The organism is Pseudomonas sp. RA_15y_Pfl2_54, assembly GCF_963971015.1.
GTDB lineage: Bacteria > Pseudomonadota > Gammaproteobacteria > Pseudomonadales > Pseudomonadaceae > Aquipseudomonas > Aquipseudomonas baetica_A.
In genome coordinates, this window is record NZ_CAXAPN010000004.1 from 1 (window position 1) to 56,626 (window position 56,626).

General features: G+C 60.9%; 52 protein-coding genes and 1 pseudogene. 27 read left to right on the forward strand and 26 right to left on the reverse strand.

Annotated elements, in window-relative coordinates; all coding sequences use genetic code 11:
* Positions 1 to 302 precede the first annotated feature (302 nt).
* Entirely contained in the window at positions 303 to 1,796 is a 1,494-nt protein-coding gene (locus tag AACY50_RS03880) for a CoA-acylating methylmalonate-semialdehyde dehydrogenase (protein WP_339431903.1), read from the reverse strand.
* Positions 1,797 to 1,871: 75 nt separating this feature from the next.
* Positions 1,872 to 3,221 carry an aspartate aminotransferase family protein gene (locus AACY50_RS03885; protein ID WP_339431902.1) on the reverse strand — a complete coding sequence of 450 codons (1,350 nt, stop codon included), beginning with the start codon at positions 3,219 to 3,221 and terminating at the stop codon, positions 1,872 to 1,874.
* 138 nt (positions 3,222 to 3,359) lie between these two features.
* Between AACY50_RS03885 and AACY50_RS03890 the strand changes: the two genes are divergently transcribed.
* From AACY50_RS03890 to AACY50_RS03935, 10 genes and pseudogenes are all read left to right on the forward strand, one after another.
* Positions 3,360 to 4,280, forward strand: a complete 921-nt coding sequence (locus AACY50_RS03890; RefSeq protein WP_221734345.1) for a LysR family transcriptional regulator — start codon at positions 3,360 to 3,362, stop codon at positions 4,278 to 4,280.
* A gap of 121 nt (positions 4,281 to 4,401) precedes the next feature.
* The gene (locus AACY50_RS03895; RefSeq protein WP_339431901.1) at positions 4,402 to 5,790 is read left to right on the forward strand and encodes a uracil-xanthine permease family protein; all 1,389 of its coding nucleotides are present in this window, start codon (positions 4,402 to 4,404) and stop codon (positions 5,788 to 5,790) included.
* 88 nt (positions 5,791 to 5,878) lie between these two features.
* Complete coding sequence (locus tag AACY50_RS03900; RefSeq protein WP_339538173.1) at positions 5,879 to 6,529, forward strand: TetR/AcrR family transcriptional regulator; 651 nt, start codon at positions 5,879 to 5,881, stop codon at positions 6,527 to 6,529.
* 7 nt (positions 6,530 to 6,536) lie between these two features.
* Positions 6,537 to 7,136, forward strand: coding sequence for an IMPACT family protein (locus AACY50_RS03905; RefSeq protein ID WP_339464635.1), 600 nt, complete (start codon positions 6,537 to 6,539; stop codon positions 7,134 to 7,136).
* 519 nt (positions 7,137 to 7,655) lie between these two features.
* Positions 7,656 to 9,203: an ABC transporter ATP-binding protein gene (locus AACY50_RS03910; RefSeq protein ID WP_339431899.1), complete on the forward strand. Its 1,548-nt coding sequence runs from the start codon at positions 7,656 to 7,658 to the stop codon at positions 9,201 to 9,203.
* Positions 9,204 to 9,216: 13 nt separating this feature from the next.
* Positions 9,217 to 10,323: an ABC transporter permease gene (locus AACY50_RS03915; protein ID WP_339431898.1), complete on the forward strand. Its 1,107-nt coding sequence runs from the start codon at positions 9,217 to 9,219 to the stop codon at positions 10,321 to 10,323.
* On the forward strand, positions 10,323 to 11,249 hold the full coding sequence (locus AACY50_RS03920) for an ABC transporter permease (protein WP_339431897.1): 927 nt from the start codon (positions 10,323 to 10,325) through the stop codon (positions 11,247 to 11,249). Before AACY50_RS03915 ends, AACY50_RS03920 begins: the two co-directional genes overlap by 1 nt.
* Positions 11,250 to 11,433: 184 nt before the next feature.
* Positions 11,434 to 11,550, forward strand: a pseudogene (locus AACY50_RS03925) (MerR family transcriptional regulator); the annotation flags it as partial.
* 18 nt (positions 11,551 to 11,568) lie between these two features.
* Entirely contained in the window at positions 11,569 to 12,255 is a 687-nt protein-coding gene (locus AACY50_RS03930; RefSeq protein WP_339431896.1) for an SDR family oxidoreductase, read from the forward strand.
* A gap of 259 nt (positions 12,256 to 12,514) precedes the next feature.
* Entirely contained in the window at positions 12,515 to 13,873 is a 1,359-nt protein-coding gene (locus tag AACY50_RS03935) for an 8-oxoguanine deaminase (RefSeq protein ID WP_339431895.1), read from the forward strand.
* Between the two features lie 125 nt (positions 13,874 to 13,998).
* Here the strand turns inward: AACY50_RS03935 and AACY50_RS03940 are convergent, their stop codons facing one another.
* Entirely contained in the window at positions 13,999 to 15,090 is a 1,092-nt protein-coding gene (locus AACY50_RS03940) for a calcium:proton antiporter (RefSeq protein WP_339431894.1), read from the reverse strand.
* 286 nt (positions 15,091 to 15,376) lie between these two features.
* Between AACY50_RS03940 and AACY50_RS03945 the strand changes: the two genes are divergently transcribed.
* From AACY50_RS03945 to AACY50_RS03955, 3 genes are all read left to right on the forward strand, one after another.
* Complete coding sequence (locus AACY50_RS03945) at positions 15,377 to 16,450, forward strand: BMP family ABC transporter substrate-binding protein (RefSeq protein ID WP_339538174.1); 1,074 nt, start codon at positions 15,377 to 15,379, stop codon at positions 16,448 to 16,450.
* A 129-nt stretch (positions 16,451 to 16,579) separates the two neighbouring features.
* Positions 16,580 to 17,545: an isopenicillin N synthase family dioxygenase gene (locus tag AACY50_RS03950; protein WP_339538175.1), complete on the forward strand. Its 966-nt coding sequence runs from the start codon at positions 16,580 to 16,582 to the stop codon at positions 17,543 to 17,545.
* 80 nt (positions 17,546 to 17,625) lie between these two features.
* Positions 17,626 to 18,579: an adenosine deaminase gene (locus AACY50_RS03955; RefSeq protein WP_339431891.1), complete on the forward strand. Its 954-nt coding sequence runs from the start codon at positions 17,626 to 17,628 to the stop codon at positions 18,577 to 18,579.
* Between the two features lie 115 nt (positions 18,580 to 18,694).
* Here the strand turns inward: AACY50_RS03955 and AACY50_RS03960 are convergent, their stop codons facing one another.
* From AACY50_RS03960 to AACY50_RS03970, 3 genes are all read right to left on the reverse strand, one after another.
* Entirely contained in the window at positions 18,695 to 20,077 is a 1,383-nt protein-coding gene (locus AACY50_RS03960) for an MFS transporter (RefSeq protein WP_339431890.1), read from the reverse strand.
* Between the two features lie 129 nt (positions 20,078 to 20,206).
* Entirely contained in the window at positions 20,207 to 20,938 is a 732-nt protein-coding gene (locus AACY50_RS03965; RefSeq protein WP_339431889.1) for an ArsR/SmtB family transcription factor, read from the reverse strand.
* 316 nt (positions 20,939 to 21,254) lie between these two features.
* The gene (locus AACY50_RS03970; RefSeq protein ID WP_221734175.1) at positions 21,255 to 22,184 is read right to left on the reverse strand and encodes a LysR family transcriptional regulator; all 930 of its coding nucleotides are present in this window, start codon (positions 22,182 to 22,184) and stop codon (positions 21,255 to 21,257) included.
* A gap of 120 nt (positions 22,185 to 22,304) precedes the next feature.
* Between AACY50_RS03970 and AACY50_RS03975 the strand changes: the two genes are divergently transcribed.
* From AACY50_RS03975 to AACY50_RS03985, 3 genes are all read left to right on the forward strand, one after another.
* On the forward strand, positions 22,305 to 22,598 hold the full coding sequence (locus AACY50_RS03975; protein WP_339431888.1) for a putative quinol monooxygenase: 294 nt from the start codon (positions 22,305 to 22,307) through the stop codon (positions 22,596 to 22,598).
* Positions 22,599 to 22,630: 32 nt separating this feature from the next.
* Entirely contained in the window at positions 22,631 to 23,644 is a 1,014-nt protein-coding gene (locus AACY50_RS03980) for a zinc-binding alcohol dehydrogenase family protein (protein WP_339431887.1), read from the forward strand.
* Positions 23,645 to 23,809: 165 nt separating this feature from the next.
* Positions 23,810 to 23,983, forward strand: a complete 174-nt coding sequence (locus tag AACY50_RS03985) for a hypothetical protein (protein WP_339431886.1) — start codon at positions 23,810 to 23,812, stop codon at positions 23,981 to 23,983.
* Positions 23,984 to 23,990: 7 nt separating this feature from the next.
* Here AACY50_RS03985 and AACY50_RS03990 read toward each other — a convergent pair whose 3' ends face one another.
* The gene (locus AACY50_RS03990) at positions 23,991 to 25,193 is read right to left on the reverse strand and encodes a multidrug effflux MFS transporter (RefSeq protein ID WP_339538176.1); all 1,203 of its coding nucleotides are present in this window, start codon (positions 25,191 to 25,193) and stop codon (positions 23,991 to 23,993) included.
* A gap of 89 nt (positions 25,194 to 25,282) precedes the next feature.
* Positions 25,283 to 25,480 (reverse strand): cation transporter, encoded by a 198-nt coding sequence (locus AACY50_RS03995; RefSeq protein ID WP_221734180.1) that lies wholly within the window; start codon positions 25,478 to 25,480, stop codon positions 25,283 to 25,285.
* A gap of 148 nt (positions 25,481 to 25,628) precedes the next feature.
* On the opposite strand from AACY50_RS03995, the gene AACY50_RS04000 reads away from it, so the two are divergent.
* The 3 genes from AACY50_RS04000 to cueR all read left to right on the forward strand — a co-directional run bounded on the left by AACY50_RS04000 (position 25,629) and on the right by cueR (position 29,010).
* Positions 25,629 to 26,012 carry a hypothetical protein gene (locus AACY50_RS04000; protein ID WP_221734181.1) on the forward strand — a complete coding sequence of 128 codons (384 nt, stop codon included), beginning with the start codon at positions 25,629 to 25,631 and terminating at the stop codon, positions 26,010 to 26,012.
* A 194-nt stretch (positions 26,013 to 26,206) separates the two neighbouring features.
* A complete protein-coding gene (locus AACY50_RS04005; RefSeq protein WP_339538177.1) occupies positions 26,207 to 28,600 on the forward strand; it encodes a heavy metal translocating P-type ATPase in 2,394 nt (797 codons plus the stop codon).
* Positions 28,597 to 29,010: a Cu(I)-responsive transcriptional regulator gene (gene cueR, locus AACY50_RS04010; RefSeq protein WP_339538178.1), complete on the forward strand. Its 414-nt coding sequence runs from the start codon at positions 28,597 to 28,599 to the stop codon at positions 29,008 to 29,010. The genes AACY50_RS04005 and cueR overlap by 4 nt, the downstream gene beginning before the upstream one ends.
* Here the strand turns inward: cueR and AACY50_RS04015 are convergent.
* From AACY50_RS04015 to AACY50_RS04025, 3 genes are all read right to left on the reverse strand, one after another.
* Positions 28,964 to 30,172, reverse strand: a complete 1,209-nt coding sequence (locus tag AACY50_RS04015; protein WP_339538179.1) for an MFS transporter — start codon at positions 30,170 to 30,172, stop codon at positions 28,964 to 28,966. The genes cueR and AACY50_RS04015 overlap by 47 nt on opposite strands.
* A 223-nt stretch (positions 30,173 to 30,395) precedes the next feature.
* Positions 30,396 to 31,292: a PA4780 family RIO1-like protein kinase gene (locus tag AACY50_RS04020; RefSeq protein ID WP_339431881.1), complete on the reverse strand. Its 897-nt coding sequence runs from the start codon at positions 31,290 to 31,292 to the stop codon at positions 30,396 to 30,398.
* A 232-nt stretch (positions 31,293 to 31,524) separates the two neighbouring features.
* Complete coding sequence (locus AACY50_RS04025; protein ID WP_339431880.1) at positions 31,525 to 32,802, reverse strand: acetyl-CoA C-acetyltransferase; 1,278 nt, start codon at positions 32,800 to 32,802, stop codon at positions 31,525 to 31,527.
* A 171-nt stretch (positions 32,803 to 32,973) separates the two neighbouring features.
* Between AACY50_RS04025 and AACY50_RS04030 the strand changes: the two genes are divergently transcribed.
* The 4 genes from AACY50_RS04030 to AACY50_RS04045 all read left to right on the forward strand — a co-directional run bounded on the left by AACY50_RS04030 (position 32,974) and on the right by AACY50_RS04045 (position 38,848).
* Positions 32,974 to 34,326, forward strand: coding sequence for a 3-oxoacyl-ACP reductase (locus AACY50_RS04030; protein WP_339538180.1), 1,353 nt, complete (start codon positions 32,974 to 32,976; stop codon positions 34,324 to 34,326).
* Between the two features lie 2 nt (positions 34,327 to 34,328).
* Entirely contained in the window at positions 34,329 to 35,183 is an 855-nt protein-coding gene (locus AACY50_RS04035; protein WP_339538182.1) for a MaoC family dehydratase, read from the forward strand.
* A 303-nt stretch (positions 35,184 to 35,486) separates the two neighbouring features.
* On the forward strand, positions 35,487 to 37,043 hold the full coding sequence (locus AACY50_RS04040; RefSeq protein ID WP_339538184.1) for a collagen-like triple helix repeat-containing protein: 1,557 nt from the start codon (positions 35,487 to 35,489) through the stop codon (positions 37,041 to 37,043).
* A 134-nt stretch (positions 37,044 to 37,177) separates the two neighbouring features.
* On the forward strand, positions 37,178 to 38,848 hold the full coding sequence (locus AACY50_RS04045; RefSeq protein ID WP_339538186.1) for a ShlB/FhaC/HecB family hemolysin secretion/activation protein: 1,671 nt from the start codon (positions 37,178 to 37,180) through the stop codon (positions 38,846 to 38,848).
* A 68-nt stretch (positions 38,849 to 38,916) separates the two neighbouring features.
* On the opposite strand, the gene AACY50_RS04050 is transcribed toward AACY50_RS04045, so the two are convergent.
* Genes AACY50_RS04050 through cpaB form a run of 8 tightly spaced genes read right to left on the reverse strand, consistent with a single transcriptional unit; the run spans position 38,917 to position 46,363 of the window.
* On the reverse strand, positions 38,917 to 39,195 hold the full coding sequence (locus AACY50_RS04050) for a DUF3613 domain-containing protein (protein ID WP_339464623.1): 279 nt from the start codon (positions 39,193 to 39,195) through the stop codon (positions 38,917 to 38,919).
* An 11-nt stretch (positions 39,196 to 39,206) separates the two neighbouring features.
* Positions 39,207 to 39,896 carry a hypothetical protein gene (locus AACY50_RS04055; protein ID WP_339431874.1) on the reverse strand — a complete coding sequence of 230 codons (690 nt, stop codon included), beginning with the start codon at positions 39,894 to 39,896 and terminating at the stop codon, positions 39,207 to 39,209.
* Positions 39,897 to 39,906: 10 nt separating this feature from the next.
* A complete protein-coding gene (locus AACY50_RS04060; RefSeq protein WP_339431873.1) occupies positions 39,907 to 40,797 on the reverse strand; it encodes a type II secretion system F family protein in 891 nt (296 codons plus the stop codon).
* Positions 40,794 to 41,678 (reverse strand): type II secretion system F family protein, encoded by an 885-nt coding sequence (locus AACY50_RS04065; RefSeq protein ID WP_339464622.1) that lies wholly within the window; start codon positions 41,676 to 41,678, stop codon positions 40,794 to 40,796. The genes AACY50_RS04060 and AACY50_RS04065 overlap by 4 nt, the downstream gene beginning before the upstream one ends.
* Positions 41,679 to 41,688: 10 nt before the next feature.
* Complete coding sequence (locus tag AACY50_RS04070; RefSeq protein WP_339431871.1) at positions 41,689 to 42,960, reverse strand: CpaF family protein; 1,272 nt, start codon at positions 42,958 to 42,960, stop codon at positions 41,689 to 41,691.
* On the reverse strand, positions 42,957 to 44,147 hold the full coding sequence (locus AACY50_RS04075) for a pilus assembly protein (protein ID WP_339538188.1): 1,191 nt from the start codon (positions 44,145 to 44,147) through the stop codon (positions 42,957 to 42,959). Before AACY50_RS04075 ends, AACY50_RS04070 begins: the two co-directional genes overlap by 4 nt.
* A complete protein-coding gene (locus AACY50_RS04080) occupies positions 44,144 to 45,394 on the reverse strand; it encodes a type II and III secretion system protein family protein (protein WP_339464621.1) in 1,251 nt (416 codons plus the stop codon). Before AACY50_RS04080 ends, AACY50_RS04075 begins: the two co-directional genes overlap by 4 nt.
* Before the next feature lie 21 nt (positions 45,395 to 45,415).
* Positions 45,416 to 46,363 (reverse strand): Flp pilus assembly protein CpaB, encoded by a 948-nt coding sequence (cpaB, locus tag AACY50_RS04085; RefSeq protein ID WP_339538189.1) that lies wholly within the window; start codon positions 46,361 to 46,363, stop codon positions 45,416 to 45,418.
* Between the two features lie 339 nt (positions 46,364 to 46,702).
* Between cpaB and AACY50_RS04090 the strand changes: the two genes are divergently transcribed.
* Together AACY50_RS04090 and AACY50_RS04095 are read left to right on the forward strand one after the other, a co-directional pair.
* A complete protein-coding gene (locus AACY50_RS04090; protein WP_339431867.1) occupies positions 46,703 to 46,903 on the forward strand; it encodes a Flp family type IVb pilin in 201 nt (66 codons plus the stop codon).
* 71 nt (positions 46,904 to 46,974) lie between these two features.
* The gene (locus AACY50_RS04095) at positions 46,975 to 47,382 is read left to right on the forward strand and encodes a response regulator (RefSeq protein ID WP_339431866.1); all 408 of its coding nucleotides are present in this window, start codon (positions 46,975 to 46,977) and stop codon (positions 47,380 to 47,382) included.
* 37 nt (positions 47,383 to 47,419) lie between these two features.
* On the opposite strand, the gene AACY50_RS04100 is transcribed toward AACY50_RS04095, so the two are convergent.
* Together AACY50_RS04100 and AACY50_RS04105 are read right to left on the reverse strand one after the other, a co-directional pair.
* Positions 47,420 to 48,196 carry a response regulator transcription factor gene (locus tag AACY50_RS04100; RefSeq protein WP_339431865.1) on the reverse strand — a complete coding sequence of 259 codons (777 nt, stop codon included), beginning with the start codon at positions 48,194 to 48,196 and terminating at the stop codon, positions 47,420 to 47,422.
* Between the two features lie 125 nt (positions 48,197 to 48,321).
* Positions 48,322 to 48,792 (reverse strand): A24 family peptidase, encoded by a 471-nt coding sequence (locus tag AACY50_RS04105; protein ID WP_339431864.1) that lies wholly within the window; start codon positions 48,790 to 48,792, stop codon positions 48,322 to 48,324.
* Between the two features lie 75 nt (positions 48,793 to 48,867).
* Between AACY50_RS04105 and AACY50_RS04110 the strand changes: the two genes are divergently transcribed.
* Both AACY50_RS04110 and AACY50_RS04115 read left to right on the forward strand, forming a co-directional pair.
* Positions 48,868 to 49,308: a TadE/TadG family type IV pilus assembly protein gene (locus AACY50_RS04110; protein ID WP_339431863.1), complete on the forward strand. Its 441-nt coding sequence runs from the start codon at positions 48,868 to 48,870 to the stop codon at positions 49,306 to 49,308.
* A complete protein-coding gene (locus AACY50_RS04115; protein ID WP_339538190.1) occupies positions 49,305 to 52,040 on the forward strand; it encodes a PAS domain-containing sensor histidine kinase in 2,736 nt (911 codons plus the stop codon). Before AACY50_RS04110 ends, AACY50_RS04115 begins: the two co-directional genes overlap by 4 nt.
* Here AACY50_RS04115 and AACY50_RS04120 read toward each other — a convergent pair.
* The 5 genes from AACY50_RS04120 to AACY50_RS04140 form a co-directional block, all read right to left on the reverse strand.
* Positions 52,037 to 54,025 (reverse strand): pilus assembly protein TadG-related protein, encoded by a 1,989-nt coding sequence (locus tag AACY50_RS04120; RefSeq protein WP_339538191.1) that lies wholly within the window; start codon positions 54,023 to 54,025, stop codon positions 52,037 to 52,039. The genes AACY50_RS04115 and AACY50_RS04120 overlap by 4 nt on opposite strands.
* 223 nt (positions 54,026 to 54,248) lie before the next feature.
* Positions 54,249 to 54,806, reverse strand: a complete 558-nt coding sequence (locus AACY50_RS04125) for a DUF4136 domain-containing protein (RefSeq protein ID WP_339538192.1) — start codon at positions 54,804 to 54,806, stop codon at positions 54,249 to 54,251.
* A 54-nt stretch (positions 54,807 to 54,860) separates the two neighbouring features.
* Positions 54,861 to 55,472: a DUF4136 domain-containing protein gene (locus AACY50_RS04130; RefSeq protein ID WP_339431859.1), complete on the reverse strand. Its 612-nt coding sequence runs from the start codon at positions 55,470 to 55,472 to the stop codon at positions 54,861 to 54,863.
* A gap of 12 nt (positions 55,473 to 55,484) precedes the next feature.
* On the reverse strand, positions 55,485 to 56,234 hold the full coding sequence (locus AACY50_RS04135; protein ID WP_339431858.1) for a methyltransferase: 750 nt from the start codon (positions 56,232 to 56,234) through the stop codon (positions 55,485 to 55,487).
* Positions 56,234 to 56,536 carry a MazG-like family protein gene (locus AACY50_RS04140; RefSeq protein ID WP_221732792.1) on the reverse strand — a complete coding sequence of 101 codons (303 nt, stop codon included), beginning with the start codon at positions 56,534 to 56,536 and terminating at the stop codon, positions 56,234 to 56,236. The genes AACY50_RS04135 and AACY50_RS04140 overlap by 1 nt, the downstream gene beginning before the upstream one ends.
* Positions 56,537 to 56,626: the final 90 nt, after the last annotated feature.

Here is a 56,626-nt window from a genome sequence, read left to right on the forward strand (position 1 = left end):
CAACCACTTGCGCCTTCGATCTCTCGTCAGCGGGAGGCGAATTCTACAGCGTTACACGCTGCTGTCAACACCTCTTTTTCAACTTCTTTCTGGCTTCGATGAACTGAAGCAACTTGCTGCCGAAAACTTCATAACTCATTGAATTTCAAGGAGTTTTCTGTTTCGACTGCGCCGGAAGTGGGGCGAATTATAGGCTTCCAGAATCTGCCGTCAACCGTTAATTTCATATTTCTGTCATATCAGTCAAAGAACACCGAAAACACAAAGGCCGACCTCTAGAGGTCGGCCTTCTTCATCCCTGCTTACAAGCTAGGGAAGGCGAACTGCGAGGCTTCGTGGCTAGCACGTTGCGGCCAACGCTGAGTGATTGCCTTGCGGCGGGTATAGAAGCGCACACCGTCCGGGCCATAGGCATGCAAGTCGCCGAACAGCGAACGCTTCCAGCCGCCAAAGCTGTGATAAGCCACCGGCACCGGCAAAGGCACGTTGACGCCGACCATACCGACTTCGATCTCATCACAGAACAGACGCGCCGCTTCACCGTCACGCGTGAAGATGCAGGTGCCGTTGCCGTATTCGTGATCGTTGATCAGTTGCATCGCCTCTTCCAGGCTGCTCACCCGGACGACGCACAGCACCGGCCCGAAGATCTCCTCTTTATAGATGCGCATCTCTGGAGTGACGTTGTCGAACAGGCAGCCCCCGAGGAAGAAGCCGTCTTCGTGACCCGCGACACTCAAGCCGCGACCATCGACCACCAGAGTCGCACCCGCTGCCACGCCGTCATCGACATAGCCGCTGACCTTGTCGCGCGCCTGACCGGTCACCAGTGGCCCCATGTCCAGACCACACGAAGTACCCGCACCAATCTTCAACGCCTTGATCTGTGGAACCAGTTTGGCCACCAACGCATCCGCCACCTGATCACCCACACATACCGCAACGGAGATCGCCATGCAGCGCTCGCCGCAAGAACCATACGCCGCGCCCATCAGTGCGCTGACCGCATTATCCAGATCGGCATCCGGCATCAGTACCGCATGGTTCTTCGCGCCGCCCAGTGCCTGAACGCGTTTGCCGCGCTTGGTGCCTTCGGCGTAGATGTATTCAGCAATCGGCGTCGAACCGACGAAGCTCAGCGCTTTGACTTCCGGCGCTTCGATCAGCGCGTCCACCGCCGTCTTGTCGCCGTGGACCACGTTCATCACACCTTTTGGCAGGCCGGCTTCCAGCAGCAGTTGAGCAATCAGCAGCGTGGAGCTTGGATCACGCTCGGACGGTTTGAGGATGAAGCAGTTGCCACAGACGATCGCCAGTGGATACATCCACAGCGGCACCATGGCCGGAAAGTTGAATGGCGTGATACCGGCGACTACGCCCAACGGCTGGAAGTCCGACCACGCATCAATGTTCGGGCCTACGTTGCGGCTGTACTCGCCCTTGAGAATTTCCGGCGCAGCACAAGCAAACTCGACGTTCTCGATACCGCGTTTCAGTTCACCGGCAGCGTCTTCGAGAGTCTTGCCGTGTTCTTCGCTGATCAATTGCGAGATGCGCGCTTCGTTCTGCTCCAGCAGTTGCTTGAAGCGGAACATCACTTGGGCGCGTTTGGCCGGCGGCGTGTTACGCCAGGCCGGGAACGCTGCCTTCGCAGCATCAATGGCTTTCTGAATGGTTGCCTGGCTGGCCAGTGGCAACTTGTGGATCGCTTGACCGGTGGACGGGTTGAACACATCAACCGCGCGACCGTTCTCGGTCACCAGTTCGCCATTGATCAAATGCGGGATAACGCTCATCGGGGGACTCCTGAATTTTGTCCGCCGGCGCCGCCGAAGAGGCGCCGGCAATTTGTACTTATATAGAGGGAAAAATCAGTCGAGCTTGTTCAGCACTTCGCCGACCGCGTCGAACAGACGATCAAGGTCTTGCGGCTTGCTGTTGAAGGTTGGGCCGAACTGCAGGGTGTCGCCGCCGAAGCGCACGTAGAACCCCGCTTTCCACAGCGCCATACCCGCCTCGAACGGACGCACGATGGCGTCGCCGTCACGACCGGCAATCTGGATCGCACCGGCCAGACCGTAGTTACGGATGTCGATGACGTTCTTCGAACCCTTCAAGCCATGCAGCGCGTTTTCAAAATGCGGCGCGACTTCGGCCACGCTCTGCACCAGGTTTTCCTTTTGCAGCAGGTCGAGTGCCGCCAGGCCAGCGGCGCAAGCCACCGGATGCGCCGAATAGGTATAGCCGTGGGGGAATTCCACCGCGTATTCCGGCGTCGGCTGGTTCATGAAGGTCTGGTAGATCTCGGAGCTGGCAATCACCGCGCCCATCGGGATCGCGCCGTTGGTGATTTGCTTGGCGATGCACATCAGGTCGGGAGTGACGCCAAAGCTGTCGGCGCCGAACATCGAGCCAGTGCGGCCGAAACCGGTGATCACTTCGTCGAACACCAGCAGGATGTTGTGCTGATCGCAGATTTCACGCAGGCGCTTCAGATAACCCTGAGGCGGAACCAGCACGCCAGCGGAACCGGCCATCGGTTCAACGAACACGGCGGCGATGTTCGACGCATCGTGCAGTTCGATCAGCTTCAGCAGTTCATCGGCCAGGGCGATACCGCCCTGCTCCGGCATGCCACGGGAGAACGCATTGCTCGCCAGCAACGTGTGCGGCAGGTGATCGACGTCCATCATCGCCTGACCGAACATTTTGCGGTTGCCGTTGACGCCACCCAGGCTGGTGCCGGCGATGTTCACACCGTGATAGCCACGGGCGCGGCCGATCATTTTGGTCTTGGTCGCCTGGCCTTTAAGACGCCAGTAGGCACGGACCATTTTCACCGCCGTATCGGCGCACTCGGAGCCGGAGTCGGTGAAGAACACATGGTTGAGGTTGCCCGGAGTCAGATCGGTGATTTTCTCAGCCAACTGAAAGGACAACGGGTGGCCGTACTGGAAGCCCGGCGAGTAATCGAGTGTGCCCAACTGCTTGGAGACCGCTTCCTGAATTTCCTTGCGGGTGTGCCCGGCGCCGCAGGTCCACAGACCGGACAACGAGTCGTAGATCTTGCGGCCCTTGTCGTCGAACAGCCAACTGCCCTCGGCACCGACAATCAAACGCGGATCGCGCTGGAAGTTACGGTTGGCGGTGTACGGCATCCAGTGCGCGTCCAGCTTCAGTTGGCTGGCCAGTGGCGACGGAGCGGTTTCAGGCATGTTCATCGGGCAAAACCTCGCAGGGCATAAGCGTCAGGGAGATAGAAAGCGTTGTTGCAGCTAAATTGCCACGGCGATAAAGTCGGTGAAATCCAACTCTTCTAACCTTCAGTCAGCCCACCACTAAACTTTGAGTGATCAAGCATGAGCAGCCGCCGTCCCGATCCGCTGGCCCAGGTCAGTGACTTTGATATTCGCTTGCTGCGCATTTTTCGCAGCGTGGTGGAATGCGGCGGCTTCTCGGCGGCGGAAACCGTGCTCGGCATTGGGCGTTCGGCGATCAGCCAGCAAATGAGCGACCTGGAGCAACGCCTCGGCTTACGCCTGTGCCAACGCGGCCGCGCGGGATTCTCGCTGACCGAAGAAGGCCGCGAGGTCTATCAATCGGTGCTGCAACTGTTAAGTGCGCTGGAAAGCTTTCGCACCGAGGTCAACGGCCTGCACCAGCACTTGCGCGGCGAGTTGATCATTGGCCTGACCGACAACCTGGTCACCCTGCCCCACATGCGCATCACCCACGCCCTCGCGCAATTAAAAGAACGCGGCCCGGACGTGCAGATCCAGATCCGCATGATCGCGCCCAATGAAGTCGAACAAGGCGTGCTCGACGGCCGCCTGCATGTTGGCGTGGTGCCGCAGGCCAGTGCGCTGTCCGGTCTGGAATATCAGCCGCTGTACAGCGAACGTTCACTGCTTTACTGCGCGGTCGGGCATCCGCTGTTTTACGTCGATGACAAGCAACTGGACGACGAACGCCTGAATAGTCAGGACGCCATCGCCCCCACCTTCCGTTTGCCGGCAGACATTCAGGCGCATTACCAGGCGCTCAACTGCACCGCCAGCGCTTCGGACCGTGAAGGCATGGCGTTCCTGATCCTGACCGGGCGCTACATCGGTTATCTGCCGGATCACTACGCCAGCCTTTGGGTGCAACAGGGGCGTCTGCGCGCGCTCAAGGCCAAGACACGTTTCTATGACCTGAGCCTCGCATCGGTCACGCGCAAGGGCCGGCGCCCCCATTTGGTGCTGGAAAGTTTTCTTGAAAGCTTGGCGGCGACGCGTTGAAAAACCCGCAAGGCCCAGCCACGCTGGGCCTAACAGACAAAATCGCCCAATAACCTGAGCAAGTGGACAGCTTTTTGCAGAGCAGGATCAACCCCGATCCTTCAACAAGAAGTCCAAGTCCATGCAGCCAGATTCCGCACCGTCCAGCGACCTGATCTACGGCCTCAACGACCGCCCCAAACCGCCCGCCGCGATTCTTGCCGCCCTGCAACACGTACTCGCCAGTTTCGTCGGCATCATCACCCCGCCGCTGGTGATCGGTTCGGCGCTCGGCTTGAACGCGCATTTACCGTACCTGATCAGCATGGCGCTGATGGTGTCCGGGGTCGGCACCTTTATTCAGGCACGCCGACCGTTCGGCATTGGTGCCGGGATGATTTGTCTGCAGGGCACCAGTTTCGCCTTTCTTGGCGCCGTACTGTCGGCAGGTTTTCTGGTCAAACAGCGCGGCGGCAGCCCACAGGACATTCTGGCGATGATCTTCGGCGTGTGCTTTTTCGGCGCGATCGTACAGATCGTCCTCAGCCGCTTCATTGGCCAATTGCGTCGCGTCGTTACGCCGTTGGTGACCGGCATTGTCATCACCCTGATCGGAATCAGCCTGATCAAAGTCGGCATCACGGATCTGGGAGGCGGTTTCAATGCGCCGGACTTCGGTGCGCCGGGCAATCTGGCGCTGGGCGTGTTCGTGCTGCTGACGATCATCCTGCTCAATCGCTCGAACACGCCGTGGGTGCGGCTCTCGGCAATCATCATCGGCCTGGTACTCGGCAGTCTGGCGGCATGGTTCAGTGGGAAACTGGTGGTGCAGCCTTTGCCTGACTTGCCGCTGGTGAGTATTCCTGCACCGTTCAAGTTTGGATTCAGCTTCGACTGGACGGCTTTTCTGCCCGTCGCGCTGATTTATCTGATCAGCACCATCGAAACCGTCGGCGACCTCACCGCCAACTGCATGCTGGCCCGCCAGCCCATCAGCGGCCCTTCTTATATAAGCCGTTTGCGCGGTGGCATTCTCGGTGATGGCGTGAGCTGCATGATCGCGGCCACTTTCAGCGCCTTTCCCAACACCACGTTCGCGCAGAACAACGGCGTGATCCAGTTGACCGGTGTCGCCAGTCGCTACGTCGGTTTGTACATCGGTGCGATCCTGTTTTGTCTCGGCCTGTTTCCCATGATCGGCGCGGTGCTGCAACAGATTCCAAAACCGGTGCTTGGCGGTGCGACGCTGGTGATGTTCGGTGCCGTTGCGGCGGCGGGTGTGCGTATCCTCGCGCAATCACCGCTGGATCGACGCAGCATGTTGATCATCGCCACCTCGTTCGGCGTCGGCCTGGGTATTGCCGCGCAACCGAACTTGCTGCACTTGCTGCCGAAACTGGTGCAGAACCTTTTCGACTCGGCGATCACCAGTGGCGGGCTGACCGCAATCATGCTCTGCCTGCTGCTGCCGGAAGCAAAAACCACCACCAGCGAAGCCCATGTGCCGGTGAACAAGGTCGAACAGGCGTAACGGTTTTATTGCTTCAGGACTTGTCTGAAGCCTGTGGGTGCGCTATCAACGCAACTGGTTGCGCCCACAGACAAACCCGGAAGTGCCTATGACCTTTGAAGTCCCCGCTCACGGCGGCAAGCCCGCCAGCCGCATTCGTCAGAAGAACGAAGAGACCATTCTCAAAGCCGCCGAAGACGAGTTCGCCCGTCATGGGTACAAAGGCACCAGCATGAACACCATTGCCCAGAATGCCGGGTTGCCCAAGGCGAACCTGCATTACTACTTCACCAACAAGCTGGGGTTGTACGTGGCGGTGCTGAGCAACATCATCGAGTTGTGGGACAGCACCTTCAACACCCTGACGGCCGAGGACGATCCGGCCGAGGCGCTCACCCGCTACATCCGCGCAAAAATGGAATTCTCCCGCCGCCAGCCGCAAGCTTCGCGCATCTTCGCGATGGAAGTGATCAGCGGCGGCGAATGCCTGAGCGAATATTTCAATCAGGATTACCGCGCCTGGTTCCAGGGGCGAGCGGCCGTTTTTCAAGCGTGGATCGATGTCGGCAAAATGGACCCGGTGGATCCGGTACACCTGATTTTCCTGTTGTGGGGCAGCACTCAGCATTACGCCGACTTTGCCACGCAGATCTGCCGAGTCAGCGGTCGCAGCAAGTTGACCAAGCAGGACATGGAAGACGCCGGCAACAATTTGATCCGCATCATCCTCAAAGGCTGCGGCCTCACTCCCTCTCTATAAGACGTCTATGCCTTTCACCCTCAGTGGTTTTTGCGAATACCGCGAAGAGATTCGCAAAAGCCGCTTCATCACCTACGCCACGCCGATCAGCAGCGCGGCCGACGCGCAGGCGTTCTTCGAACAGCACAGCGACTTGAACGCCTCGCACAACTGCTGGGCGTGGAAACTGGGCGATCAATACCGTAGCAATGACGACGGCGAGCCTGGCGGCACGGCGGGCCGGCCCATTCTGGCGGCGATTGAAGCGCAGGATTGCGATCAGGTCGCCGTACTGGTGATTCGTTGGTACGGCGGCATTCAACTGGGCACCGGCGGTTTGGCCCGCGCCTATGGCGGCGGCGCAAACAAGTGCCTGCAGACGGCGGCGAAAGTCGAGTTGATCAGCCGTGTGCCGCTGCGTTGTGCCTGTGGGTTTGCCGAGCTGGCGCTGGTGAAGTTGCGGGTGGCGGATCTGGGCGGGTTGGTGGTCGAGGAAAACTTCACTGCCAACGGCGTCGAATTGCAGCTAGCCGTGGGTGAAATGCAGATCGAATTATTGCAACGCCAGTTGGCTGATTTGAGTCGTGGGCGGATTTTGCTTCAGCGTTCAAGCGCTGCGATCTTTTAGGGCATCGCTTGATTTCCTTATTACCCCGAGTTGCCCACATCGGCTGTGCACCCGACTGTGGATAACCTGAGCACATTGCGCTGTAACCCTTCTGTCACGCGGCTTTGCGCGGTTTGTTCATTTTTCGTTCAATCTCTCCTGAAAAATTCAAAATTTGCCTAAAAACAATCAGTTAATAACGTTTAGCACCATTAGAAGAAAGCCTTGCAGTGCTTATGCCCGGGTTTAAAGCTTGCGCACAATAACTGTGGAGCAACCTGTGGATAACCCGTTCATGGCTGGCGCAGTTGCAGACTCTGTCTAGCCCCCGCGTCTTTGCTCGTTTTTTGATCAGTCACCGAAGGGCAAAACTGGAGCCTGTTCAACGGCTTTGCTCTGAATTGGTGCCGGGGCATTACCCGATGCAGCCTTGAACGCTTTGCGCCGAGCCCTGATGCACACGCTCGCCCCGGGTTCCTGACTCAATGGCCAGGAAATTGCTTTATCCACAGGCACAACTCCAAGCAAGTCGAGCCTGTCATGCCAATCGATCCGCCCAACACGCGCCTGCAACTGCGCCACATCAGCAAACGCTACCCCGGTTGTCTGGCCAACGATGCCATCGACCTGAGCATCGCCCCTGGGGAAATCCATGCGCTGCTCGGTGAAAACGGCGCGGGCAAAAGTACGCTGATGAAGATCATCTATGGCGTCACCCAGGCCGATGCGGGCGAGATGCTCTGGCAAGGTCAACGGGTGAATATCCGCAACCCGGCGCAGGCGCGGCAGTTGGGGATCGGCATGGTGTTCCAGCATTTCTCACTGTTTGAAACCCTCAGCGTGGCGCAGAACATTGCTCTGGCGATGGGCGCAGCGGCCGGTACGCCCAAACAACTGGAACCGAAAATTCGCGAAGTGTCGCGCCGTTACGGCATGGCGCTGGAGCCTGAGCGACTTGTCCACAGCCTGTCGATCGGTGAGCGACAACGGGTGGAAATCATCCGCTGCCTGATGCAGGACATCCGTCTGCTGATTCTCGATGAACCGACCTCGGTGCTGACACCGCAAGAGGCCGACGACTTGTTCATCACGCTGCGGCGCCTCGCCGCCGAGGGCTGCAGCATTCTGTTTATCAGCCACAAGCTCGGCGAAGTCCGCGCCTTGTGCCATAGCGCCACGGTTTTGCGCGGCGGACGAGTGGCCGGGCATTGCGTACCCGCCGAGTGTTCGGATCAACAATTGGCGCAGTTGATGGTCGGCGAAGCGGCGGCGTTGATCGGTGATTATCCGAAAGTCAGCGGCGGCGCGGATTTTTTGCAGGTGAGCGGTTTGAGTTGGCGCAACCCCGATCCGTTTGGCTGCTCGTTGACCGACATTAATGTGCAAGTGCGCAGCGGTGAAATCGTCGGCATCGCCGGGGTCGCCGGCAATGGTCAGGATGAGTTGCTCGCCCTGCTCAGCGGCGAACAAACCCTGCCGAGCGCCGAGGCGACGACGATTCGCTTCGGTGAACAAGCTGTCGCTGACTTACGCCCGGATGCGCGGCGCAAACTCGGTCTGGCCTTCGTCCCCGCCGAACGCCTCGGCCACGGCGCGGTGCCCGAGTTGAGTCTGGCGGACAACGCCCTGCTCACGGCCTTCCAGCAGGGATTGGTCAGCAACGGGCTGATCCAGCGCGGCAAGGTCGAAGCCCTCGCGCAACAAATTATTCAACGCTTCGGCGTGAAAACCCCGGACACGCAAACCGTTGCGCGCAGCCTGTCCGGCGGCAACTTGCAGAAATTCATTCTTGGCCGGGAAATCCTCCAGCAGCCGAAACTGCTGATCGCCGCGCACCCGACCTGGGGCGTGGACGTCGGCGCTGCGGCCACCATCCACCGTGCGTTGATTGCGTTGCGCGATGCCGGTGCGGCGATTCTGGTGATTTCCGAAGACCTCGACGAACTGTTCCAGATCAGCGACCGCCTCGGTGCGTTGTGCGGCGGGAAGATGTCCGCGTTGCACAACACGGCGGACACCCTACTGAGCGATGTTGGTGGCTGGATGGCCGGCCAGTTCGATGCCCCTCAACAACACGCCACGGTTTAACGGAGTTTTCAACATGCTGCTTTCTCTCGAACCCCGTGGCCAGCAATCGCGCCTGATGCTCTGGTGCTCGCCGTTGTTGGCGGCGGCGCTGACCCTCGGTTGCGGTTCGCTGCTGTTCATCGCTCTGGGTCATGATCCACTGCAAACTTTGCACACCCTGTTGATCGCACCGGTCAGCGACGTGTACGGCGTGTCCGAATTGCTGGTCAAAGCCCTGCCGATTCTGCTCTGCGCGTTGGGCTTGGCCGTGGCCTATCAAGCGCGAATCTGGAACATCGGCGCCGAAGGCCAATTGCTCCTGGGCGCGTTGGCCGGCAGTGCGCTGGCGGTGAACATCATCGACATGCAAAGCCGTTGGGCACTGGTGCTGATTCTGCTCACCGGCACCCTCGCCGGCGCGGCGTGGGCCGGGCTGACGGCATGGCTGCGCACGCGTTTCAACGCCAACGAAATCCTCACCAGCATCATGCTCAATTACATTGCCCTCAACCTGTTGTTGTTCTGCGTACACGGCCCGTTGAAAGACCCGGCCGGCTTCAACTTTCCCGAGTCGGCGATGTTTGGCGATGCCAGCCGTTTACCGCTGTTGATGGAGGATGGCCGCGTGCACGCCGGGGTGTATTTCGCCCTGCTCGCCTTGGTGGCGGTGTGGGTGTTGTTGCAGAAAAGCTTTGTCGGTTTTCAGATCAAAGTGCTCGGGCTGGACAAGCGTGCGGCGGGGTTTGTCGGTTTTCGCGAGAAACGGCTGATCTGGCTGGCGCTGCTGATCAGCGGCGGTTTGGCCGGGCTCGCGGGGGTCTGCGAAGTCACCGGGCCGATTGGTCAGTTGGTGCCGCAGGTTTCGCCAGGGTATGGCTATGCGGCGATCACCGTGGCGTTTCTCGGGCGGCTGAATCCGATCGGGATTCTGTTCTCAAGTCTGTTGATGGCGTTGCTGTACATCGGCGGCGAGAGTGCGCAGATGGCCCTCAACCTGCCGCAAGCGATTACCCAACTGTTCCAGGGAATGATGCTGTTTTTCCTGCTGGCCTGTGACGTGCTGATCCTCTATCGGCCGCGCCTGAAACTGCGCTGGAGACGGCGCGCCTCGACCACTGCCGTAACCGCCGGAGCGCTGTGATGGATATCGATCTGCTGAGCAATATTTTCTACGCCATGGTGCGTTGCGGCACGCCGCTGTTATTGGTGGCGCTGGGTGAACTGATCTGCGAGAAGAGCGGCGTGCTCAACCTCGGCCAGGAAGGGATGATGCTGTTTGGTGCAGTGATCGGTTTTATCGTCGCCCTCAGCAGCGGCAACCTGTGGCTCGGCGTGTTGCTGGCGATGCTCGCGGGGATGCTGTTGTCGTCGCTGTTTGCCCTGGTGGCGCTGGTGTTCAACGCCAATCAGGTGGCGACCGGGCTGGCGCTGACGATTTTTGGTGTGGGGTTGTCGACCTTTGTCGGCTCCGCGTGGGTGGGTAAACCACTGGCGGGTTTTGAGCCAATGGCGATTCCGTACTTGAGTGAAATTCCGCTGATCGGGCGGATGCTGTTTGCTCAGGATCTGTTGGTTTACCTGTCGTTCGCGCTGTTTGCGCTGGTCGCGTGGGTGATCATCAAAAGTCGTATCGGGCTGATCATTCAGGCCGTCGGTGAAAATCCGGATGCGGCCAGTGCGATGGGCTTGCCAGTGTTGACCGTGCGTACGCTGGCCGTGCTGTTTGGCGGGGCGATGGCCGGGTTGGCCGGGGCGTATCTGTCACTGGCGTACACGCCGATGTGGGCCGAGAACATGACGGCCGGGCGCGGCTGGATCGCGCTGGCGCTGGTGGTGTTTGCCAGTTGGCGGGTGTGGCGGTTGTTGCTGGGGGCGTATCTGTTCGGGCTCGCCAGCATCCTGCATTTGGTGGCACAGGGGATGGGGCTGGCGATTCCGTCGAGCTTGCTGGCGATGCTGCCGTATGTGGCGACGATTGTGGTGCTGGTGTTGTTGTCGCGCGATGCGCTGCGTACGCGGTTATATGCGCCGGTGTCGTTGGGGCAGCCGTGGCAGGCAGGGCATTGATGCGCTGAAGAGACTGGCCTCTTCGCGGGCCCGCTCCCACAGGTTCGGCGGTGATTACCCATTTGTGTACGACACGGACACTGTGTGGGCTTGCCCGCGAAGAGGAGTATGCTCCACGGCCAATACCTCTTTTGAGTGCGTCAATGCGCAGTGGTGAATAAGCTCAGGCCTGCGCCGTCAGCCGCAATTGCTGCGCGACAAACTGCAACTGATCGAAACCCGTATGAGTGAACTCGACGCACTGCGTCAGGAGTTGCAACTACGGCTCGCTCAGGCGTGTCCATTGAATCCTGCACGTTAACTTTTCAAGGAACCCATCATGTCCCAGGCAAAAAACGCACTGATCATCGGCGCCTCCCGTGGTTTGGGCCTCGGGTTGGTGAAAACCCTGCTGGCCGATGGCTGGCAAGTGACGGCCACCGTGCGCAATCCTTCGAACGCCGACGCGTTGCAAGCGCTGGGCAAGGTGCGCATCGAGAAGCTTGATATGGATGACCAGCAAGCGGTGATCGCCCTGAGTCAGCAACTCAAGGGCGAGACGTTCGACCTGCTGTTCGTCAACGCCGGGGTCAAAGGCCCGGATGCACAAACCCCGGGCGGCGCGACACTGGCCGAAGTCGGGAAATTGTTTTTCACCAACGCGGTGGCACCGATCAATCTGGCCCAGCGTTTCGTCGGGCAGATTCGCGATGGCAGCGGTGTGTTGGCGTTCATGAGTTCGGTACTCGGCAGCGTGACCATGCCGGATGCGCCGGAACTGGCGCTGTACAAGGCGAGCAAGGCTGCGCTGAATTCGATGACCAACACTTTCGTGACCCAGTTGGGCGAGCAGAAACTCACGGTGTTGTCGCTGCATCCGGGTTGGGTGAAGACGGACATGGGCGGTGAGGGTGCCGACATTGATGTCGAGACCAGCACGCGCGGTCTGGTCGATCAGGTGAATGCGTTTACTGGCAAGGGCGGGCACCACTTCGTCAATTACAAGGGTGAAACCATTCCTTGGTAAGCACCGTATAACCCCTGTGGGAGCGGGCTTGCTCGCGAAGGCGTCGTGTCAGTCAATACACCCGTGCCTGACTCAGCGCTTTCGCGAGCAAGCCCTCTCCCATAAGGGGTGGTGTGTGTTGTCCTGTCGGGTGGGGCTTGCCCGGCATCGCGTTTTGTTTGAAACTGCGCGCCTCGTCCTTCGCGGCGACCCTGGATCAGCAGACAGGGCAACACTGAGCTGGCAACCCTGAACCCAACTTTCAGAGGAGCCGGCCACAATGCCTGCCATCCGTACCTGGTTAAAAAATCCCCTCGCCATTTTCACGGCCAACGCGCTCGATGCCCGTGGTGGTCTGGTGCTGCAAGACGGCGTGATCGTCGAAGTGCTGGCGGCCGGTCAGCAACCGTCCGCGCCGTGCAATGAAGTGTTCGATGCCCGCGAACATGTGATCCTGCCGGGCCTGATCAACACCCACCACCATTTCTACCAAACCCTGACTCGCGCCTGGGCGCCAGTGGTCAACCAGCCCTTGTTTCCCTGGCTGAAAACCCTGTACCCGGTGTGGGCACGCCTGACGCCTGAAAAACTTGCCCTCGCCACGAAAGTGGCTTTGGCTGAATTGCTGCTGTCAGGTTGCACCACCGCCGCCGACCACCATTACCTGTTCCCGGACGGTCTGGAAAACGCCATCGACGTACAAGTCGAAACCGTGCGTGAACTGGGCATGCGCGCCATGCTCACTCGCGGCTCGATGAGTCTCGGCGAGAAGGACGGCGGCCTGCCGCCGCAGCAGACCGTGCAGGAAGGCCAGGTGATTCTCGACGACAGTCAGCGCCTGATTCGCGAGTACCACGAGCGTGGCGATGGCGCGCAGATCCAGATCGCCCTGGCACCGTGCTCGCCCTTCTCGGTGACGCCGGAAATCATGTCGGCCAGTGCTGAACTGGCGAACCAGCTAGACGTGCGCCTGCACACGCACCTGGCCGAAACCCTCGATGAAGAGGACTTCTGCCTGCAGCGTTTCGGCCTGCGCACCGTCGATTATCTGGACAGCGTCGGCTGGCTCGGCCCGCGCACCTGGCTGGCCCACGGCATCCACTTCAACCCGGACGAAATCACCCGCCTCGGCCAGGCCGGCACCGGCATTTGCCATTGCCCGAGTTCGAACATGCGTCTGGCCTCCGGCATTTGCCCGAGTATCGATCTGACCGACGCTGGCGCGCTGTTTGGTCTGGGGGTCGACGGCTCGGCGTCCAACGATGCGTCGAACATGATTCTGGAAGCGCGGCAGGCGTTGTACATCCAGCGTCTGCGTTATGGCGCCGAGAAAATTACCCCCGAGCGTGTGCTGGGGTGGGCGACCAAGGGGTCGGCGAGCCTGTTGGGCCGCACCGACATCGGTGAACTGGCGGTCGGCAAGCAGGCCGATCTGGCACTGTTCAAGCTCGATGAGCTGCGCTTCTCCGGTAGCCATGATCCGATTTCGGCGCTGCTGCTGTGTGGCGCCGATCGTGCGGATCGAGTGATGATCGGCGGCAAGTGGCGTGTGGTTGACGGCCAGGTCGAAGGCCTGGATCTCAAGGGCTTGATTGCCGATCACAGCCAGGCCGCGCGCCAACTGATCGCCGGCACCTGATTCACCACCGATAAAACCTGTGGGAGCGGGCTTGCTCGCGAAGGCGTCGTGTCAGTCAGTTTTAAGCTGCCTGACAGACCGCTTTCGCGAGCAAGCCCGCTCCCTCATTTGGAATTGTGGTGTTCCTAGAGCCCGAGCAGGGACAGCATGATGAACGTCGCAAACAACACAAAGTGCGTCATACCCTCAATGGCGTTGGTTTCGCCGTCGTTGAGGTTGATCGCACTGACGATCAGGGTGATGAAGATCATCACCGTCTGCACTGGCGTCATCGCCATCTGAAACGGCTGACCGGTATACAGCGCCATGGCTTCCATCACCGGCACGGTCAGGATCACCGTCGACAGTGACGCGCCCATCGCGATGTTGACCACCGACTGCATGCGGTTGGCCAGCGCCGCACGCAATGCCGTGAGAATTTCCGGCGCGGCCGAGATTGCCGCCACCAGAATCGCCGTGATCACCGGCGGCGCCCCTGTTCCCTCCAGGCCCAGATCGAGGGTTTTCGACATCACCTCGGCCAGCGCGCCGATCACCACCACACCAAACACCAGAATGCCAATCGACAAGCCCAATCTGAGCGGTTTCGGTTGCTGTTCGACCGGCTCTTTCTTGCGCCGCTTGTCCGGGTAGCTGTAGCTGAAAAAATAGCTGTGCGGCCCGACCTGCATGCGCAGGAACAAGGTGTAAAGCACCACCATCGCACCGATGGTGAACGCCGAATAAACCTTCCAGTTAGCCTCGGGAATGAACTCCGGCACCACCATCGACACGCCCATGGCGGTGAGGATCATCACGCTGTAGCTGCGCGCCGAATCGTCGTTGTAGGACTGCTCGCCGTGCTTGATCCCGCCCATCAGCGCCGCGAGGCCGAGGATGCCGTTGATGTCGAGCATCACCGCAGAATAGATCGTGTCACGCACCAGGGTGGGCGACGCTTCGTTGCTCATCATGATCGCCAGAATCACCACTTCGACCAGCACGGCGGCCAGTGTGAGAATCATCGTGCCGTAAGGGTCGCCGACTTTTTCGGCGAGCAGTTCGGCGTGGTGGGCGACGCGCATTGAGGCGACGACGATGAACGCGATCAACACCAGCCCGGCGCCCAAGGCGACGATCTGGCCGCTGTGCAGCAGCCAGTGTTCCAGTGGATAAGCGACGAGTGCGGCGATGAGCGCCAACAGTAGAAAGCTTTCTTGCTTGAGAATCGTGAGCATGGCGGGCCTTTTGCCGGAGAGTGCGAGTGAGCTACTGACTGCGGAACGGCGCTAACGTTTCGTTACACCTTAGCGCACCAGTGAATGGCGGCCGTTTCATTCGTTGCACTTTTATTGGCCGCGCCGACCTCTTCGCGAGCAAGCCCGCGCCCACATTGATATGCATTCCCCTGTGGGAGCGAGCGTGCTCGCGAAGGCCGTTATGCGGTTTGGAGACGTTTGTTGTCCTGTTGGTCAGCAATTTGCATTGACGCTGTCCACACACAACAAAACGGAGCTCCAATTCATGCAAATACGTCCGCTGCACAAACTGCTGTGCGCCGCCATCGGTCTGGGGATCAGTCTGAGCGCCAGCGCTGCCGATCCGCTGAAGGTCGGTTTCGTCTATATCGGCCCGATCGGCGACCACGGCTGGACGTATCAGCATGAACAGGGGCGCAAGGCACTGGCCGAGAAATTCGGCGATCAGATCACCACCCACTTTGTGGAAAACGTCGCCGAAGGTGCCGATGCCGAGCGGGTGATCCGCAACATGGCCAAGGACAAGTACGACCTGATCTTCACCACCTCGTTTGGCTACATGAACCCGACGCTGAAAGTCGCCAAACAGTTTCCCAAAGTGACTTTCGAACACGCCACCGGCTACAAGCAGGACAAGAACCTCGGCACCTATCTGGCACGCACTTACGAAGGTCGCTACGTCGGTGGTTTCCTCGCGGCGAAGATGACCAAGAGCAAAAAAATCGGCTACGTCGCCTCGTTCCCGATTCCGGAAGTGATCCGCGACATCAACGCTATTCAACTGGCCCTGAACAAGTACAACCCAGGCACCGAGATCAAAGTGGTGTGGGTCAACTCGTGGTTCGATCCGGGCAAGGAAGCCGATGCGGCCAACGCCCTGATCGATCAGGGCGTGGACGTGGTGTTCCAGCACACCGACAGCCCCGCGCCGATTCAAGCGGCCGAACGTCGTGGCGTGTACGCCGTGGGCTACGCCTCCGACATGGCGCACTTCGGGCCGAAAGCGGTGCTGACTTCAATCGTCAACGACTGGGCGCCGCACTACATTCAGGCGACGCAAAGCGTGATCGACCACACCTGGAAATCCCAGGACTACTGGGGCGGTTTGAAAGAAGGCACGGTTGAACTGCCGATCAGCGACCTGGTGCCGGCGCCCGTGAAGGCTGAAGCCGAGCAGATCATCGCCGACATCAAGAGCGGCGCGTTCAAGCCGTTTACCGGGCCGATCAAGGATCAGGCCGGGGTCGAAAAAATCCCGGCGGGCGTGAGTGCAACCAACGCAGAACTGGCCTCGATGAACTATTACGTGGAAGGCATGAAGGCCGAGATGCCGAAGTAAGCGCACACCTATGGGAGCGGGCTTGCTCGCGAAGGCGTCGTGTCGGTCGATACGCAATGGCCTGATACACCGCCTTCGCGAGCAAGCCCGTTGTCACGTTTGGCTCTCCAGTGCTTTCAAGGATTGTGTATGGATCAGCTTCCGATCATCGACATCAGCCCGCTCTATAGCGACGACCAAAACGCCTGGCCCGCCGTGGCCGAGCAGATCGACAAGGCCTGCCGCGAGTGGGGGTTCTTCTACATCAAGGGTCATCCTGTTTCGGCGCAACGCATCGACGCACTGCTCGACCACGCACAGCGTTTTTTTGCGCAACCGGCGCCAGAAAAACTCAAGATCGACATCACCCAGACCCGCCATCACCGTGGCTACGGCGCCATCGCCACCGAGCAACTCGACCCGAGCAAACCCAGCGACCTGAAAGAAACGTTCGACATGGGTCTGCATCTGCCGGTCGATCATCCCGACGTGCTGGCGGAGAAACCCTTGCGCGGGCCGAACCGCCATCCTGAGCAAGCGGGATGGCAACCCTTGATGGAGCAGCACTACCTCGACATGCAGGCCCTCGCGCAAACCTTGTTGCGCGCCATGACGATAGCCCTTGGCATTGAGCGTGATTTCTTCGACAGCCGTTTCAATGAGCCGGTCAGCGTGTTGCGGATGATCCATTACCCGCCGCGCCACACTGCCAGTTCTGCCGAGCAACAAGGCGCTGGCGCGCACACCGATTACGGCTGCATCACCTTGCTCTATCAGGATGCGGCGGGTGGTCTGCAAGTAAAGAACGTCAAAGGCCAATGGATCGACGCACCGCCGATTGACGGCACCTTCGTGGTCAACCTCGGCGACATGATGGCGCGCTGGAGCAACGACCGATATCGCTCGACACCGCACCGGGTGATCAGCCCGCTGGGCGTGGATCGCTACTCGATGCCGTTCTTCGCCGAGCCACACCCGGACACGCGCATCGAATGCCTGCCCGGTTGCCGGGACGCACAGCATCCGGCGAAATATCCGACCACTACTTGCGCCGAATTCCTGCTCTCGCGCTTCGCCGATACCTACGCCTATCGGCGGGAACAGGAGGCAATCTGATGGATCGCTTGGTCAGGTTTTGCCAATTGTTTCGGCAAGCATCTGTAGAATGCCGTCATTGCACCTGATGAGAAAAGACTATGTACGACTGGCTCAACGCCCTGCCCAAGGCTGAACTGCACCTGCACCTGGAAGGCTCGCTGGAGCCCGAACTGCTGTTCTCCCTGGCCGAACGCAACAAGATCGCCCTGCCGTGGAACGACGTTGAAACCCTGCGCAAGGCTTACGCCTTCAACAATCTGCAGGAATTTCTCGACCTGTATTACCAGGGCGCCGACGTGCTGCGCACCTCCCAGGATTTCTACGACCTGACCTGGGCCTATCTGCTGCGCTGCAAAGAGCAGAACGTGATTCACACCGAACCGTTCTTCGACCCGCAAACCCACACCGATCGGGGTATCCCGTTCGAAGTGGTGTTAAACGGCATCGCCGCCGCTTTGAAAGATGGTGAGCAGCAACTGGGCATCAGCAGCGGTTTGATCCTGAGTTTCCTGCGCCATCTGAGCGAAGACGAAGCACAGAAAACCCTCGATCAGGCGCTGCCGTTCCGTGACGCGTTTGTCGCCGTCGGCCTGGACAGTTCCGAGATGGGTCATCCGCCGAGCAAGTTCCAGCGCGTGTTCGACCGCGCTCGTCACGAAGGCTTCCTGACCGTCGCCCACGCCGGTGAAGAAGGGCCACCGGAGTACATCTGGGAGGCCATCGACCTGCTGAAAATCCAGCGTATCGACCATGGCGTGCGCGCCATCGAAGACGAGCGCCTGATGCAGCGGATCATCGATGAGCAAATCCCGTTGACCGTGTGCCCGCTGTCGAACACCAAGCTTTGCGTGTTCGATCACATGTCGCAGCACAACATTCTCGACATGCTTGAGCGTGGCGTGAAGGTTACGGTGAACTCAGATGACCCGGCGTACTTCGGCGGCTACGTGACCGAGAACTTCCACGCGCTGCACGAGCACCTGGGCATGACCCAGGATCAGGCCAAGCGTCTGGCACAGAACAGCCTGGATGCACGGTTGGTAAAACCGTAACAACACTGAAGAGCTAAAGTGGGGCTTGCTCGCGAAGGCGTCGTATCAGTCGACATGGTTGTTGAATGACACCCTCCCTTCGCGAGCAAGCCCGCTCCCACCATGGCATTTATGTTCAGCCTGCGACTTGTGTTTCAGTCAGCTCTTCCAGCGTTTTGCCCCGCGTCTCCATCCCGAACAGCCACACCACCCCTGCCGCAATCGCAAAGCACAGCGCACCCAGCGCAAACACCCCACCCTGCCCGGTCACCGGGAACACCAGCCCGGTCACCAAAGGCCCGAGCAGCGACCCCACCCGACCAATCGCCGAGGCGAATCCCGAGCCCGTCGCCCGGGCTGACGTCGGATACAACTCCGGCGTGTAGGTGTAGAGCACTGCCCACATGCCAAACAGGAAGAACTGCATCAGCAACCCTGTGCTGATCAGCAGCGCCACATTGCCGCCGAACACCGCGCTCTGCCCATACAGAAACGCCATTACCCCCCCGCCGAGCAGCGTGACGATGCACACCGGTTTACGTCCCCAGCGTTCCACCAGCCACGCCGCCATCAGGAAACCGGGAATCCCGCCCAGGGAAATCAGCACCGTGTAATACACCGACTGCGTCACGGCGAAACCAGACTGTTGCAGCAATGCGCTGAGCCAGGACGTCAGGCCATAAAAACCCAGCAGCGCGAAGAACCACACACTCCAGATCATCGTTGTGCGCTGGCGATACTGTGGCGACCAGATCTGCTTGAGCGCCGAAAAGAAGTCGCCCGGGGGCGTCACAGTGCGCGGTATACGCAGCGGTAACGGCAACGCGGCGCCACCGAGCGATGCGCGCACCCGTGCTTCGATCCCGCTCAAGACCTTATCGGCGGCCTGATGTTTTCCGGCCTGTTCCAGCCAGCGCGGTGATTCGGGAATGAAAAAACGGATCGCCAGCACAAACACCGCCGGCACCGCCAACACCAGAAAGATGTCGCGCCAGCCAATCAGCGGCAGCAGGAAATACGACAGCACCCCGGCCGCGACAAAACCCAGCGGCCAGAAGCCGTCCATCAAGGCGATGTAGCGCCCGCGTCGCTGAGCCGGAATCAGCTCCGACAACATCGATTGGGCAATCGGAAACTCCATGCCCATGCCAATCCCCAGCAGGATGCGGAACAGCGTCAGCGACTCGATCGTTTGCGCCGTCGAGCAGAGATAACTGGCCAGCCCCCACAGGACGATGCTCCACTGAAACACCGGTTTGCGTCCGAAACGGTCGGCGAGCATGCCGGACAACGACGCGCCGAGCACCATACCGAAGAAACTCGAACTGGCGAGCAGCCCTGCCTGCGCACTGCTCAGGCCGAACTCGGCTTTGATCGAGCCGAGCAGGAACGTCATCATCGCCAGGTCCATGGAGTCAAAGAAAAACGCCAGGGCGATGATGATGAAAATGATCCGGTGATAACCGCTGATCGGCAGTCTTTCCAAGCGTTCTGCCGCGCTGAAGCCTTGAGTGTCCATATCGCCTCCCCCATCCGAAATATCCCCGGATTGAGTGTGCGCGATGGTGATACAGAGGCCGTACTGGATGCGACCTGCTCGCAGTCGTAGACGACGCCGACACGCCTGACGTCGATCTCGAATGCTCTATCACGCCATCTCCAGCTCGGTTTCCTTGGCAAATCGATGCAATTCCCGCTGGCCGGTGTCCGTCAGTTGCAGGGCTCTTGAATCATTGGGCAATGTCAGCCAACCGGACTGCATGAACAACTGCAGCAATGCCGCACCGAGTGAACCGCCCATGTGCGGACGACGCTCGCTCCAGTCCGGGCAAGCGCAAGCCACCTGCACGTTGCGATGGGCCAGCGCCTGGATGAACACGCCGCGACTGGCCAACTGTTTAGCGCCTTTATGGGTCACCACCACGCGTTGTTCAAGCTGTTCGATCCAGCCGGCGTCGAGCAGTCGCTGGTACAGATCGGCAGCCAGCGTGCCGCCCAAATGGTCATCACAAAAACGTGCGCGCAATAGCGATGAGGGTGCCGTCTGAGGTTTGGCCATGGGTGTGGCGCGCTTGAACACTTCGGCGACTTCCCGCGGAGCACTGGCAATGGTCGCGCTGGCCAGCGCTTCTATCGCCGCCCCCACCTCCGGTGCCGAAAGACGGAAAAACCGCTTGCGACCACGAACTTCAACCTTCAACAGACCGCCGGTGGACAAGCGTGCCAGATGCGCGCTGGCCGACGACGGCGACAGTCCTGCCAGTAGCGCTAGCTCCTCGGTCTGCCGGGCCGAGCCGTCCATCAGCGCCCACATCATCGCGCTGCGCTTGGGGTCGGCCAGCAACGTGGCGATCTGGCTGATGCAAGGTGCATGTTCCATGTATTCACTCCCTGTGGAATCGTATCGTCTACTGCTCGGAGACATCTTGACCAGTAATGGGTCGGCGGCCAAGACGTGAAAATCGCCCTGAGCCGGGGCAAGGCAGGCCATTGACACAACATGTTCCGGCATAGAACCCGCCACCCTTGCACAGCCCTGAATTGAACAGGGACTGCTGGGTGTGACGTCGTCCGGGCCGGGTTTCGGTACTGGCATGAGGCGGGCGCTAGTATAAGCGGGATGCACGCCCCGTCCCGCGTCGCGGCCTGCACGTGTGGTGATTGTTCCTGACAGAAATTTCTCTATTTACCTGCGACTAATGATCAAGTTTCTGGAAAACGGGAAATTGACTACTCAAATCAGCGCAACGGCTGGCGAGCATTTCCCTCAGCAGGTTCACCGGCTTACTCAATTGTGCGCGATGTGCGCACAAAAGATTCAGCGGAGCGCGCTCACAAAGCAGCTCCGGCAACAGCACTTTGAGGCGCCCGGCGAGGACATCGGCGCCCACGTCCAGCCAGGATTTGTAGGCAATGCCCGCGCCGGCCACCGCCCACAACCGCACGACGTCGGCGTCGTCACTGAAACGATCGCCACTGACGGTCAAACCGACTTCGCGCTTACCGTCGTGAAAACTCCAGTGGTCATGCACCCGGCTGCCGAGCATGTACAACAGGCAATTGTGCTGAGCCAGTTGTTCGAGTTGGCGCGGTTCGCCGTGCCGCGCCAGATAGGCCGGGGATGCGCAAAGCACGCGGCGGTTATGCGGGGCGATGGGCAAGGCGATCAGGCTGGAGTCTTCCGGCTCGCCATAACGCAGGGCGATGTCCACCGGCTGGCGAAACAGGTCGGCGATGCGGTCGCCGAGCAACAGGCGTACGGTCAGTTTCGGATGTTCACGCTGGAACTCGTCGAGCCAGGGCAACAACAGGTTGCGCCCGAAATCCGAAGGTGCCGACAACTGCAAGACCCCGCTGACCTGCTCCTGCCCGCTGGCCAACAGACGTCGGCCCTCATCGAGGTTGCTCAGCGCGGCCCGGGCGTATTCGAGAAAGCCTTCACCCTCGGCTGTCAGGCGAAGACTGCGCGTGGAGCGCGCCAGCAACCGTGCGCCGAGTTGCTGCTCAATGCGCTTCAACGCCGCACTGGCCACCGCGGCGGACATGTCCATCACCCGCGCCGCCGCTGACAGGCTGCCCAGATCCGCCGCCCGAACAAACAACTGCAAGTCATCGAAACGCAGCATCCACAGCCTCGACTATCAAAAAAACATTGAAAGAGACTGCTCTTTTAGCCGGTTTTATCTTGCAGAGAAATAGCCAATCATCTGCGCCATCGAATTCATCCCGCTTCTATGGAGCCGAGCATGTCCCAGCCATTCACCGCTATTGCCACCCTGACCGCCAAACCCGGCCAACAGGACACCCTTGAGCAGGCGTTGCGCGCACTGGTAGAGCCAAGCCGTGCCGAAGACGGTTGCAGTCAGTATGACTTGCATCGCGATCTGACCGACCCGCAGGTGTTCTACGTAATCGAACACTGGGCCAGCGAAGCCATCCTGCAAGCGCACAACGCCAGCGCACACTTTCAGAATTTCCAGGCCACTGCCGGCCAGTGCATCGAACACTTCGAACTCAAACGTCTGGGCAGCATCGCCTGAACCTTTCTTTTATTACCTTTACGGAGCCCCTCATGAAAGCCATTGCTTATTACGCCTCCCTGCCGATCAGCGACGCAAAATCCCTGCAAGACATCGAGCTGCCGGAACCGGTGGCTGGCCCGCGCGATTTGCTGGTGGAAGTCAAAGCCATTTCGGTCAATCCCGTGGATACCAAAATTCGCCAGAACGTCGCCCCTGAAGGCGGCGCGGCGAAAGTGCTGGGCTGGGACGTGGCCGGAGTGGTCAAGGCTGTGGGCAGTGAAGTGACGCTGTTCAAGGCTGGCGATAACGTCTTCTACGCCGGTTCCATCGCCCGCGCGGGTGGCAACAGCGAACGGCACGTTGTGGATGAGCGAATTGTCGGGCACATGCCCAAATCCCTGGGTTTCGCTGAAGCCGCCGCCCTGCCCCTGACCGCGATCACCGCGTGGGAGTTGCTCTTCGAACGCCTGCAAATTCGCGAAGGTAAAACCGCCGAAGGCCAGAGCCTGCTGATCGTCGGCGCGGCGGGCGGCGTGGGCTCGATCCTCACGCAACTGGCCAAGCAACTGACCGGTCTGAACGTGATCGGCACCGCCTCCCGTGAGCAGACCCGCGATTGGGTCAGCGAGTTGGGCGCGGACCTGGTGATCGATCACAGCCAGCCGCTGAGCGAAGCGCTCAAGCGTGCCGGGATCAACCAAGTGACCCACGTCGCCAGCCTGACCCAGACCGAGCAGCACCTGGACCAACTGATCGAAGCCCTGGCGCCGCAAGGCAAGCTGGCGCTGATCGACGATCCGAAGTCGCTGGACGTGACCAAGCTCAAGCGCAAGAGCCTGTCACTGCACTGGGAGTTCATGTACACCCGCTCGCTGTTCGAGACGCCGGACATGATCGAACAGCACAACCTGCTCAACCGCGTGGCCGAACTGGTTGATGCCGGAACATTGAAGACGACGGTTGGCGAGCACTTTGGCAGCATCAATGCGGCGAATCTGCGTCGGGCGCATGAATTGCTGGAGAGCGGCAAAGCCAAGGGAAAAATTGTTTTAGAAGGTTTCTAAACAGCAAAAAATCGCAGTCTTCGGCAGCGCCAATAACGGGCTGGCGGGGGCTGCGATATTTTTTGGGCCGTCAGTCTGACAGTTGATCCTTGTCACAATTGCGATCGTATTCAGGTCTACAATCGACGCCTCTGCGATACATCTTTTACGCAAGGGAGGTCAGCAATGAAGATCCTGATAAAAGAAGTGGCAAAGTCTCAATGGCAGGTTCGCCTGGACCAGCACGCCGTGACATTCCGCAGTGAAGCCGAAGCCTTGGCCTTCATCCGCACCCTCGAAGCGCGCATTTGCGCGCCCCATCAGATCCCCGACCTCAGCCAGCAACGCGCTGCCGGTTGAGGTTTTCTTATGCCTCGGCCCGGGCTTGCGCCAGTGTTCGGGCATTCTGTAAACGCCGGGTGAGCATCGCGGCGCTCACCACCAACAAACCGCACAGGCTGATGACCATTGCCATCGGCACGGCGGAGCCATCGTGCAACACGCCCACCAGCGCCGAAGCCCCAGCGGCGACGCTGAACTGCATGCAGCCGAGCAACGCCGACGCACTGCCGGCGCGGCCACCCTGCCCATTCATTGCACAGGCTGCGGCATTGGGACTGATGCAGCCAAGGCTGGCCACACAGATGAACAAAGGGATCAGCAGCGGCCACAGTGCCTCGGTGTGCAAAGCCGCGACCGCTAGCAAAGTCAGACCGGCGGCCAGATAAACCCAGACCGCGCGCGACAGCAGAAACGCCGGGCCTCGCCTGGCCAATAGCCGCGCATTGATTTGCGCCACCAGAATGAACCCCGCCGCGTTGGTGCCGAACAGCCAGCCGAAATGCTCCGCCGGCACGCCATACAGTTTGATAAAGATGAACGGTGAGCCCGCAATGTAGGCAAACATCCCGGCGATGGCGATGCCGCCGGTCAGGGCATGGCCGATATAAACCGGATCCTTCAACAGGCGTCCATACTGGCGCAAGGCACCGGACAACGGTTGGCGCGGTATATGCGCCGGCATACTTTCCGGCAGACCGAGGGCCACCGCCAAGCCGGCCAATGCACTGAAAACGGTCAGCACCAGAAAGATCGACTGCCAACCCGTGGTGTTGACCAGCAGGCCGCCGAGCATCGGCGCCAGGATGGGGGCCAGGCCCATCACCAGCATCAGCTGCGAAAAGACCTTCGCCGAGCCCACCGCATCGCATTTGTCGCTGACCACCGCCCGAGAAATCACCATCCCCGCACAGCCACCCAGCGCCTGCACGAAGCGTGCGCCGATCAGCCATTCCAGATTTGGCGCATAAGCGCAGGCCAGGGACGCCAGCGTGAACAGCGCCAGACCAATAAGCAACGGAACCCGTCGACCGAAGCGATCCGCTACCGGGCCGTAAGCCAGTTGGCCAATCGACAGACCAAGGAAGTACGCGGCCAGCGTCATCTGGACGTGTTTTTCATCGGTAGCGAATGCCAGCGCCATGGAGGGAAACGCAGGTAAATAAAAGTCGATCGCCAAGGGACCGAAGGCGGTCAAGGCACCGAGAATCAGAATGGTACGGAAGTTCATCAGGCATCCAGGTTGGCAAGTCGGCAGCCCGACAGTTTAGCCGCGCCCGGACGCCTTGAACATTCCGATAGCTCGCTAACTATTAAAAATCAGACGAGTTTGATGGCGTAACCTTCCTCGCTGATGGCGGCGATCACCTGATCGGCCGTCATTACACTGTCGACACCGACCTCTTTGGCTGCCAGATCAACCTGCACAACGGCCGCCGGATCCTTGGCTTGCACCGCGTTGGTGATCGCTTTGACGCAGTGGCCGCAGGACATGCCTTGAACGTTGAACACTTGCATGGGATGACTCCTTTGAGTGAGGTTGCCAGCAGTTTTGAGCTTGCCACGGTGACAAGGTCAAGTTCTTGAATAAACGGCCGGGCTGGCAATCGGCGCCGCGCTCGGCCAAGCTGCGTGCATCAATGACCTAAATTCAGGAGATTCAGCCATGCGCTGGTCAGCTTTCAGCCTGTTTGGCTTGCTCAGCCTCTTCGCCTTCCTGCCTCAGGCCAACGCGACCGGGGAGGACTACGCCGTTCTGATCATTTCGCGCGAGCGTCTGGAAGTGCCGACGTCTTGCGAGATTGGCGTGTACATCCAGGATCAGTTTGCAGGGCGACTGCTTCAAGAGCAGTCCACCTCGTTCAACCTGCCCCATGGTACTTTTTCGATTCGTCTGAAACTGGAGCCAGGTCAAGTATCGGGTTGTCAGCCCGGCATGCTGGCACCACCGGCGCAGGAGATCTCGCTCAAGGCTGGCGATGTGGTGAAGTACCGTATCGCCTCATCCGCCAAAGGCTTGTACCTGCGGCCCGCCGCCCTCGAATATTAAGCCCGTCCAGAATGTGGGAGCGGGCTGGCTCGCGAAAGCGTTGTGTCATTCAACAAAGACCTTGAATGTCACGCCCCTTCGCGAGCCAGCCCGCTCGCATTTTTTTGCCCTGCGACATCGTGCCGATTGGCGCTTGACCTTGCCCGCATGGCAAGGTTGATCCTTGTAGGCATCCTCTACAGGGAGTACGACCGATGTCCGAATCCATCACTTTCGATCTGCCGATTGCCGGCATGACCTGCGCCAGTTGCGCCGGGCGTGTCGAGCGGGCCTTGAGCAAAGTCAGCGGCGCCAGTGCCGTCAGTGTCAATCTCGCCACCGAACAGGCCCGCGTCCAGGCCCCCGCCGACAGTCTGCCGGCCTTGATGGACGCGATAGCGCGCGCCGGCTATAGCGTGCCGCAGCAGACACTCGAACTGAGCATCGACGGCATGACCTGCGCCTCTTGCGTCGGCCGCGTCGAACGCGCCCTGAACAAAGTTCCCGGGGTGAAAAGCGTCAGCGTCCACCTGGCCAACGAGCGCGCCCACCTTGAGCTGCTTGGGCAGGTCGATGAGCAAACCCTGCTCGACGCGGTGAGCAAGGCCGGTTATTCGGCCAGCGTCTGGCAAGCCGAACACCCGCCAACCGACAAACAGCATCAACACCTGCAACACGAACGCTGGGCGCTGATCTGTGCGATCGCCCTCGCCCTGCCACTGGTGGCGCCGATGCTGCTGCAACCGTTCGGCATTCATTGGATGCTGCCGGCCTGGGCGCAATTTGCTCTCGCTACTCCGGTGCAATTCATTTTCGGCGCCCGCTTCTATGTCGCGGCGTGGAAAGCCGTCCGCGCCGGCGCCGGCAACATGGACTTGCTTGTCGCCCTTGGCACCAGTGCCGGTTATGGCTTGAGCCTTTACGAGTGGGCCACCGCTGCCGGGCGCATGCCGCACCTGTACTTCGAAGCATCGGCGGTGGTCATCGCCCTGGTGTTGCTCGGCAAATACCTGGAAAGCCGCGCCAAACGCCAGACCGCCAGCGCCATCCGCGCGCTCGAAGCCTTGCGTCCGGAACGGGCGATTCAATTGATCGACGGTCGCGAACAGGACGTCGCCATCAGCGCCCTGCATCTGAACGACGTGGTTCTGGTCAAACCCGGCGAGCGCTTCCCGGTCGACGGTGAAGTGCTGGAGGGCCAGAGCCACGCCGACGAAGCCCTGATCAGTGGTGAGAGCCTGCCGGTGCCGAAACAACCCGGCGACAAGGTCACCGGTGGCGCGATCAACGGGGAAGGCCGGTTGCAGGTGCGCACCACCGCCCTGGGCGCCGAAAGCGTACTGGCGCGGATCATTCGTCTGGTGGAAGACGCTCAGGCGGCGAAAGCACCGATCCAGAAACTGGTGGATAAAGTCAGCCAGGTGTTTGTGCCAACCGTGTTGGTTTTGGCCCTGGCAACGCTGATCGGCTGGTGGCTGTACGGCGCGCCGATGGAAACCGCGCTGATCAACGCGGTCGCCGTATTGGTCATCGCTTGCCCCTGCGCCTTGGGCCTCGCCACGCCCACCGCCATCATGGCCGGCACCGGCGTGGCAGCGCGTCACGGCATCCTGATCAAGGACGCCGAAGCCTTGGAACGCGCTCATGAAGTCAGCAGCGTGGTGTTCGACAAGACTGGCACGCTGACCTCCGGCGCGCCACGCATCGCGCATTTCAACGCGGTCGATGGTGATCAAAACAATCTGCTGAAACTGGCCGGCGCCCTGCAACGCGGCAGTGAGCATCCGCTGGCCAAAGCCGTGCTGGACGCCGCTGCCGAACGTGATCTGACGGTGCCCGACGTCAGCGACAGCCAATCGCTGACCGGTCGCGGCATTGCCGGCACTTTCGAAGGTCGGCGTCTGGCGCTGGGCAATCGGCGGATGCTCGAAGACAACGGTTTAAACGCCGGGACTCTGGGCGAATCCGCCAAAGCCTGGGAAGCCGAAGGCCGCACCCTGTCGTGGCTGATTGAACAAAGCCCCGAGCCGCGTATTCTCGGGTTGTTTGCCTTCGGTGACACGTTGAAACCCGGGGCACTGGAAGCGGTGCAACAACTGGCCGCACGAGGCATCCACAGTCATCTGCTGACCGGCGACAACCGTGGCAGCGCCCGCGTGGTGGCCCAGGCCTTGGGCATTGAAAACGTGCACGCCGAGGTACTGCCAGCCGACAAAGCCGCCACCGTCACCGAACTGAAGAAAACCGGCGTCGTCGCCATGGTCGGCGATGGCATCAATGACGCCCCGGCTCTCGCCGCCGCCGACATCGGCATCGCCATGGGAGGCGGCACCGACGTGGCCATGCATGCGGCGGGCATCACCCTGATGCGCGGCGATCCACGGCTGGTGCCGGCGGCGCTGGACATCAGCCGCAAGACCTACGCGAAGATCCGCCAGAACCTGTTCTGGGCCTTCGTCTACAACCTGGTCGGCATTCCGTTGGCAGCGTTCGGCTTCCTCAACCCGGTGTTGGCCGGCGCGGCGATGGCGCTGTCGAGCGTCAGCGTGGTGAGCAATGCGCTACTGTTGAAAACCTGGAAGCCCAAGGATCTGGAGGAGCACCGATGAACATCGGCCAAGCAGCCAAGCACAGTGGCCTGAGCGCGAAAATGATCCGCTATTACGAGTCGATCGGTTTGCTTAAAGCGGCCCATCGCACCGACAGCGGCTATCGGATTTACGGCGACGATGATCTGCACACGCTGGCGTTCATCAAGCGCTCGCGGGACCTGGGCTTTTCACTGGAAGAGGTCGGCAAACTGCTGACCCTCTGGCAGGATCGCCAACGGGCCAGTGCCGATGTGAAGGCGTTGGCCCGTCAGCACATCGACGAGTTGAACCACAAGATCCGCGAGCTTGGCCAGTTGCGCGACACCCTGCAGGATCTGGTCGAGCACTGCCTCGGTGACCATCGCCCCGATTGCCCGATCCTCAAGGAACTGGCGTCGGGCTGCTGCGCGCAACCCGCTCGCGCCTGATCGCCAGCCCTTTCACCGCCAGCAACGTGCCCAAGGGAATGCCGTGAAACAGCATGACCACAGCCCCCGGCGTCCACCACCCATAGAACGGGGCGGCGATCAGCATACCCACGCCGAACCCGGTCATTTGCAGCAGGGTCAAAAAGCTGAAGATCGGCAGGCGCAGGTGTTCGGGCTCACGTTGCAGACGCGACAGCAGACCGACCTCGGAAAAGCCGTCGCCCAATCCCGCCGGCAATGAAAACAGCAACAATCCCAAAAGGCTGTGTTGCTGGAACATCAGGATGAACCCGCAGGACATCAGCGCCACGCCAAAGAAAAACCGCCGCTCCAGATGGCTGTTGTCCGAGCCTTTGAGGCGACTGGCGATCCGTGCGCCGAGCAGCTTGCCGCTGGCCCACACCGCGAGCATCAAGCCCAGGGTTGTGCTGGCCGAATCGGGCGACAGCAGTTTGGAAATGATCGGGAAACCGACGTTGTGCGCGGCGCTGCCCAAGGTGTCGGCCATCGTCACGGCGAGCATCGCGGCAATCACCGGGGCACTGCGCAGACCTTGCTTGAGGGCTGACCATTCGCCGCGTTCAGGCGCTTCATTGAGGGTCGATGGGGCGAAACGCAGCGGCACAATCAACAAAGCCGCCAGCAAATAGGTCAGCGCATTCAGGGCGAACACCGTTTCAAAACCGAAGCCTGCCACCAATAACCCCGAGACCAGACTGCCGCCGACCATCGCCGCCGACGAGGCCGAGGTGATCCAGGCATTGGTCTTGATTAACTGCGCCTCAGGAATCAAACGCGGCAACTGGCTGTTGAGGCCGATGGCAAACATCGAATTGCCCAGGCCCAGGCCGAACGCAATAAACGGCAACAGCAACGCTTGCTGAGCGACCGGCACGATCAACAGCAAACCGAGCACAGCGGCGCGTAACAGATCGAACGCGATCAGCGGTACACGCCCGCTGAAGCGTCGGTAAAACCGCGTGCCGATCAGACTGGCGAAAATCCCGCCACCGACGCGACTGGCGAGGAAGATCCCCACGCTCATGGCGCTGTTGCTCAGCAAGTAGACGTAAGTGGCCAGCGCGACCATGTTGAGGAAGGCGCCGAAATCGGAGATCAGCCGGGCAGTGATGATCAGGTGGGCGTTGCGAGGAGGGGTCACATTCAGTCCTTGAGTGCGCGCAGGCGAACAAGATTCCCATACACATTGGAGCAACACCATAGAACCTTTGGGAGCGGGCTGGCTCGCGAACGCGTTGTATCAGGCAACATTGATGACGACTGACACGCCCCTTTCGCGAGCCAGCCCGCACACAGGGGAACTTCGGTGCAGGCGAGAATGGGGCGGGCACAAAAAACCGGCCGAAGCCGGTTTTTCTAAACGATCATTGCATCCACGGTGGTGGCGGTGGTTCCTCTGACTTGCCCTTGGGCTCATCATCGGCTGCCCGAATCGCTTGCTTGCGCTCTTCGTCCAGCCGCGCCGCTTCGATCTCACGCAGCACCCCGCCGACGTCGGCCAGATCCTGCGGATCGTCGAACTCGCCGGTCAGCACGCTGCCCGGGTGCAAGATGCCGGCTTCGTACAGCGCCCACATTTCCTTGGCGTACCTGGTCTTCTTCAACTCCGGCGCAAAACGGCCGAAGTACGAAGCCATGTTGCCAACGTCACGTTCGAGCATGCTGAACGCGTGGTTGTTGCCCGCCGCGTCCACCGCTTGCGGCAGGTCGATGATGACCGGGCCGGTCGGTGTCAGCAGCACGTTGAACTCGGAGAGGTCACCGTGCACCAGACCGGTACACAACATCAGCACGATCTGCGAAATCAGGAACGCGTGATACTCGCGGGCCTGATCGGGCTCCAGCACGACGTCATTCAGACGCGGCGCGGCCTCGCCGAATTCGTCGGCCACCAGTTCCATCAACAGCACGCCATCGAGGAAGTCGTACGGCTTGGGCACTCGCACCCCGGCACCGGCCAGACGGAACAGTGCCGCCACCTCGGCGTTCTGCCAGGCATCCTCGGTCTCTTTGCGACCGAACTTGGAGCCTTTTGCCATGGCGCGAGCCTGTCGGCTGTTGCGCACCTTGCGGCCTTCCTGATACTCGGCCGCCTGACGGAAACTGCGTTTGTTCGCCTCCTTGTAGACCTTTGCGCAACGCAACTGATTGCCACAGCGCACCACATAAACAGCTGCTTCTTTACCACTCATCAGTGGACGCAGCACTTCGTCGACCAGACCGTCCTCGATCAGGGGTTCAATGCGTTTTGGAGTCTTCATCAGCTTTTATTGTGGGTCCTTTATTACCAAACACGCGAATGTCACTCGTTATACGGCAATCCTCGCATCTCGGGGAGGGGGTGCCGACCTGTGAACGTTGAAGATGCACACACTGTGCCGGAAAATCGACCGCGGCCAATCATAGCGGAGCCGGTCATGAATATTGGCAAATGGCGTTGAGGGCATTTGCGACAGAATCTGACATGACGCCATTCCCACAGTGAAATGGGCGTCAACGCTCGATAATAGCGGTAACCCCCTGTCCACCCGCCGCACAAATCGAAATCAGCCCCCGGCCCTTCCCAGCCGCGTCCAGCAACTTCGCCAAATTCGCGACAATCCGCCCACCTGTCGCGGCAAACGGGTGCCCGGCCGCCAACGAACTGCCCTTCACATTGAGACGGCTGCGGTCTATCGAGCCCAACGGCGCATCGAGCCCCAAACGGGTTTTGCAGTACTCGGGATCTTCCCAGGCCTTTAGCGTGCACAACACCTGCGCGGCAAACGCTTCATGAATCTCGTAGTAGTCGAAATCCTGCAGGGTCAGGCCGTTACGCGCCAGCAACCGTGGCACCGCATACACCGGCGCCATCAACAGGCCCTCGGCGCCGTTGACGAAATCCACCGCCGCCGCCTCGCCATCGCGCAGGTAGGCCAGGATGGGCAAACCACGTTCCTTCGCCCATTCCTCACTGCCCAGCAAGACCACAGAGGCTCCATCGGTCAGCGGTGTGGAGTTGCCCGCCGTCAGCGTGCCTTTGGCGCTTTTTTCGAAGGCCGGTTTCAGCGAGGCGAGTTTTTCCAGGGTCAGGTCCGGGCGCAGATTATTGTCGCGAGTCAGGCCAAGGAACGGCGTCATCAGGTCGTTGTGCCAGCCTTCGCTGTAGGACGCGGCGAGCTTGTGATGACTTTCAAGCGCCAGTTGATCCTGATCTTCGCGAGCAATGTTCCAGGTCTGCGCCATCAATTCGCAGTGTTGGCCCATCGACAGGCCGGTGCGCGGTTCGCCATTGCGCGGAAACTCCGGGATCAAATGGTTGGGCCGCAGTTGCAGGAAAGCCTTGAGTTTGTCGCCCGTGGTTTTGGCGCGATTGGCTTGCAGGAGGATTTTGCGCAGGCCTTCGTTGACGCTGATCGGCGCATCCGAGGTGGTGTCGACACCGCCGGCGATGCCGCAATCGATCTGCCCGAGGGCGATTTTGTTGGCCACCAGCAACGCGGCCTCAAGGCCAGTGCCGCAGGCTTGCTGGATGTCATAGGCAGGCGTAGCCGGCGAAAGACGTGAGCCGAGTACGCATTCGCGGGTCAGGTTCATATCCCGTGACAATTTAAGCACCGCGCCTGCCACCACCTCGCCCATGCGCTGGCCGTGCAGGTTGTAGCGCTCGATCAGGCCTTCGAGGGCAGCGGTGAGCATCGCCTGATTGCTGGCCGTGGCGTACGGGGCGTTGGAACGGGCGAAAGGGATACGGTTACCGCCGATGATCGCGACGCGGCGCAACTGACTCATGAAAACCTCCTTATTGAATATCCTGATTCACCTGGAACCTTGTGGGAGCCGGCAACAAAACAGCCTGGGCAAACTACTCTGCTGTTCTAGCGTAGGCCTTATTGCCTGGATCGAACGATTGATTGCCGTGGGTAGTCCACACTTTGAACCCCAACTTCTGGAGAGCGTTCCATGTCTGACCGCTATATCGACTTCGCCAATTCGTCCATCGGCCATCGTCTGGTCGGGGCTCTGGGCCTGCCGTCGCCGGTGCGGCTGGAACGCTGGCAGGGCGGCCGCCTGCGGCCGGTGGACGGTGCACTGCTGATCGGGGGCGGGCCGTTGACTGAGCGCGTCAATGCGTTCGCCAACCGCCTGACCGATGCGATCTACAGCTATGGCACCGAACCGTCGATGGCCACCGCGTGGATTCCCGGCCATGGCCCGAAAATCAAGGCCGTGGTGTTCGACGCCAGTCATTTGCAGCACACCGACCACCTCAAGCAACTGCGCGAGTTTTTCCAGCCGTTGATGAAGAATCTTGAGCACAGCGCCCATCTGGTGATGCTTGGCCGAGCGCCGGAAACCCTGGAAGATCCGTTCGCCGCCAGCGCCCAACGGGCACTCGAAGGGTTTTCCCGCTCGCTGGCCAAAGAGCTGCGCAGCGGCGGCACGCTGCAGTTGATCTATGTTGGCGAAGGGGCCGAAGATCAACTGGAAGGCCCGCTGCGGTTTTTCCTTTCGCCGAAAAGTGCGTTCGTGTCCGGGCAGGTGATTCGCCTGACCGCGTGTGCGACACCGGTCACCGACTGGACACGGCCACTGGCTGGAAGCAAAGCCTTGGTGACCGGTGCTGCGCGAGGCATTGGCGCCTCCATCGCCGAAACCCTGGCCCGCGACGGTGCTGACGTCATCCTGCTTGACGTGCCGCCGGCCAAGACTGATCTCGACGCCCTCGCCGCGCGCCTTGGCGGGCGCAGCATTACCCTCGACATCTGCGCCGAAGACGCTGGCGCACAACTGATCGAACAGCTACCCGACGGCCTCGACATTCTGGTGCACAACGCCGGGATCACCCGTGACAAAACTCTGGCCAACATGACCCCGGAATTCTGGGACGCCGTGCTGGCGGTCAACCTCAACGCGCCACAAGTGCTAACCAAGGCTCTGCTCGACAGCGGCACTGTGCACGACAACGCGCGAATCGTTTTGCTCGCCTCGATCAGCGGTATCGCCGGCAACCGTGGGCAAACCAACTACGCCGCGAGCAAGGCCGGATTGATCGGTCTGGCGCAAGCCTGGGCGCCGACGCTGCTGGAACGTGGCATCAGCATCAACGCCGTGGCGCCGGGGTTCATCGAAACCCAGATGACTGCCCACATCCCGTTTGGCCTGCGTGAAGCCGGGCGCCGCATGAGCTCGCTGGGCCAGGGCGGCTTGCCGCAGGACGTCGCCGAGGCGGTGGCGTGGCTGGCGCAACCGGGTACCGGCGCGTTCACCGGGCAGGCGTTGCGGGTCTGTGGACAAAGTGTTCTGGGGGCTTAGGCATGAGCATCGAATGGCACACACTGGACCGTGAACCGAGCCTTCCCGGGCTGTATGCGCGGGCAGCGACGCGACGCAAGATCACCGGCACGCAATTACCCGACAGCGGTTTGCGTTGCTTCGTTGATGTCGATGGCCAACGGCTGGCCGCCTACCGCAAGGTCTGCGGTTTTGCCGACGACGGTCTGTTGCCGCCAACGTATCCACACATCCTCGCCTTCGCGTTGCAGATGCAATTGCTCACGGCCAAGGACTTCCCGTTTCCGCTGCTGGGGCTGATTCATTTGCGCAACCGCATTCGTGTGTTGCGGCCGATGGGCGGGATCAGTCGCGCACAAATCAGCGTGCGGGTGCACAATCTGCAACCGCATCCCAAAGGCGCGACGTTCGATGTGTTGACCACGCTGGATGATCAACTCGGGCCGTTGTGGGAAGCCGAAAGCCAGATGCTCTGTCGCGGCGTTAAGCTCGATGGCGAACCGCTGGAGCAGCACTGGGAGCCTTCGCAATCGCTGGTGGAGGTGGCGAAGTGGAAAGCCCCGGCAGACATCGGCCGGCAATATGCCAAGGTCTCGGGCGACTACAACCCGATCCACTTGAGTGCGCCCAGCGCCAAGCTGTTCGGTTTCCCTACCGCTATCGCCCATGGCTTGTGGAACAAGGCGCGCACGCTCGCGGCGCTGGCCGATCACTTGCCCAAGGCCAACCTTGAAATCACCGTGTACTTTCGCAAACCGGTGCGACTGCCCAGCGAGGTCACACTGCTCGCCACAACAGCGGGCTCCAGCGGAGAGTTGCAGTTGGTCGGCACGCAGAATCTGGAGCATATGGTTGGGCGCTGGCAGCCGATGGGGTGACCTCATGCGCCGGGGAACACCCGTAAATTGTATATATATAACTTAAGTTTTCTTCCGGCTTTTGCCCTGACTCGAAGAACACCAAGCCTTGATTTTCAAGGCTTTTTTTTGCGCGCTTATCGCTTGGGTATTAGTCCTTAGGCACTGCGAACAGCCTATATATAAAGGCGTTAATACCATCTAGAGAATGGCGTGAATCAGCGCCCGGATCGAGATTGGCACCACGGACGAGGCATTGCCAGCGACAGACCGGCAAGCCATCGAAGACAACGAACGTTGTACCAGGTGCAAGGAATCTCAATCATGAAAACTCAAGACGTGTGGTGCAAATCAGCAATCGCTCTGGCATTGATCCTCTCCCTTGGTCTCGCTGGCTGCAGCAGCGGCGGTGGCGGCCATCACAGCAGCTCCGGCAGTTCTTCGCCAGACAGTTCAACCGCCGGCACTGGCGGGACTGGTAGCAGCGGTGATACCGCTGGCACAGGTGGAACCGGTGGTACTGGCGGCACGGGCGGCACGGGCGGCACCGATCCGACCAACCCAACCAATCCGACTGACCCAACCGATCCGACCAACCCGACCAATCCGCCCGCCGCACGACTGGTGACCACCACCCTCGTACAGGATGTCGGCACAACCGTCAGTGGCCTGGGTGATGGCGTCGGCCAGATTGGCGATTCTTTGAGCACCGCTCCTGTGGTCGGTGGCGTCGTGCAGAGCGCGGCAAGAACCGCCGGCAATGTGGTCACGACCTTGGGTGACGGCGTCACCAACGGCATCGGCAAACTCGCCACCGACCCTAACGGCCTGACCACCACCGTGGCTTCGGTCGGTGGCGTGGTGCAGGATGTCGGCGACGGCGTGTCCGACCTCAGCGGCAAACTGGCAACCGCAACCAGTAGCGTTCCAGTGGTCGGCGGCGTGGTCACCAAAGTCGCACCGGTGCTCGACGGTGTCGGCCAGAAAGTCACCATGCTCGGCGATACCCTCAACACCACCCTCAGCAACGGCCCGACCAGCCAACTGACCAATAAACTCGGCAGCAGTCTGGTACCAGTGATCGCCATGGTCGAAAGCACCACCGACAAAGTCGGCGATGCCACCGGCCTGGGTGACCCACTCCAAGGCGTGATCCAGAAAGTCGGCAGCACCGTTGACGGTGTCGGCGACAAGGTGACTGGCGCCGGCAATGGCAATGCGCTGAGCAACACCCTCGGCGGTGCTTTGAGCAACGTAGGCACCGCTGCCGGCAAGGGTGGCGGCCTGGTGTCCAACGGCACCGGTTCCAGTGGCGGCGTGGGCGGTGGCCTGGGCGGTCTCGGTGGTGGCCTGGGCGGTACTGGCCTGCTGCAAACCGTCGGCGGCGCCGTCGTCAACGTGGGCACAGGCTTGAACGCCGGCAGCACCAATGGCGCGGTCAGTGCCGGTGGCGTGACGGCGGGCGGGCTGGGCAATGCTGTCGCCTCGCTGAACACTGTCCTCGGTGGCTCGGGTAGTCCGATCACTTCCACCACCACGCCGTTGGCCGCGCTCGGCAACAATGTCGGCGGCGCACTCAGCCCGGTCACCAGCGCAGTCACCGGCCTGACGCAACAGGTGGGCGCCGCCACGGGGCTGGGCAGTCCTGTGGCCAGCCTCACCGGCCAGGCCGGCAGCGCGGTGAGCAATCTCGGCGGTGCGATTGCCGCCACTAATAACCCGGTCACCACCGCTGTCGGTGGCCTGGTCAGCAACGTCGGCGGTGTCGTCACTGCCGCTGGCGGTCTGGTCAACGGAGGCACCGCCAGCGGCGGCACCACCGGTGGTCTGGGCGGTGTTCTGGGTGGCCTGACGGGCACCTTGAGCGGCAACAACCTCTGAATTGCACCTGGCCGATTCGACGGCCGCACCTACAGCGCCTACGCTTGGTTGAGGGCGGAAGATTCCTACGAGTCTTCCGCTTTTTTCTTAGGAGAACATCAGCCCTGCGCTGTGATCTGACCACGGAGTGTCCTATGCGCTTTATGGCATCCCTGCTGTTCCTCAGTCTCAGTTCCGCCGCCCTCGCCGACACCCTCCCCAGCTTCCTCAATAGCAACGAAACCATTCGCAACCTGCCCGTACCCAATCTACCGGCGGACGCCTATCGCCCGACGGCTACGCCGCTGCAAGTGCCTGACCCCGGCGCAGCCGCCGCACAGCCATTGATGATGCAGACCAAAGTCAATCTCAAGACCGTGCAGATCGAAGGCGGCACGATCTATCCGCTCAACGAATTGGCCGACATCTACAAACCGCTGATCGGTCACCAGAGCAGCCTCGCCGACCTGATCGAAGCCACGCGCAACATCACCCGGCGCTACCAGCAGGATGGGTATCTGCTGTCCTACGCGTTCCTGCCGCAACAAAGTTTCGACGACGGCGTGGCGCGCGTTGTGTTGGTCGAAGGCTATGTTCGCGACATACAAATGCAGGGCGACGTCGGCCGGGTCAAAGGCCTGCTCGACAAACTGGCGGCGAAAATCCAGGCCGAACGGCCACTGACCCGCAAGACTTTCGAGCGCTACACCACGCTGATGACGCGCATTCCCGGCGTCACCATTCAGGCCCAGGTGCCGCCACCCGGCACCACCGATGGCGCCACGACGCTGGTCGCCCAGGCCAGCCGCAAACCGTTCACCAGCACACTCAGCACCACCGAAGACAACCGCAACGGCACGCAGGCCCTGCTCGGCGTCAGCAGCAACTCGCAAACGTCCATGGGCGAACAACTGACCCTCCGCGGTCTGTTCCCACCGGGTGACGACCACGAGCATTACTATCGCCTGGACTACAACCAGTTCCTCGACAGCGAGGGTACGCAACTCGCCCTGTCCGCCTCACGCTACCGTGCCGACCCCGGCACCAACGTGTTGCTCGACAATGGCCTGCAACTCAAACCGCACCGTGAGAATGATCGCTACTCGATCGGTTTCACCCTGCCGCTGATTGCAGCGCCCAACGAACTGCTGACCGCCGGCTCGCGGCTCTACGCGGTCAACGACAAGACCCGCTATAAAGTGATCGGCTACCCGCTGAGCGTCGAGGAGCGCACCGACATCCGCGCCCTCGCCTTCGAAAGCGACTGGCGCAAGGCCGATGCCCGGCAACTGCGCATCCTCAGCGGCGGCCTGTATCAAGGGCTGGACAGCATGGGGGCGAAAACCAACAACAGCGCGCTGGACCTCAATTTCTTGCGTCTGCGCCTGTCCGGGGTGCAAAGCGACAAGTTCCTCGACAACTGGCAAGGCGTGCTCTCGGCCGCGTTGTACTGGAGCGACGACACCCTGCCCGACAGCGAACGCGCGGTATTTGGCGGGCAGAATTTCGGTCGCGGCTACCCCGACGATCAGGCGTCCGGCGACAAGGGCTGGGGGGTGGCGTACGAGGTCAACTACAGCTTCAACCGCGACGGCAACTGGCTGCGCATCCTGCAACCCTACGTGGTGCTCGATCGCTCGCGCAGTTGGTTCAATAAACTGCCGGTGCAGGCCAACAATCTGTCGTCGGCGGCAGTCGGGCTGAGGTTCGGCGATGCCAAGTACTACAACATTTCGCTGGAGGCAGCGAAGGCAATGTCGGATGAAGCACTGGACACGTTCAACCGCCGGGCACGGTACAGCATCAGTTTCAGTTATCAGCTATAGAAACGGCTGGCGCCTGTCAGAACGCTTGCTCGCGAAGAACGATGACGCGGCGAGCCTGTTGAATACTGTCAGCCGCCGCCACCCGTTCCACTGCTGACCTTGCCACCCTGCTCCTGATCGAAAAACGGCGGGATCTCATGCTGGTAGCTTTTCAGCCAACGCTGCATCACCAGTTCGCGCTCAGTCGGCGTCTGGGTCTGAGGTTTGGGCGAGGCCACTTTGTTGCGGCTTTGCAGCAGCAGCCAGCCTTCGGTTTCCTGTTGCTGGGCCGAGGCCGGGCCGGCGTCGATGGCATGACTGGTGAGCGGCAGGGCCAGCAAGCCCAGGCAAACAATGATGGCTTTCATCGCGGGTCTCCTTATTTGAGCATCGCCGTAACGGCGGCGGGAGATGGGCTCGGCACTTTGAGTTTTTCCGCGCGGCTCTGTGCTTCGCTGAACTGCGCGGGGCTCAGGCCGAGGCGGCTGACCAGTTCGGCGGCGCGGTTCCAGTCATCCTGATACAGCAACAGCGTGACCAGATTCAGTGCGGCCAATTGATCGCTCTGCTTGAGTTCCATGGCGGTGAGAAACTCAAAACGCGCATCTTCGATACGCAATTGATTGAGGTAGACCACTCCCAGATCGTTGCGGATTTTTTCGTCGGTCGGGGCCAGGCGTGCGGCGCGTTGCAGGTGCGCCTGCGCCTGGCCGTAGTCGGACTTCGCGGCCGCGAGTTGGCCCAGACCATGTTCGGCTTCGGCCGCCAGGCAGGTGCCGAGCAAGCTGCGATACAACGGTTGGGCCTCGCTGCGACCGAGCAAGCGGTAAACCCTGGCCTTGCGCAGACGCACATCGGCGAGGTTGTCCGGCAGGCTTTGCAGGTTGGCCAGACTGGCGTGGAGCTTGCCTTCGTTGGCCATGTCGTCGGCCAGGTTCAGCGACAGTTGCTGATCGGAACTCAACTTGCCGCAACTGGCGCTGCTGGTCAGCGCCTCCCAGGGGTTTTGCCCGGTGTTGGCACAGCCACCGAGCAACAACAGGCAAACACCAGCCATCATTGCTTTCATCACCACTCCTTCATGCCCCCAATGCCTTGGCCAGGGCGGTGAAGCCCGGGCCGGCCAGGACGATCAATAATGCAGGGAAGAGAAACAGCATCATCACGACGGACATTTTTGCCGACATCTTCGAAATGTATTCCTGCAGGCGCGTGAGGCGCCGGTCATCGAGCAGTTGCTTGAGCGACAACAGCGATTTCATCGCCCCACCGCCCTGATGCAGCAACTGCTGGAGAATCACGCAGGTGTCGGTGAACTCATCCACCGCCAACAGTTGCGTGGCCTTGTTCAGTTCTTCGCCCAGTTCAAGGCCCGAGTCGACCCGGGCCAGCACCAGGCGCAACTCATGAGTCAGCACGGGGAGCAACGCTTGGCCTTCATGGCTCAGCACACGCAGTGCCTGCTCCACGGCCATGCCGGACTCGAAGAGGATGCGCAGCAACGGAATAAACGTGCCGATCTCACTGGCCAGTTGTTTCTGTCGCTGGGCAACGGCCATCACCAGCAACCGCTTGGGCAGCAGGTAGCCGACGCCGAGGGCGAACAACGGCGCGATCCATTGTTTTTCCACGGTGGGGAAAAACACCGATTGCAACAGCACTGCCAGGGCCAGCATCAGCAACGGCGCACCGATCTGACAGGCAGCGAACAGCGAACGCTGGCGTGCGCTGCGCCAGCCGAGACGGCTGAGCAGGGTTTGCGTTTCGTTGTCGAGCTTGACGCTGTGCTGCCCGACCTTGCTCTCGCCGAGCGACTGCAACAGGTTGCCGAGGCGGTTTTCGCGAATCAGGTCGCCGTCCAGTCGCCGGATGATTTGCCGCGCGCGGCGACGCTGCTCCAGCAGATGGGCGATCAGTAACACGGCGGCGCCGAGCAACAACAAGGCGCTGATCATCAGAGGCGTCGTCATAGGCTGCGCAACATCCGCCAGAGCAACAGACTGCCGATCACCTGCATGCCGAACGCCGTGGCGAGCATTCGCTGCCCGGACGGGTCGTGCCACATGGCGACCAGATAAACCGGATTGGCCATCAGGAAATACCCAGCCATGGCAATCGGCAACAATCCCAGCACCCACGCGGTGAGGCGGGTTTCACCGGTCATGGCGCGTAATTGGCGCGCAGCCTGATCGCGTTCGCGGATCATCTTGATCAGGTTTTCCAGCAACTCACTGGCATTGCCGCCGTAGCGATGATTGACCTTGAGGCCAAGGGCGAACAGACGAAACTCGTCTCGCTCGTAGAGTTCGGCCAGATCCGACACCGCGTCCGGCAAACTCACCCCCAACTGGACGTTGCGCTGCACCCGGCCCATGGCGTTTTTCAGCGGTTCTTCGCTGACCTCGATGCCACCCAGCACCGCGTCGGCCAACGTGCGACCCGACTTCAGGCTGCGCACGGTGTAGTCGAGCAGTTGCGGCAGTTGCTCGATCATTCGTCGCAAGCGCCGTTGGTAGCGCCAACTGACGTACAACCGCACGGCCACTGGCGGCAACACCACCATCACCAGTACGCCGATCCATCCGGCGAGCGCCAGACCCAGCACGATGGCGAACATCCATAGCAAGACCCATGCACCAAGACGTTCGGTCGGCCGCCCCAGGCCCGCGCGCAAGAAGGCCCGTTCAAGGCCAGCCCAACGCGTTGGGGGGGCGTTTTCATGCGGCAGTCCCTCATTCAATCGCTCCATTACACGAGTGGCACCGCTCAGACGCCATGCCTTATAGAACAGACGCATGGATTGCCCGAACAACGCCAGACTGAGCAAGTACAGCAGCAGCGGTTTAAGCATGCCGTGGCCCTCAGTGCGCGAGCGTCGATTCGTGGCGCAGCTTGTCGCCGGCCGGGTTGACCGCCTCACGCAGAAAACCGACGCCTGTGCGCCGGTCGAGGCGGAACAAGGTGTTGGTGACATAGACGTCCTCGCGCACGCCCACCACTTCCACCACTTCGCTGACGCAGCGCCGACCATCGGGCAGGCGCGTCAGTTGAATCACCACATCCAGCGCGGCGCAGATCATCTGGCGCAGGGTGCGCTCGGCGATGGCGCGGCCGGTCAGGCCCACCAGGGTTTCCAGGCGCAGCAAGGCATCCTGGGCATTGTTGGCGTGCACGGTACTCATGGAGCCGTCGTGACCGGTGTTCATCGCCGTCAGTACATCAACCACTTCGACGCCTCGGATCTCGCCCAGGATGATCCGGTCGGGACGCATCCGCAGGGCGTTGCGGATCAGGTCGCTGGCCTTGACCTCGCCATGGCCCTCGGCATTCGGTGGCCGGGTTTCCAGACGCACGACATGCGGGTGGCCAAGTTGTAATTCGGCGACATCTTCAATGGTCACGAGGCGTTCGCTGGGGTTGATCAACTGGCTGAGAATGTTCAGTAGCGTGGTTTTGCCCGTACCGGTGCCGCCGCTGATGAGAATGTTGCAGCGCTTGCCCACCGCCTCCTGAATGAAATCGTAGATCGCCTGATCGATGGTTTGCATGGCCATCAGGTCAGTGCTTTTGAGCATGTCCTTGCGAAATTTGCGGATCGACAGGCACGGGCCGTCGAGGGCAATCGGCGGGATGATGGCGTTGACCCGGCTGCCATCGGGCAGGCGTGCATCGACCATCGGTGACGACTCGTCCAGACGCCGACCGAGCGGCGCCAGGATGCGCTGCATCACGCGTTCGACGTGGTGGGCATCGATGAAACGCAGGTCACTGAGGTGCAGCAGGCCATCGCGTTCGATAAACACTTTGTGCGGGCCGTTGACCAGAATCTCCGTCACCGAACTGTCGCGCAGCAGCACTTCGAGCGGGCCGAAGCCGGTCAGTTCATCAACGATTTCTTCGGCCAGACGCTCCATTTCATAACGGGAAATCGCCAGGTGCAGGCGTGCGATGTATTCGGCGACTTTGTCGATGACGAATTGCGCCAGCACCTGCCGCGAGCCCTCCAGCAGGTTTTTCCCGGACTCTTCGATGGCGTCGATGATGTAGCGGTGCAGCACCAGTTTCAGGCCATCGTGATCGGTATTACCGGTCGCCTGGCGCTGTGGGCCGCCGAACAATTGCTCGCCGTTCATGAGGTGCCTCGCAAGCGGTCGAACCAGGTGACCTTCGGTTTGGTCAGGCCTTCAGAGCGTTTGGCCAGGCACTCACCGAGGGTGCGCAGGCTTTGGCTGAGGGCTTCACGCGGCGCCAGTTCGAACAGGGTCACGCCTTGATTTTTGGCGTTCAGGCGCAGTTCCGGGCTGTAGGCGAGCACGGCGATCACTTCCAGGCCGAAGGTTTTGCCCAGTGCCTCTGAGTCGGGCGCAACGTTGCGCAGGTAGCGATCCACCAGCAAGCGGCCGTGGTCGAGTTTCACGCCTTTCTCGCGCCACTGGTTCAGCACCGCCAGATTGCGCCGGCAGTCGAGCACGTTCTGGTCGGTGTACCACAGCAACTTGTCGCAATGGCTGACAAAGGTGCGCAGCGCTTCGCTGTCAGGCTGGCCGGTGAGGTTGACCACGATGTGCTGGAAGTGTTGGCGCAAGGCGCTGAGCAACATGTACAGCTCCGCAGTGCTGGTGCGCTCCAGCGGCTCATCGGCAGGGGCATAGGCGAGAATGCGCAGACCGGCTTCGGTGCTGGTGAAGGCGCTGTCGATCAGGGTCGCGTCGAGGCGTCGCAAGTGGCGCAACGCATCGCCGAAATGGAAGGAACTCTCCAGCCCCAGCAAGGCCAGACTGTCACCGTGGGGCAGCCCCAGATCCAGCAACAGGGTTTGTTGACCACTCTTGTGCACCACCAGCGCCATATGGTTGGCCAGTAGTGCGCCGTCCGCATCGCTTTGCACACCGTAGAGCACCGTCAGCCCACCCAACGGGGTGTTCGGCGTCACCGCCGGCAGACGTTTACTCAGGCGCCGCACCAGCCCGGCGACTTCGCTGGAACGTGAGCCGTAGGCAACAAAGTCTCGCGCGCCGGCCCGCATGGCATTGAGTACAAGCTGATTGTCCATGCCGTCACCGAGGGCGACGATGGCGAGCATCGGTTTGGCTTCCAGAACGCCTTCGATCAACGCGCTCTGGGCCACCAGATGTTCGGGGTCGAGCCCGACGAAGACGAGGCTGGCGCAGGTGACGTCGACCAGCGCCAGCAGTTCATCAAGACTGCCGCCACCGGCACTGACCACCTGCCCCAGCGGTGCTAGCGCGCCTTGCAGCCACTCAAGATCGGTGTCGTTTCGGGTGATGGCAAGGAAGGTCTGATTCGGGCTCTGGCTCATTGCGATAATCCGCTGCGTTTATCGAAGTTGCCGTTTTCAAGGAAGTACAGGCGATACCAGTTGGGGTCGTAGTTGCGCAGTTTTTCCCCGGGCAGCGAAGGCAGTGGTGCATTGACCGCCAGGGGTTGAACCAGGTGCGGGGTGACGATCATCAGCAGTTCACGTTCCTCGCGGTTGATCGATGAATTGCGGAAAAACGCGCCGATCACCGGAATGTCACCCAGCCCTGGAAATTTGCTCACCTGGGAAGCATTTTGCGTGCTGATCAAGCCGCTGATCACGAAGCTCTCGCCGTCGGCCAGCGAGATGCTGGTATCGGTGCGGCGGATAGTGAAGGCCGGCACCGTGGTGCCGCCGATGGTCACGCCATTGTTGTAGTCCAGTTCACTGACTTCCGGGGCGACCTTGAGCGCGATGCGGTCACGGCTGACCACGGTCGGGGTCAGCGTCAGACGGATGCCGAATTCCTTGTATTCGATGGAATAGCTGTTGCTGTTGGCACTGGGCACCGGGATCGGGATTTCGCCGCCGGCCAGAAAACTCGCGCTCTGACCGCTCAACGCCACCAGGCTGGGTCGCGCCAGGGTGTAGGCGAAACCGCTGCCCTCCAATGCATTGACGATGCCGAGAAATTTACTGCTGCCGCCGCCCCAGACAATGTTGAACATGTCGTTGGCCAAGGGAATGTTCGGCGCAGTGATCGGCACCGTACCCGGCCTGACTCCGGTGCCGGGCACCGTGCCCGGAGTGCCGAACAGGAAGTTGTTCGAACCCTTGCCGTAAATCGAAGTGCCGGCCTCTTTGAGTTTGGTACGGCTGACTTCAACAAAACGTATGTCGGTCTGCACCTGCGAGGGCAAGGTCGGATCATCCGTGACCGGCAGGGAAACGGTCTTCATCGCCGCACTGGCCTTACCTTGCACGAACACCATGCTTTGCCGTGGAGCACTGGCGCAGGCCGTCCAGATCATCAGCGTGGTTGCGCCGGGCCCAACGCCTGTGAGCAACACGGCCTTATCGCCGGTGGCACGCACGTCGGCGATTTTCGGATCGCCTACAGCGACCCGCGTGATCGCCACCGGCGATTGCAACGCCTGCTGCAAACCTTCGCCGACTTCCAGCACCGAGGGCAATGGCCCCAGCGCGGCGCAATTGCCGGTGGCGGCGACGGCGCTGCCGATCGAGGTGACACTCAGCAGCGAGGCCCAGAGCAAACCGTTGAACAGAGGCGTAAAGCGTATGCGCATGTAAAGGCGTCCTTGCTCGATTCAGGGTGTGGTTTGGGCGGTTTCAGCACCGCGGATGACTTCAACGGTGGGTTTGCGTGGGCCGGGCTGGCCGGCCACGGCCATGGGTTTGGGCGGCGGGGCCTGGGACAGTTGACTGAACTCGATCAGTTCGCGGCGAGGCGTGTCGAGCTGGGTAGCGACATTGTTTTCGCCCGCCCAGTATTTCGCCAGTTGCTGCTCATCGGCGCTGCGCACGGCCAGGCGCAAGACACCAGCGCTGGACGCCAGCATCAAGCGGCTGGCCAGCGTCTCTGGCACGGCCAGCAGCACGCTGCGGGCGGCCAGGCGCTGTTGTTCCTGTTTGAGTCGCTCCTCATCACTGCGTGCGGGATCTGCAGGCTGGCCGTCGTTGGTCAGGCCCAACTGGTTGCCGACGCCGAGCACACGCACCGCCGACACCACTTGTTGTGCCGAGGGCTGTGGATTGTTTTCGTCCTTGCGCAGAAACAGCAGCACGTCGACGTAATCGCCGGGGGCCAATTGCCCGCCGGCGTTGATGACTTCGTCCACCGCCACCGCCACCGCCCGTTCGCCGGGGCGAATCATGCGGGCCAGTGAGCTGCCGGATTCGAAGCTTTCGTCACTCAGCCAACTGCCGGCGCTCAAGTGCCGCCAAGGCGCACGGCCGATGACTTGATTGACATTGCCCAGGCTGCCGGCAGGCGCAGTGCGCAGTTTTTCCACGGCAACGTCGGCGGCGGTGATGTTCACGAACGGCGGGATGTCTCGCAGCAGTACGACGACGGGCTGACGCGTCGGGTCTTCCACAGGTTCGGTTTTGACGGCTGACGGCACCACAGGCTCAGTGGCGGGGGTAGCGACCGGTTCAGCGACCGGTGCCCGGCTCAAGGTAAGCCCCCAATATCCGGCAATGATGGCGCCCGCCAGTAACAACCCGGCCAGACCCAGAGTGACGCGACTGTTCATGACGGCTCTCCCTTTCCCGCATCGCTTTGTCTCTCATGCAATGTCCCGTGAATTCCAACGAGATAACTTCGCAATCAGGCAGCTATGAACAAGTAACTATTTCGCTATTTAACCGTAGCGCAGGCAGAACAAAACGCCATTACGAAGTGGGAAATATCCAGCAAAAGTAGAGGTCTAAGGCGCCAAATGTGGTTTTCTGCCGTTAAACGGCGCCCTACTACTTAGGTGTTAATCCGTTCTTACAGTTGAAGGGGTGGCAATTGCCAACAATGCTGAGGGTGGCACAGGGAAATCATGTTGCGAACGCGCAACACCTGGTGTGCCCCAAGGAGAATGCTTATGTCGTATTCCAAGGTTGCTCAAAAAATCAAATCTCATCTCGCCCTCTACAAAGGCTTGGGCAAAGACACTGAAGGCGCGTCCGCCATCGAGTACGCGCTGGTCGTCGGCCTGGTGGCGCTGGTGATTGCCGCATTCGGCAACGGTATAGGCAACGCGGTCACCACCATCCTGACTACAATCCAGACCGCCCTCACCTGATCGGACCGATAACTTGTCAATACGCCCATTGGGTTCTACCGTCAGCACTCAGTCCATTGCAGGTGTTGCCCATGAACTCTCCATACTCCCCGCGCCAGCAGTTGCTCCTCGTCGACGATGAAGAAGACGCACTGCTGGAGCTGGCAGAGTTGCTGGAGGGTGAAGGCTTCACCTGTCATACCGCCACGTCGGTGAAGCTGGCCCTGCACCATCTGACCCGCCACCCGGATATCGCCCTGGTGATCACTGATCTGCGCATGCCCGAAGAAAGTGGCATGTCGCTGATCAAGCGGCTGCGTGAACACACCTCACGCCAGCATCTGCCGGTGATCGTCACGTCCGGGCATGCGGACATGGAGGATGTCAGCGATATGCTGCGCCTGCAGGTGCTGGACCTGTTCCGTAAACCGATCTATCACGTACGGTTGCTGGAAACCCTGGACAACCTGTTTCCCAAGTCCAAAGCCCACATCGTTTGAGGTAGCTGACCCCGCATAACACCGGGGTCAGAGGGGATCAATGCGCAGTCACCCGATGACGCATACCCGAATTGCTCGGCGACAACGCCAGCGCCAATTGGGTGCGATTGTGCATGTGTGTCAGGCGCAAGACCTGCGAGACATAGAGCTTGACCGTGTTCTCGGTAATCCCCAGTTCACAGGCAATCTGATAGTTGGTCTGGCCCTTGCCGACCAACCGTGCAACATCGATCTGGCGGGGCGACAACTGATTGAAGATTTCCGGTATCTCCACCCCCTCGCCATCACCCGACGCCTCTTCACTCACCGTCGAAGGCCCGCGGCGTACTTTGTCGAGGTCCTGGTAAAGATCGTCGATCGACTCGGACAGGTATTGCAGCTTTTGATTGAGGTGGCCCAGCTGCAGGGTTTTCTGCCGTTCCCGCAATGCCGCTTCCTGACGCTGCAAACCTTCGAGCAGTTCGTCCAGGTCAATGGGCTTTTGGTAGTAATCGGCAATGCCGGCACGCAAGGCCTTGATCACGTCCTGCTTGTCGGCGCGCCCGGTCAGCATGATGGCCTCGAAGACCCGATGTTTACCCGACAACCGCTGCAGTTCCTGCACCAGTTCAATGCCGTCCATGTCCGGCATGTGCAGGTCGCACAGCACCAGGCCAATGGCGGTGTCCTCGGTGAATTGTTCAATGGCCTGCTTGCTCGACTCGCAAGGCACACATCGGTAGCCACTGCTCTCGATGAATTCGCAGAGTTCCTCGACAATCAGCGGTTGATCGTCGACCACCAGCACCTTTACAACAGATGTAAGCTCGTTCACATGCCACTCCATGCTCGGGCCAAAGGCTGACCGTTCCTGTACTTACAGTACGCTGCCGTACAAACACTGATTTGAAAGTAGACCCACTTTCCGACTATGTACATAGCAGTAGTGGCAAGGCGCGACTAATGGAGCCACAACAAGGTGAGAATTGACCCTGCCAGCACGAACGGTGCAAATGGCAGCTTTTTTGACGCTTCAGGCCTCATATATCGAAGACGTTCTCTAAGCCTTTGACTCATATGCAACCAGAGCCTTGGCGCCAACAGGACCCAGAGTGCACTGGCAAGCGCTGCGCCGATAAACACGCCGAGCAAGTGAGCACCGTCCGTCGCAACGCCAAAGGCTGTCATTAGTTTCACATCGCCTGCGCCAAAACGTTTCAGCGCATAACCGGGAAGGGTGAACGCCAGGGCCAGCAGCACCGCCCAGGCTCCCTGAACCGGTTCGGCGCCGAGCCAAGTGTTGCCGGTCGTCAGTAGATAAACGGTGGCCAACCCTCCAACACCCAAAGTCAGGCCGTTACCGATATGCCGTTGTCGGGCATCCTGCGCCGCGCAAAGTGTCAGCCAGATCAGTAGGACAAAGCTGTGCATGCGGTAAAAAACGTCCCTTTTGGCTGAATGATTCTATGCTGATATTAAGCAGTGAATGTCAGGGTAGACGCACTCATGAAATCCAGCCTCCCCCGCAAGCAAAAAGGCGCTGTCGCCATCGAATTCGCCTTGGTGTTCATCGTGTTCTTCGCCGTGTTTTATGGCTTGGTCAGCTACAGCCTGCCGCTGTTGCTGATGCAGTCGTTCAATGAGTCCACTGCCGAGGCCGTGCGCCGTAGCGTGGCGCTGGATCCGGCCTCTGCCGATTACTCAACCACCGTCATCACCACGGCCCGTACCGAGCTGACCCGCCAATTGGCTTGGCTGCCCGGCGCGTTGAATTTCGATGCGGCCACCGACAGCAACATCACCTATGTCGGCGGCGTGCTGACGGTGACGGTCAACTACCCCACCGCCAAGCTCAATCAGGCGCTGCCGTTTCTGGTGCTGCCCGGCATCGGTTCGGTGCCGCGTCTGCCAGTGACATTGAGCGCGTCTTCGAGCCTGCAATTTTGAGTTCCGGTGACAAGCTGTTCGCTCGCCTGCTCAATCGACAACCCGAGACGCCACAGCCTCTGGACAGCCCTGTGGTGCCGAGTGTCGGCCTGCAGCTGTATCTGGACGGCGAAGGCCACGTCAATCATTTGAGCGGCCCCTTGCGCCATGTGCTGGCGCAGCGGATGTCCGGCCCCCAGCCCGCGCATCTGCTGGAGTATGTGTTGCCCTACAGCAGCCTGGCGATAGAAGGTCGCCCCGCCGACTGGCAAGGACAATTGCTCGACCTCGATTTTTTCAGCCAGAACGGTGCACCGCTGCACTTGCGCGGCTGGGTGCAGGCCCAGGGCGATGGCTGGCTTTTGCAGTTGCTGGACATCGGTGACTTGCTGGGTGAGCGGCTTCAGGCGCGCAATCGTGAGCAATGCCAGTGGCTGGCCACGCAGATGCGCGATCAGTTGCGTTTGTGCAGCCTTGCGCGCCTGCCCGATGTGCTTGGCGAACAACTGCAACGCTTGAGCCAGCAGTTGCACATTCCATGTCTGGCAGTGGCCCTGCTCGATGAGCAAGGCCTGGGTTGGCAGATTCATCAGCACTACGCCGCGCCAGATGCACCGCAGATGTGGCATGACCAGCAACGATTGGGGACCGGGCTCGACAGCCTCAACGGTGCGTTACCACAACGCTTGCTGGCCAGCGAACAACCACGCCTGAGTGCGCTGTTCGGTCTCGACGAAAGCTTCGCCGTGCCTTACCGCGATGCCCAAGGTGTGGCGGCGTGGTTGCTTTGCGCAGGCTACAACGCGAAGCAACAGGCGCCGGACCTGAACGATCACGACTGGCTGCTGTTGGCCGCTGCCGTCGCCGCCCCTCTGCTGGAGCGCCTGCGCGAGCATCACCATCACCAGCAACTGGAGCGCCTGGAGATTCTGCAAGCATTGCTCGGTACGGGTTGGTGGGAGATGACCCACGACGGCAGCGAAATACAGTTGGCCCCGGCACTGGCTGCCAGCCTGGGTGTGACGCTTGAACGGTTGCCGATTCAGGACTGGTTCGCCCCTGTGCATCCTGCCGACCGCGATGAGCTGCGCAGTCGCCTGCAAGCCTTGCAGGATGAGGGCGCTCCGCTGGAAGTATGCGTGCGCCTGCAACGCAGCGATCAACCGCAGCCGCTGTGGTATCGCCTGCAAGGTCGCTCTTTGGGCATCGGCGCCGAGCGAAGGCTGGTGGGCTTCATGCTCGACATCAGCGACATCAAGAATCAACAGCAACAGGCCGCCGCCGCCCATGCACGCCTGGACAATCTGATCGCCAGCGCCCCCGCCGTGATCTACGTGCAACGCTACGTCGAGGGGGCGCTGCAACCAACCTTCTTCAGCGCCAGCCTGCAACCCTTGCTGGGCTGGACGCTGACCGACTGTGACGATGGCCGACTGGTGGAACACATACACCCCGAAGACCGTCCTCGCTATTTCGAACGCACGCGGCAGTTGCTGCGCGAAGGCTCGGTGAGCACGCGATATCGGATGCTCGACCGCCAAGGCAACGCACACTGGCTGCTCGACGAAGCCAAACTGCTGCGCGACGACTTGGGCCTGCCGGTCGAGGCCGTGGGTTTATGGCTGGACGTCACCGAAGCGACCCTCGCCGCCGAGCAAATCAAGACCAGCGAAGAGCGCTACCGGATGCTGGTGGAAGATTCCCCAGCGATGATTTGCCGCTACCGCCCGGACTTGACCCTGACCTTCGGCAACCGGCCCTTGGCGACTTATCTGGAATGCACAGCGGAGCAGTTGCCCGGGGTAAACCTGGGCAACTGGATGTCGGACGAACAGCGCCAGGCGTTCGTCCAGCGCCTGGCGCAACTGACCCCGCAACTGCCAGTGAGCACCGCCGAGATCAATCTGCGCCTGCCCGGCCGCGAACACGCGTGGTGGGTCTGGTCGGATCGCGGGGTATTCGATGAACACGGGCAACTGATCGAGGTACAAGCCGTGGGTCGCGACAACACCGAGGTGCGCCGCTCGCAACAACAACTGACCCAGAGCGCGAAAATGGCCACCCTCGGCGAAATGGCCACCGGCCTGGCCCACGAGATCAACCAGCCGCTGAACGTGATGCGTATGGCCATCGTCAATGTGCTCAAGCGCTTGAACAATGGCGACGCGCAGATCGACTACCTGACCGACAAGCTCAACCGTATCGACGCCCAGGTTCAACGGGCAGCGCGGGTGGTGGATCACATGCGCGTGTTCGGGCGCCGCTCGGAAATCGAACAGCATCCGTTCAACCCCCTCGACGCCATTGAAGGCACGTTGTCGCTATTGTCCGAGGGCTTGCGCGGCAAAGGCGTCGAGTTGCGTATCAAAGAGGCCGGTTTTGAAGTCCAGGTGCGCGGTTACGTCGATCAACTTGAGCAGGTGCTGATCAATCTGATGGTCAACGCCCGCGACGCTTTGCTCGGCAAACGCGAGGCTGACCGCGACTTCCAGCCATGGATAGCGGTCTATGCCGAGTGCGATGAGCATGTGGTGCGACTGTGGGTCGAGGACAACGGCGGCGGTATTGACCCGCGCTTTATTGAACGGATCTTCGAACCGTTTTTCACCACCAAACCGGTCGGCGTCGGCACCGGGTTGGGGTTGTCGGTCAGCTACGGCATCGTCGACAACATGGGCGGACGCCTGAGCGTGCGCAATGGTGACGAGGGCGCGCGGTTTTGTATCGAGTTACCGATTGCGCTGAACGATTAGATCACCAGCATCGGCTGCCCGGGCGGTCGACAACTGAGGTTGGCACCAACGTCAACCTTGTTCAGGGTGATGCCGAGGTTGTCGAGCAAGCCGTCGAGAATAGGGTCCAGCACCGGGCTGAGCAGATTATCGATCACCACGCCCAGTGTGCTGTTGACGCTGGCTAATACGTCGGCGGTGGTGCTGAGCAAGCCGCCGAGCAGGCTCGAACCTGTGGGTCTGTAGGCCTGCACCTGAACTCCGCTCAGCGTGCTTTTGAGGCTATTGACCACTCCCTGTGTGCCGAAGCTGTAGGTCTGCGGTGGTTGCTTGATTTCCGGCGGCTGATTGTAGGTATGGATGCTCTGCATGCTGGCCACCGAGGTATCGACCATCACCCCAAGACCGCCGCCGTAGAACGGTTTGCGCGAGTTGGGATCACAGGTTGCCGAGCCCAAGCCCAGCAACGGAATGGTGCAGGTGATGACCCCGACATCAATCAACGCCAGTGGCTGCACGGTGACATCCGCCGAAGATGAAAAGGCATTAGCGGTGTCGATCTTGCCGACCTTGAGTTTGACCAGCGAGGAGTTGGTCTCAGTGGTCAGGGTTTTCGTCGCGTCGCTGGTGCAGCTGTAATCGATGACATGACTGTCGGCAGCGGCCGCCTCCAGCAAAATGTCGATGGTCGACGTGGGCAGAATCTTCAGATCGGTGCGTTGACAGGTGCCACCCAAGGCACAGAACACCGAGTTCAATGCTCCGGCTATGTTCAGGTGCAGCACATTGTTCAAGGTATCGGTCAATCCGCCCACCAACGGTGTACTGACTATGGCGCTGGCAAGACCGGCAACGCTGGTCAGTACCGGTAGATTCAGCGAGATCAGAGTACGCACCTGCGCGGTTTTCACGTAGATGCGGTTGGCGCCCATGGGATCGGCCTTGGCCAGCGCCGGGTTGCCCACGGCCGATAATTGTGGCGGCTGGATGACTTTGACTTTGACCGTGCCGTTGACCAGCCCCGGAATGCTCAGCGGTACGGCCGCCGCCACTGCGTTCTGACTGTTGGCCACTTGCACGACGGCGTTGAGCAACTGGAACACTTGAAGATTGGCATTGAGCGCCGCCGACGTGGCACCGGTCTGCAGTTGCAGCAATTGCCCGAGCGCCAGCGAAGTGCTGCCGACCGCCCCCTTCAGCCCGAGCAGACCGTCGACCGCGAGGCTGGTAGTGGTGCCACCCTTGGTCAATACAGTGATGGCAGTGTCGATCAGTTGGGTGATCTGGATGTTCTTGCTCAGCAATTGCGTGTAGTTACCGGCGTCGACACTAACGTCGACCGCCAGTTGATTGAGGTAACTGAGCAGGTTGATCTGGGTGCCCACCAACCCCTGCCAGCCAGCGACACTGAGGTTGAGGCTACCATCGAGCATGCCCCCCCATACCGCATTGAGAAGCGCGGACTTGCTGGCATCAACCGTGGTCAGCGTGGTGCCGATGATCAATTGTGCTTGTGGCGGCAGGATCGCGGCGGCGCCGACCGCCGTAGCCGAGAGTCGTGTGGTCGGGGACACGCTGCTGGGTGTGAACAACGCATAAAGAGCGGCGGCAACGCTGGTGGTGACTACCTGCGTAGCGCCGACGCTGATGGCTTCTTTTTTCGAGGCATCTGCGCTAAAGGCCCGCAAGTTATTCGCACCAGTTTGCACGGTGCCGCAAGTCACGGTCAGGGTCGTGCCCTGCGTCAGGCTAAAACTGTTACGCACTGCACTGGCCGTGGCGTACTCGTTTGCAGTGGCACCTGCTAGGCAATCACCACCACGCGATATGGCTTCCAGCGCGGCGACATCGACCACCCGCTGCAAACGACGCTGTTCCATATACAGCCGACCGCTGTCGACCACCAGCACCATGCACCCCAGCGCCAACCCCAGGGTCAGCGCCGCCATCAAACCGATTGCCCCCCGCTGCCGGGCCGGGCCATTGAACTGCGAACGAGGCGACATGCCGCACTCCTTTGCCGGCGCACTGCCGAGCGCTACCTCCGTTGATGGGGATGAGTGTAGACGGGGCTGAGCGAGACTGCTGGCAGGACGCCACTTCACCTGACGACGAACCCTGTGTGGGCTTGCTCGCGAATACGGTGTGCCATTCAATTTTGAATGGGCTGACACGACGCCTTCGCGAGCAAGCCCGCTCCCACAGGGATGGCGTCAACCTGAGGATGGGTTAGCGCGGTGGATAGTTCGCCAGAATCCGGCCGACCGTTTCTCGAACCGCAGCGCTGCGATCCGCCGGGTTGGGGGTGCTGCTGAGCATGCGCTCATCGCTGCCGCGCCACACCAGTTTGCCGTCCTTGCCATCGAGCAGGTCGATCTGGAGGGTCGCGACCTTGTAGGTAATGTTGCGCGTTTCGTTGTACATCGGCGCGCCCCAGTAACCATTCCACGGCCCACCCCAACCGCCGCCATAGTTGGTCGTCACTTGCTGCTGACGATCCTCGACGATCAGATACGCCTGCACACTCAAATCGCCCTTGGCGCCTGCAGCGGCCGGGCGCAAACCGCGCTGGTCCAGTTGATCGGCGACCGCCTGGCGAATGCGTTGTTCGGTCAGGTCGCTCCTGATCCGAGGGTCATCGGGGCGGTATTGCAGGGCGGGCTCTTTCCAGCTCCAACTGCGATACGCGGCAAAGTCGCGGCTGGCATCGAAGTCATGATTGACCGGGTTGGCGGCGCAGGCGCTGAGCAGCGCGGCCATGGCCAGTAAAACGAGACGGCGGAACATGGAATTTCTCCGGTTGAAGACATGAACCTGCGACAGCGCCCCCATTGCTGAGCGCTAACTCGGAGGATACGCCGACAAGGCTTTTTCCACAGCCTCGCGAATGGCATCGGTGCGATCGATCTGGCTGCCCTTGTCCGCCGTTTCGGCGCTGGCACTCCAGACCGGTTGACCGGTGCCGGCATCGAACAAGTCGACCTGCACCACCACTACCTGCTCTTGATAAGTGCGCACGATGGGCACCGTGTTGTACATCCCGTAACCGCGACCATAACGGTCATAGCCGCCGTATCCGCCGTAGTAACCGCTGTTGTCCTGCACCTGGCGCAGGCGGGTTTGCAGGCTCAGACGGGCGCTGACCAACAGGTCGGCCGGGCGGTTGTCATGCAACGGGCGCAAGCCGCGCTGGTCCAGCCCATTGCTGACCGCTTCGGCCACTTGCGCCGAATCGGCCCACGCGGTGCCGGGTGGCAATTGTCCGTTGAGCCACGCCCAACTGCGATAACGCCCGTAATCGCGTGGTGGCGCCGGGTAGGCGCTGCGATCAAAGGTGTTGGCCGCTTGCGGCGGCGCGGGCGGCAAGGGTAGCGACTGCGCCACATAGGGGTTGTTGCCCTGGCAGGCGGCCAACCCCAGACACATCAGCAATAACCCGCATTGAGCGTTCATTTCAGACTCCGATCAGATCGGCCGGCAGATCCAGTGCAAGTAACGCCCAAGCCCGGCGAAGCTTGGGTGACGACGGTGAGCGAGTTCCATCTCGAGCAAATCCACAAGTTCGGCGCGGGCCTGGAATTCGACCGGCATGTAATCGTGGAACACCCTCACCCCGCTTTGGGTTTCGACCTGCCACAGGCCTGCGAGTTGCGTCGCCAGTTCCCGTGGGTCGAGGGGCATCTGCGGGGTCAGGCTTTGTTTTTCGCCGGCCATGACGTTCTTGCGCATCTTCTTGAAATGGCCTTTGAGCAGGTTGCGGTAGATCAGCGCATCACGGTTGTAGAACGCCAGGGACAGCCAGCCGCCGGGCGTGGTCAGTTGATGCAACACCGGCAGGATCGCGTGGGGTTCGGCCAGCCATTCCAGCACCGCGTGGCAGATCACCAGATCGTAGGGTTCGGTGAGTTGCCCGAGCAGTTCCTGCCACGGCGCCTGAATGAACGTCGCGGTTTGCCCGGCATCGGCAAACCGCTGGCGCGCACCTTCAAGCATCGGCTCGGCCGGCTCGGTAAAGGTCACATCATGCCCGCGCTCGGCCAGCCACAGCGACATGTGGCCCAACCCGCCACCGATGTCCAATACGCGCAACGGTCGATCCGGCAGCGCTTCGGCAAGGTCCGCCTGCAACACTGCGAGGCGAATCGCGCCTTTGGCACCGCCGTAGATTTTTTCGGCGAAACGGGTCGCCAACTGATCGAAATGCCGGTCGCTCATCAGCTGAACCGCCGTTCGCTGTCGGCGAGCTTGCTGCGCACCACGTCATTCATGTCCAACCCCAACTCGCTGCACAGCAGTAACAGATACAGGACGATATCGCCGACTTCCTGCCCGGCGTGGGCCAGTTTGTCCGCCGGCAACTGACGCGACTGGTCTTCGCTCAGCCACTGGAAGATTTCCACCAGTTCGGACATCTCGACGCTGGCGGCCATGGCGAGGTTTTTCGGGCTGTGAAATTGCCGCCAGTCATTGCGGTCGCGAATGGCGTGCAGGCGTTCGGTCAGTTCAACAAGGTTCATCGGGCTCTCCTGAAGGCGTATAGCTTCGGGGGGATGCCGGTTGAAGGCAAGGGGCTGTCACAGGATTGAGGCAAACCCTCTATAGTTGCA

Bases quoted from the DNA above. Each gene is read 5' to 3' on its own strand.
- AACY50_RS03880 (WP_339431903.1), bottom strand. From the start codon at position 1,796: ATGAGCGTTATCCCGCATTTGATCAATGGCGAACTGGTGACCGAGAAC.
- AACY50_RS03885 (WP_339431902.1), bottom strand. From the start codon at position 3,221: ATGAACATGCCTGAAACCGCTCCGTCGCCACTGGCCAGCCAACTGAAG.
- AACY50_RS03890 (WP_221734345.1), top strand. From the start codon at position 3,360: ATGAGCAGCCGCCGTCCCGATCCGCTGGCCCAGGTCAGTGACTTTGAT.
- AACY50_RS03895 (WP_339431901.1), top strand. From the start codon at position 4,402: ATGCAGCCAGATTCCGCACCGTCCAGCGACCTGATCTACGGCCTCAAC.
- AACY50_RS03900 (WP_339538173.1), top strand. From the start codon at position 5,879: ATGACCTTTGAAGTCCCCGCTCACGGCGGCAAGCCCGCCAGCCGCATT.
- AACY50_RS03905 (WP_339464635.1), top strand. From the start codon at position 6,537: ATGCCTTTCACCCTCAGTGGTTTTTGCGAATACCGCGAAGAGATTCGC.
- AACY50_RS03910 (WP_339431899.1), top strand. From the start codon at position 7,656: ATGCCAATCGATCCGCCCAACACGCGCCTGCAACTGCGCCACATCAGC.
- AACY50_RS03915 (WP_339431898.1), top strand. From the start codon at position 9,217: ATGCTGCTTTCTCTCGAACCCCGTGGCCAGCAATCGCGCCTGATGCTC.
- AACY50_RS03920 (WP_339431897.1), top strand. From the start codon at position 10,323: ATGGATATCGATCTGCTGAGCAATATTTTCTACGCCATGGTGCGTTGC.
- AACY50_RS03930 (WP_339431896.1), top strand. From the start codon at position 11,569: ATGTCCCAGGCAAAAAACGCACTGATCATCGGCGCCTCCCGTGGTTTG.
- AACY50_RS03935 (WP_339431895.1), top strand. From the start codon at position 12,515: ATGCCTGCCATCCGTACCTGGTTAAAAAATCCCCTCGCCATTTTCACG.
- AACY50_RS03940 (WP_339431894.1), bottom strand. From the start codon at position 15,090: ATGCTCACGATTCTCAAGCAAGAAAGCTTTCTACTGTTGGCGCTCATC.
- AACY50_RS03945 (WP_339538174.1), top strand. From the start codon at position 15,377: ATGCAAATACGTCCGCTGCACAAACTGCTGTGCGCCGCCATCGGTCTG.
- AACY50_RS03950 (WP_339538175.1), top strand. From the start codon at position 16,580: ATGGATCAGCTTCCGATCATCGACATCAGCCCGCTCTATAGCGACGAC.
- AACY50_RS03955 (WP_339431891.1), top strand. From the start codon at position 17,626: ATGTACGACTGGCTCAACGCCCTGCCCAAGGCTGAACTGCACCTGCAC.
- AACY50_RS03960 (WP_339431890.1), bottom strand. From the start codon at position 20,077: ATGGACACTCAAGGCTTCAGCGCGGCAGAACGCTTGGAAAGACTGCCG.
- AACY50_RS03965 (WP_339431889.1), bottom strand. From the start codon at position 20,938: ATGGAACATGCACCTTGCATCAGCCAGATCGCCACGTTGCTGGCCGAC.
- AACY50_RS03970 (WP_221734175.1), bottom strand. From the start codon at position 22,184: ATGCTGCGTTTCGATGACTTGCAGTTGTTTGTTCGGGCGGCGGATCTG.
- AACY50_RS03975 (WP_339431888.1), top strand. From the start codon at position 22,305: ATGTCCCAGCCATTCACCGCTATTGCCACCCTGACCGCCAAACCCGGC.
- AACY50_RS03980 (WP_339431887.1), top strand. From the start codon at position 22,631: ATGAAAGCCATTGCTTATTACGCCTCCCTGCCGATCAGCGACGCAAAA.
- AACY50_RS03985 (WP_339431886.1), top strand. From the start codon at position 23,810: ATGAAGATCCTGATAAAAGAAGTGGCAAAGTCTCAATGGCAGGTTCGC.
- AACY50_RS03990 (WP_339538176.1), bottom strand. From the start codon at position 25,193: ATGAACTTCCGTACCATTCTGATTCTCGGTGCCTTGACCGCCTTCGGT.
- AACY50_RS03995 (WP_221734180.1), bottom strand. From the start codon at position 25,480: ATGCAAGTGTTCAACGTTCAAGGCATGTCCTGCGGCCACTGCGTCAAA.
- AACY50_RS04000 (WP_221734181.1), top strand. From the start codon at position 25,629: ATGCGCTGGTCAGCTTTCAGCCTGTTTGGCTTGCTCAGCCTCTTCGCC.
- AACY50_RS04005 (WP_339538177.1), top strand. From the start codon at position 26,207: ATGTCCGAATCCATCACTTTCGATCTGCCGATTGCCGGCATGACCTGC.
- cueR (WP_339538178.1), top strand. From the start codon at position 28,597: ATGAACATCGGCCAAGCAGCCAAGCACAGTGGCCTGAGCGCGAAAATG.
- AACY50_RS04020 (WP_339431881.1), bottom strand. From the start codon at position 31,292: ATGAAGACTCCAAAACGCATTGAACCCCTGATCGAGGACGGTCTGGTC.
- AACY50_RS04025 (WP_339431880.1), bottom strand. From the start codon at position 32,802: ATGAGTCAGTTGCGCCGCGTCGCGATCATCGGCGGTAACCGTATCCCT.
- AACY50_RS04030 (WP_339538180.1), top strand. From the start codon at position 32,974: ATGTCTGACCGCTATATCGACTTCGCCAATTCGTCCATCGGCCATCGT.
- AACY50_RS04035 (WP_339538182.1), top strand. From the start codon at position 34,329: ATGAGCATCGAATGGCACACACTGGACCGTGAACCGAGCCTTCCCGGG.
- AACY50_RS04040 (WP_339538184.1), top strand. From the start codon at position 35,487: ATGAAAACTCAAGACGTGTGGTGCAAATCAGCAATCGCTCTGGCATTG.
- AACY50_RS04045 (WP_339538186.1), top strand. From the start codon at position 37,178: ATGCGCTTTATGGCATCCCTGCTGTTCCTCAGTCTCAGTTCCGCCGCC.
- AACY50_RS04050 (WP_339464623.1), bottom strand. From the start codon at position 39,195: ATGAAAGCCATCATTGTTTGCCTGGGCTTGCTGGCCCTGCCGCTCACC.
- AACY50_RS04055 (WP_339431874.1), bottom strand. From the start codon at position 39,896: ATGAAAGCAATGATGGCTGGTGTTTGCCTGTTGTTGCTCGGTGGCTGT.
- AACY50_RS04060 (WP_339431873.1), bottom strand. From the start codon at position 40,797: ATGACGACGCCTCTGATGATCAGCGCCTTGTTGTTGCTCGGCGCCGCC.
- AACY50_RS04065 (WP_339464622.1), bottom strand. From the start codon at position 41,678: ATGCTTAAACCGCTGCTGCTGTACTTGCTCAGTCTGGCGTTGTTCGGG.
- AACY50_RS04070 (WP_339431871.1), bottom strand. From the start codon at position 42,960: ATGAACGGCGAGCAATTGTTCGGCGGCCCACAGCGCCAGGCGACCGGT.
- AACY50_RS04075 (WP_339538188.1), bottom strand. From the start codon at position 44,147: ATGAGCCAGAGCCCGAATCAGACCTTCCTTGCCATCACCCGAAACGAC.
- AACY50_RS04080 (WP_339464621.1), bottom strand. From the start codon at position 45,394: ATGCGCATACGCTTTACGCCTCTGTTCAACGGTTTGCTCTGGGCCTCG.
- cpaB (WP_339538189.1), bottom strand. From the start codon at position 46,363: ATGAACAGTCGCGTCACTCTGGGTCTGGCCGGGTTGTTACTGGCGGGC.
- AACY50_RS04090 (WP_339431867.1), top strand. From the start codon at position 46,703: ATGTCGTATTCCAAGGTTGCTCAAAAAATCAAATCTCATCTCGCCCTC.
- AACY50_RS04095 (WP_339431866.1), top strand. From the start codon at position 46,975: ATGAACTCTCCATACTCCCCGCGCCAGCAGTTGCTCCTCGTCGACGAT.
- AACY50_RS04105 (WP_339431864.1), bottom strand. From the start codon at position 48,792: ATGCACAGCTTTGTCCTACTGATCTGGCTGACACTTTGCGCGGCGCAG.
- AACY50_RS04110 (WP_339431863.1), top strand. From the start codon at position 48,868: ATGAAATCCAGCCTCCCCCGCAAGCAAAAAGGCGCTGTCGCCATCGAA.
- AACY50_RS04120 (WP_339538191.1), bottom strand. From the start codon at position 54,025: ATGTCGCCTCGTTCGCAGTTCAATGGCCCGGCCCGGCAGCGGGGGGCA.
- AACY50_RS04125 (WP_339538192.1), bottom strand. From the start codon at position 54,806: ATGTTCCGCCGTCTCGTTTTACTGGCCATGGCCGCGCTGCTCAGCGCC.
- AACY50_RS04130 (WP_339431859.1), bottom strand. From the start codon at position 55,472: ATGAACGCTCAATGCGGGTTATTGCTGATGTGTCTGGGGTTGGCCGCC.
- AACY50_RS04135 (WP_339431858.1), bottom strand. From the start codon at position 56,234: ATGAGCGACCGGCATTTCGATCAGTTGGCGACCCGTTTCGCCGAAAAA.
- AACY50_RS04140 (WP_221732792.1), bottom strand. From the start codon at position 56,536: ATGAACCTTGTTGAACTGACCGAACGCCTGCACGCCATTCGCGACCGC.